Origin of the sequence: Xenorhabdus sp. SGI240, from assembly GCF_040081915.1 — a bacterium.
GTDB classification, from domain to species: domain Bacteria; phylum Pseudomonadota; class Gammaproteobacteria; order Enterobacterales; family Enterobacteriaceae; genus Xenorhabdus; species Xenorhabdus bakwenae.
In genome coordinates this window covers 1-57,671 of the sequence record NZ_JBEBMB010000047.1, presented here as the reverse complement: position 1 = coordinate 57,671, position 57,671 = coordinate 1, and the positions used below count along the sequence as shown (strand labels likewise).

Genomic DNA, 57,671 nt, shown 5'->3' with positions numbered 1-57,671 from the left:
TGGATTGTATCGCCCATTTGGGGAAACAGTTTCACAAAGTGGCTTCTGTCGGGCAATTACACCTTATTCTGGGGGTAGACTCGCTAGCACTGATCGATCCGCAGCTACGTGAAGCAGCGGATGCCATTGGGCTACGCAGCAAGTTTGAACGCCTGACACCGGATACTGCCGCCACATTACCTTTACCTGCATTAGTTGAATTGGAGCAGCGCTGGTGGGTATTGTCAGAAATTCATCCTGACACATTTACGCTGTTCGATCCTGTCACCGAAAAATATGAAGTGCGTGCATTATTGCACGATGAACAAACGAGTGGCAGCCAATCTAACGAATACAAGGTGCTACTGGTGGCGGATAAATCCCTGACCAGGCAACAGGTTAAATTTGGCTTAAGCTGGTTTTATCCCTCTATTTTCAGGCAGAAAAACCAGTTACGGGATATTTTCCTGTATGCCATTGTATTGCAACTTTTTGCCCTGGCAGCCCCCTTGTTATTTGAAAATGTCATTGACAAGGTGTTGGTTGGGCGGAGTATTTCCAGCCTGCATGTGCTGGGTATGGCGATGCTGGCACTGGCATTGGCAGAACCCCTGTATGGGTTCCTGCGCAATACCGTGTTTGGGCATACGGCCAGCCAAATCAATGCTGAACTCTCCGGCAAGCTATATCGTCATCTTGTAGGATTACCCCTGCCCTATTTCAAACAACGGCAAACAGGGCAAATTATCGCCAGAGTTCGGGAAATGGCGCAGATCCGTCAATTTTTGACCGGTTCTACCCTTATGCTGTTGCTTGACCTGATTTTCATCATTCTGTTTCTGGGCGTGATGTTTCATTACTCTTCCCAGCTGACATGCCTTGTCATCAGTTCGCTGGTGCTCTATTTCTTGCTCTGGATCGTCGTCGGTCCCATTATTCGGCGCAAGGTAGAAAAAGAGTATGAAGCCGATGCCAATGCCACCAGCTTCCTGACAGAAGCGGTCACGGGGATTGAAACCATCAAAACGACTGCCACTGAAAAGCGCTTTTTGCACCAATGGCAAAAGGTACTGAGCCAGCAGTTAATCCAGCGCTTTACCGCCCAAAAAAGTGGGCTGGCAGCGGGACAAGGGATTGAGCTGATCCAAAAAGTGATTGCTGCTTTGCTGTTGTGGTGGGGAGTCCGGGGCGTACTTGATGGAGATTTGTCCCCGGGTGAATTAATTGCTTTTAATATGCTGGCGGGGCACGTTACCCAACCCATCCTGAGACTGGCGCAAGTCTGGCAAGACTTCCAGCATACCCTGATCGCTCTGCGGCGGGTGGGTGATATTCTTGATGAGCCAATGGAAAGCAGTAGACAAGGGCTGGCATCAGCACCCGAACTGGCAGGCCAGATTGAATTTCGCAATATCCGCTTCCGTTACCATGCAGATACGCCGGAAGTGCTGGCAAATTTGTCACTGGAAATTAAAGCCGGAGAATTTATTGGTATTACAGGGCCATCAGGTTCCGGCAAAAGTACATTAACCCGCTTGTTGCAGCGCTTATATGTGCCACAACACGGTCAGGTTTTGGTGGATGGCATGGATTTAGCCATTGCCGACCCAGTATCATTGCGCCGTAATATGAGTGTGGTCTTGCAGGAGAGTATTCTGTTTTCCGGCAGCATTGCGGATAATATCCGCCTGTGCAAGCCCAATGCCAGTGATGAAGAAGTTTATCGGGCAGCAGCCTTAGCGGGCGCGGTTGATTTCATTAATGCGTTTCCCCATAAATTTGCGCATCCGGTTGGTGAAAAAGGGGGGAATCTTTCTGGCGGACAACGGCAGCGTATCGCCTTAGCAAGGGCATTACTGAGTGATCCCAAGATCTTAATCCTCGATGAAGCCACTTCCGCACTGGATTATGAATCCGAAGCGGCCATCATGAGCAATATGGCTGAGATATGCCGAAACCGAACGGTGATCAGCATTGCTCACCGACTAAATACTCTCCGCCATGCCGATAAGATTTTCGTTTTAGATTTGGGAAAAATCGCTGAATCAGGTTCACATGATGCTCTGGTGCAGCAAAATGGCTTATATGCACAACTTTGGTATCAACAAACGAAGTGATGACTGAAAAAGAAATGTATTGAAAATAGGAGACTTGTTTCGCTTGAGAATGCCTTTCATCATGAAGCAAGTCTCTCTCACCACTCGACTAAGAACAGTCACCCGATATCATTCGGGTCAGGGATATCATCGATCCTAAATGTAAATGTCGTTTGAGCCATTCCAACAATCTCTCTCATCAACTAGTAGCGACACGCGTCCAGCTAAGGTATTATTGCCCGCTATATTATTGGTACACGCCCATTATCAATTGAATTTATGGCAAAAGAACAAACTGATCGCACCACACTGGATTTGTTCGCAGATGAACGCAGGCCCGGGCGACCTAAAACAAATCCGCTGTCCAGGGATGAACAACTTAGGATCAATAAACGCAACCAGTTGCGACGAGATAAAGTCAGAGGATTGCGTCGAGTGGAACTCAAACTTAATGAAGATGCCGTTGATGCACTAAACCATCTGGCAAAACAGCGCAACATTAGCCGCAGTGAATTGATTGAACAAATGTTATTAGCCCAACTGACAGAAAAAAATCACCTTGCCGATTAACGGCTTTTATTAAACACAATGAAGCGGTGTCACCACACAAATCTGACAGATTTGTCATGGATGTTTGGTCAGAATAACGCTTTTCATGTTACTGAAACTGACATTTTTCCAGCTGATTTCAGCGTGATGTGTATAGACTTAATACACAAATAAAACAAGAGGTTAACCCATTTTATGGCAATAATAGGTATATTCTTCGGCAGCGATACAGGCAACACAGAGAACATCGCCAAAATGATCCAAGAAAAATTGGGCGGTGCTGATGTTGCTGAAGTCCACGATATTGCCAAAAGCAGCAAAGAAGACATTGAAGCCCTCGATATCTTGCTGCTTGGCATCCCAACCTGGTATTACGGCGAAGCTCAGTGTGACTGGGATGATTTCTTCCCAACACTGGAAGAGATCAATTTCGAAGGAAAACTGGTTGCCTTGTTCGGCTGTGGTGATCAGGAAGATTATGCAGAATACTTCTGTGATGCTATGGGCACCATTCGTGATATTATTGAACCTCGTGGTGCCATTATTGTAGGCCACTGGTCAACCGAAGGATATCACTTTGAAGCCTCTAAGGGCATGGCCGACGATAACCACTTTATTGGCCTGGCCATTGATGAAGATCGTCAACCAGAATTGACGGATGAGCGCGTTGAAGCCTGGGTACAACAGATCAAGACTGAAATGAGCCTGTCAGAGATCCTCGGCGTTTAATAAGAAGAGAAAAGCCCTTTCAGGCAGGATTATTCTTGCATAATGTGTCATGATATATGAATAGGCATGGTTTTCATTTTTAATATCCATGCCTATAATCAGCAACGTGAAACAGAATCATGATTCCCTCACGATACCCCCAAGTATCATAAGTTCACTTAACTCAAGTTACAGGATTGAATCCGCATGACCGACAACAATAAAGCATTGAAAAATGCTGGACTTAAAGTAACGCTTCCACGACTGAAAATTCTGGAAGTGTTACAGGACCCAGAATGCCATCATGTCAGTGCGGAAGATCTCTACAAAAAGCTGATTGATATCGGTGAAGAGATTGGCCTCGCCACTGTCTATCGCGTGTTGAACCAGTTTGATGACGCCGGCATTGTGACACGTCACAATTTTGAAGGCGGCAAATCGGTTTTTGAACTCACCCAGCAACATCATCATGACCATCTGATTTGTCTCGACTGCGGCAAGGTCATTGAATTTAGTGATGAATTCATTGAAGAGCGTCAGAAAAACATCGCTGAACGCTATGGAATTAAGCTCTCAAACCACAGTCTTTATTTATATGGTCACTGTGCTGATGGTGATTGCCGCAAAGATAACTCGCTTCATGATGCAAAAGCATGATAAACAAGCGCTGACAATAAAGTCATTCGCTTCCGCTATTTATTCATCTGAATAAGTTGTTTGTCTGAATAAGCAACCTGCCGATTAATTATCACGCTAATCGGCAGGTTGCTTTATCAATTTATTGCCCTCATACCTCAAAAAATCGTTAGAATTTAACTTCATCTATGCGGCTAAAACGGTTTCCATCAGTACTGACAGAACGAATTTTCACATTGCCGCTGACATGAGGCCGCTGTCTGTCATGATAAGCCTGCCATGTTTTTCCATTATCCAATGAGTATTGAATAACCACCCCCGGTAATGCGATATTCGCTTCCAGTGTTCCAGAAACAATTCGGCCGCCAGGTACAGGCAAACGATAGAAGATTTTCGCGCTATCCAGTTTAGCCAGTTCACGCTGCCCTATCAGATTGGCAAAGCGTTCCCAGTCTTGTTGCAGGAGAGCCGTATCAACATAATGCGTTATTCCGCCTTTATATTCCCTGCCCTGCTGATAATTCTGCTCCCACTCCGCCTGATGCCATGCCCGTTCCGCCAGCGACAGTAAGCGTGGATAGATCATATATTCCATTTGTTCATCGGTACGCACGGTTTCACTCCACGATTGCCCCGACATACCATAAGCCCCGGGCCAGCGTTTATTGCTATGGGTATTAAAGTCATTGCCATCACGATCCATCGATGTTTCAGCATTTTGTGGCAGATTGTTCGGGGCAAAGCTGAAAATTTTCGCCTCATCATTAAAGCGGGTCGCCCAATAATAGCCTCGCTCTTTCGGATGGATTTCATATGGCATATCCAGATAGAGATAATCGGGGCTGGAAACCACAACTTGATAGCCCTTATTCGCCCAGTCACTGGCAGAATCATAACCTCCCCAATACAGGGTATCCCAGAAGTTCACCGCAACCTGTTTAGTGGCGAAATCTTTTGCCGATTTGGCATGTTTCAGGCCATCCTGCCATGCCTGCATGGTGTTGATACCACGGTTATTGACGATTTTGCTGACTTCAATGGCAAAATAGCTGGCAAGTTCATCAACCTCTTTAATGACACCTTGCGCTATCATTTTCTGACAAGCCTGAGATTTTGCCCACGGCTTGTTTTCAATTTTCCGGTTGATAATCCCCTTATCTGGCACAATCAGTCCATCTTTATCCTGATATCCAGCGCCCAAACGAATATTTTTCGCCTCATCCCCACCAAAATGCCATGTATTCAACGGCAGACCGACCTCGTTATGCATGGCAACAATTTCGCTAATCACTTTATCGACAAACCGCGTTGAAGAGTCCATGCACGGGTTAAGATAACTGTGGCGATCATAGAATTGCACGGAGGTTGTCTTCGAGGTATCTGTCGGATCAAGCAGACGATATTCATTGGCTTCCCGCTCTTTGCCCTGTGCCATAAGCTGCTTATAACGTGCTTCCATTGACATCACCGCGGCACGAGCATGGGCGGGCATATCAATTTCTGGGATAACTTCTATCTGGCGCGCTTTGGCATAGTTCAGAATATCAAGGTAATCCTGACGGCTAAAATAACCACTTCCCATATTGTTGCTGTCTGGCCCTGATCCTAATTGTGGTAATAAGCACCGGGTCTCACTCAAATCATGGCAACGTTGACTGCCGATTTCTGTCAATTCCGGTAAGTCCGGGATTTCCAAACGCCAGCCTTCATCATCACTCAAATGAAAATGGAACTTGTTCAGCTTATAGTGGGACATTTGATCAAGCAGACGCAGAACGGCTTCTTTACTATGAAAATTTCGTCCAACATCAAGGAACACGCCACGATATTCAAACCGTGGGGCATCCTTTGCCGTCAGTGTCGCAATCTTTGGCGTTCCATTGGCGGGAAGCAAGGAAAACAGTGATTGCAGGCCATAAAATACGCCAGACTGGTCAAATGCGACAATTTGTGTCCCTTTGGTGGTAATTTCCAGTGAATATGCGCCTTTTGCTCGCCAAGGTTTAGTCAATTGATTTGCGTTGATTTGGGTCGCTATTTGATAACCGTTATCGGTTAAATGAATATCATGAGCGTTGAAATGTTCCCTGATCACGTCAACCGATTCGCCGCTCAATCCACCCAACTCTAATTTCACGCCACGGGATAAATCCACATCCTGGGAATAAATGGAAAGTTCTTTCGGTGTCGGAATAATCTGCCCCCGCAGCTTATCTTCATTGATTGTTGCCACCGGCTGGTTGTTGGCAAAGCGGTTTTCTGGCGTCATCAGGATATTGTTATCCGTTGTGGTCCGTTTCCACTGTTCATCTTCCAGATCAGATAAAAATTGGCTGATGTTTTCAGTATCGGTATTAGCCAATACTTTGGGCGCAGCATCACCGGAAGTCGCATACCAACGCGGCATAAAATCTGTACTGTAAATCTGCCAATATTCACCAATAATCGGTAGCACAACCTTTTCATTGGCTTTGATGCCCGTAAATTTTTTCGTCGGTTCCAGTTTATGTAAATCACCCGTAATAGGAGTGATTTTGTATTTATCATGGTCCAGTTTCAGTATTTGGCGAATACTGTGAAAATAGAGCGCCCAATCAGAAGCGTTGATTGCCTGATCACCATTGCTCAAGATGATGTTGACGCGATTACAGGCCGCCGAATCAGCGCCAAGAATGGCACAATCTGTACCATGTGAACCCGCCTGATTATCAATGACGTTGAAATTGACTTTTAACTGGCTCAGTAAATCCACGATCTGTTGTGATGACATTGAGTCCTGCGGCGACATTGCCGATGTCATTTCTGTATGGGCGCTGCCGATAAATCCAACTGCCGTGATGAAGGCTGCCAAGGTACGTAATTTAATGGGTTTCATAAATTACCTCGTCCGAACTTATTATTTTTTCGATGGGTAAATTCTGGGATAAATAATGTACAAGTTTGACCAGGCAATAACCCTATATAATATGTGACTATAAGGCAATTTTTAATCTTAGCGGAAGGAGTTAATTTTCATTACGCGGCTATTAAGTAAAAAAAGCGTGAAAATAATCACGCTTTTTTGTGTACGGAGTGAGGTTATTACTCTTGTGAGATTTTTGCCCAAGTATCACGCAGGCCAACTGTGCGGTTAAAAACCAGATGTTCAGCACTTGAGAGGCAGCTATCCGCACAGAAATAACCTTCACGCTCAAACTGATAGGTTATTTCCGGCAATGCATTTACCAACCCTGGTTCTACAAATCCCTTACGGATCACCAGAGATCCTGAATTGATCGTAGACAAGAAATCATCTTCTGCCCCTGGGTTCGCCACGCTGAACAGACGGTCATACAGATAGAATTCCGCTGGTACGCCGTGTGCAGCGCTTACCCAGTGAATGACGCCCTTAACTTTGCGTCCATCGGCGGGATCTTTATTCAGGGTTTGCTCGTCATACTGGCAATAAATCGTGGTGATATTGCCTTCTGCATCTTTCTCAACACGTTCTGCTTTAATCACATACGCATTGCGCAGACGAACTTCTTTGCCCAGAACCAGACGCTTATATTGGCGGTTTGCTTCTTCGCGGAAATCTGCACGGTCAATGTACAGTTCACGGCTGAACGGCACTTCACGGCTGCCCATTTCTGGTTTATTCGGATGGTTAGGCATTGTCAGAATAACTTCACCTTCCGGCATGTTCTCAATCACCAGTTTCACCGGATCAAGCACCGCCATCGCACGTGGTGCATGTTCGTTCAGGTCGTCACGGATACAGGATTCTAAAGCTGCCATTTCAACGTTGTTATCCTGCTTAGTCACACCAATACGGCAGCAGAACTCACGGATAGAAGCCGCAGTATAACCACGACGACGTAATCCAGAGATAGTTGGCATACGTGGGTCATCCCAACCATCAACGATTTTTTCCGTCACCAACTGGTTAAGCTTACGCTTGGACATCACCGTATATTCCAGATTCAGGCGAGAAAACTCGTACTGGCGTGGATGGCAATCAATCGTAATGTTATCCAATACCCAATCGTACAAACGGCGGTTATCCTGGAATTCCAGTGTACAGATGGAATGGGTGATCCCTTCCAGCGCATCGGAAATACAGTGCGTGAAATCATACATCGGGTAGATGCACCATTTATTGCCTGACTGGTGATGCTCTGCGAATTTAATACGGTAGATGACCGGATCACGCATGACCATGAACGGGGATGCCATATCAATTTTAGCACGCAGACACGCTTTGCCTTCAGCAAATTCACCGACACGCATTTTTTCAAACAGGGCCAGGTTTTCTTCTACGCTGCGATCACGATGCGGACTGTTTTTACCCGGCTCTTTTAAAGTACCGCGATATTCGCGGATCTCTTCAGGACTCAGTTCATCGACATACGCCAGACCTTTATTGATTAATTCAACGGCGTATTGATACAGGATATCGAAATAGTCAGACGAGTAACAAATATCCCCACTCCACTGGAATCCCAGCCACTGAACGTCAGCTTTAATCGATTCAACGTACTCAATATCTTCCTTGACGGGATTTGTATCGTCAAAACGTAGGTTGCATTGTCCCTGATAGTCTTGAGCGATGCCGAAGTTCAGGCAGATCGATTTGGCATGGCCAATATGCAGATAACCATTAGGTTCAGGTGGGAAACGGGTATGTACGGATGTATGTTTACCTGTTGCCAGATCTTCGTCAATAATCTGACGAATAAAGTTTGTCGGGCGGGCATCTGCCTCACTCATCGTTTTTTCCTCAATGCAAAAAGCGCTTTAACATAACCTTCTATAATCTAATAAGCTGAACCGAGAAACAATACTTTGTTCGTGGGAAATGGCGGAATGGGTGAAGTTAGAGTGTAAAAGCGGGAAGCAACTGCGTCTTCCCGCTACAAAATCAACCAATTCGATGATTATTCAATACCGCAATTAATTGATCTGCACAATAAACAATATGTTTTTCATCCCAGCTAGGATGCAAATACAGGCTGATCGTTCTGGGTAATAAAGAACGTGCGGTTTCACACACCACATCGAGATAATTGACCGATTCCGGTGAGGTGTATTCTGTCGAATGGAAAGGGAAATTCACTGAGCCAAAGCCACGCAATTCTTTGAATACTTTTTCCCCATAAGCCTCTGGCCATTGGATCTTAAATGCAGGAACACCTATCTTTTTCAAGTCACTTAAAATGACCTCAGCCGTACAATCCAATTTGTGCAAATCAAACACTATCGGATATAACCAGTAAGCATTGCATCTATCTTCGGAATTCAACGGCAAACTACCGATCAAATCGATATTGGCAAATTTTTCATCGTAAATCTTGGCATATTGCTGACGATTTTTCATATTCCAATTATCGAATCGCTCCAATTCATTAATTCCAATGATCGATTGGATTTCAGTCATCCGATAGTTGTAACCAATGCGATTATGTACATGCCATGAAACTTCTTCCAAGGCGAGAAGATCAAATTTTCTTCTCACATCAAAGCCATGATCGCGATAGGCTCGGCATTCCCAACCAATTTCGGTATTATTGGTGACGACCATGCCTCCTTCTCCACCCGTCGTAAAATGTTTTGACTGGCAGAAGCTAAAGGTTCCAAGATCACCCATTGTGCCAACCGATTTTCCTTTATATTTTCCACCTAAGCATTGAGCGCTATCCTCTATCACCTTAAGATTATGCTTACGGGCAATAGCCATAATCGGGTCCATATCGCATACCACCCCATAAAGGTGAACAACGATAATCGCTTTGGTGCGGGACGTAATCAGTGCCTCAATTTTGGCAGGATCAATAGTGTGTTCTTCTGTCGTATCACAGAAAATAGGAATAGCCCCACATTGTAAAACCGCAAAAGAGGTGGCAATAAAGGTGTAAGAAGGAACAATCACTTCATCGCCTGGGCCAATATTTAATGCACCAACTGCAATATTAACGGCGGAAGTACCTGAATTACAGGAAATCGCCATTTCTGCGCCAATCCAATCAGCAAATTTATTTTCAAACTCCATACCTTTCTTTCCGGTCCAATAATTAACCTGACCAGATAAAAGTGGCATTTGAATATCGTTAAGTGTTTTTTCTGCAAAGCAAGGCCATTGAGGGAAATTCATAATAATACTCCTTAATTTTTATAGTAAATAAATTTTCATTAAATCAATGTGTTCTTATTAAACTGGCATTTAACAGCATAATTAATGCACCAACAGATAACATATAAAACGCTACTTCCAAATCAAAATTATGCGCAATAAATCCGATTAAAGCAGGTCAAATCATAATTCCGAAATATCCACATGTTACAATAGAAGCAACTGCATGGCTGGGAAGCATTATTTTTGTGTGCCTGATAATGTTTAAATCAGAAAATACTGACTAAATACCCATCATAGTATTTTAGGATCATTGATAACCCAATAAATTTTAATAGAAAAAACACTTAAAATCATAACACTATAATTAGCCAGTGTTTTCACTAAACTCCAATTTTCCCTTGTATCCTCCCAGGAAACAGGAATTTGATATAGTTTCTTAGAAAGCCTGTTTGCCAGGTAAATAATTTCAGCGTCGAATGCATATCCTTTGATTTTTTGCTTAGAAAATAATTCTTTTGCCAGATCTGACCTTATCATTTTGAATGGACATTGTGAATCAGAAACCTCACATTTTAATAAGGAATTAACCAGTTTCAAAAATAATTTACTTGTTATTTTACGATACAAATTAGCCCTTGATTTATTTTTTGAGAATCTCTCTCCAATAACCAAATCAATATTAGATGTTTCAATGTTTTGGTATGCATTGAAGAAGTCATTCTCTTTTATTGGAAAATCAATGTCAGTGTAAAAGATATATTTCCCAATGGCCAGATCAACCCCCCGCCTAATGCTATACCCTTTACCATAATTACCACAATTGGAGATAACTATAACGTCAGAATATTTCTTCTTTATTTTAACAATATCGGGATCATGGAAGTTATTTTTATTTGAATCGTTGACAATGATAACTTGCACATTCAATATCTCTTGGAGCTTCCTGATACGCTGTATCGTTTTTTCAATAATGAAAAAATTTTCATTATATCTAGGAAGAACAATTGAAACATCAATATTATTCTCTACATGATGCATTTTATTCTCCATTATAACATCTTAGAGTTAATATGATTAAAGCCCCAGCAATAATTTACCTAATGTTGTTAAGTTAATATCAGATGTACTTTGCTGTTCTACTTTCTTAGTGGGGAAAGGCTTACCTGTTATAGATGTAGTCGGTAATCCTTTCTGATAGGCTGAAATTCTCTCTGAAATTTGTTGTTCAGTAAGTTCAGTGCGTGGAAAACAACAAAAGTATTGAGCCAACCGAGGTTTATTAGAAAGGTTGGGTTTATTTCCATGAGGTAATGCACCATGAAAAATAACATAATCACCCGCCTTTAATGGAATCGACTCAATTTTCATTCCCGTCGTATCTGGAAACCTGCTATTATATCCTTCAGGTTGTTTGGATAACCATTCATATATCACTTTATGAAACCCAGGGACACATTGGAACCCACCCGCGTTTCCATCATCATCTGTCAAACTTAATAAACCTTGTATTTTCCTTTCCAATGGCCGCGTTGAAACATCAATATCCCAATGAATAAATCCTTCATATTTCCAATCCTCATTAACGGGAGGATTCATGTTGACTCTATCAATGCTTACCAATAGATCTTTTGTCCCGAATATTTTTTCATAAACCGAATAAATTATTTGATTTTGCCGATTATCCCATAACGTTTGATGATGGTAAAAAGGAATTCGTCCCATTTCATCAATTCCTGAGCGAGAACGAATATTTTTATCATAAAAATCAATATGCTTATTTTCATCCATTTCAAGAAAATCAAATATAGCATCGACTGTTTTCTGTACCTGTTCTCTATCTATAGCTGACTCTATAACTATATACCCATTATTATTCCAACTTTTTAAGTACTCGTTCATTTTTTCTTCAGAAAGGATTTTAGACATTTTATTTACCTTACTTAGTTTTTATATACGATATGTTACTATTTCATAAAATAATTTTATTTTTAGTTTATGTTTTATTAAACTCACTTTCGTATTTCAACTAAATATTATTTAGGCTTGCTACCCGTTATGCTCTAACTGTAATTATTACCATCAGACATAATTGGATAAGTTTAAAAACAAAAAACCAACAATAAACATACATGAATTTATCAAAAAAAATCGACTTAAACAAAGTAAAATTTCAATAAAAATAAAATTTAACCTAATTTAGATTAAGAACACCTTTTTAGCCTTGCTATAATAACTATTTTTATTACATATAAAACACATAATAATCCACATTAAAAAGCAACTTACATTTTCATTTGGTGATCGCCTAAACGATCACCTATATAAACCAGGAAGTTAACTTTCATTACCTAATATTTATTATATTACTTGAAATAAAATCTCTTTTTTAGCTGTTACATTATTCTTAGAAATAATTTTAATCCCTTTATAGTCATCAATATTACTAATAACAACCGGGCTTATTAAAGAGCCAGCATTAGCGTTCAGGTAATCAAGATCCAACCTCAATATTGCATCTCCTGCTTTTACTTTTACGCCTTCTTCAATTAAACGTTCAAATCCCTTTCCATTTAATGCGACAGTATCAATACCTATATGGACAATGACTTCAACACCATTATCTGCGGCAATACAAAACGCATGATTAGTATCAAAAATTTTCACAACCATACCATCAATAGGAGCAAAAACGGTATCCGACGTGGGTTTAATGGCAATACCTTCCCCCACTATCTTGCGAGAAAATGCTTCATCTGGTACATCCTCTAAATCAACTAATTCACCACTCATCGGGGCCATTAACGTCAAAATAGGCCTACCTGCCTGCGGGTTACTCTTTTTTCCTAAAGTTTGAGACTCAGATGGCAACATTCCTGTTGATGCAGCAATGAAACCTTTCGCTAACAAGTTACGCATAGCATCAGCTATCAATTCTGCACGGGGTCCAACAATGACTTGGGCACTCTGTTTATTCAGGCGAATAACCCCTGACGCGCCAAGGTGTTTCACCAATTGATTATTGACTAAACCTGAATCTTTAACTGACAAACGCAATCGGCTGATACACGCATCAATACTTGTCAAATTATCTGTCCCTCCCACAGCCGCAATATATTGACGTGCTTCCTCCTCAATATTGGATACAGTACTGCCTTTCTTCACCATAGCAACTTCATCGCCACTCGTTGACAACTCACGTCCGGGGGTCATTAAATTGAATTTTCTGATGGTGAATCGGAAAACAACATAATAAAGGCAGAAAAATACCAAACCCTGTGGGATCAACATGTACCAATGAACCGCCAGCGGATTACGTGAGGAAAGTAACATATCAACAAACCCGGCACTAAAGCCAAAACCGGCAATCCAATGCATGGCAGCCGCAATGTAAACCGAAATCCCAGTCAAGATGGCATGCAACACATAAAGTACGGGTGCAACAAACATGAAAGAGAATTCAAGTGGCTCAGTTACGCCTGTAAAGAAGGCCGCAAATGCACCTGCCATCATAATACCGGCAACTTTGGCTCTATTTTCCGGACGAGCACAGTGGTAAATCGCCAATGCCGCCCCTGGCAAGCCAAACATCATAATCGGGAAAAAACCAGCCTGATAGCGGCCAGTGATACCCATAACCGCAGTGCCTGCTTCAATGGATTTTTGTCCACCGAGGAAGTTAGGAATATCATTGATACCCGCGACATCAAACCAAAATACTGAGTTCAGTGCATGATGCAAACCAATTGGTATCAATAAACGATTGAAGAAGGCATACAAACCCGCCCCAACGGAGCCAAGATTGGTAATACTCTCACCGAATGCTACCAGCCAGTCATAAACGATTGGCCAAACAAACATTAAGATAAACGACACAATAATCATCAGGAAAGAGTTCAAGATGGGGACTAAACGACGACCACTAAAGAAAGACAGTGCTTGTGGTAGCTCTACATTACTGTAGCGGTTATACAGTTCAGCAGAAAAGGTTCCCACCAAAATCCCGACAAATTGGTTATTAATCTTGCCAAATGCTTTTGGGACTTCCTCAAGCGGAATTCCCTTAATCATTGCCACCGCTGCCGGAGAACATAGTTTCATGACGACAATAAATCCGATAAGTCCTGCCAGTGCAGCAGCCCCATCTTTATCTTTCGACATTCCATAGGCAATCCCTATCGCAAACAACATCCCCATGTTGTCGAGAATGGCATTGCCTGACGTAATAAGCAGTGCCGCCAACGCATTATCGGTCCCCCATCCCGTTGGATCAATCCAATAACCTATACCCACTAATATTGCCGCTGCAGGCAATGTTGCCACAGGCACCATTAATGCCCGTCCAATCCGTTGTAAGTAGCTCAGAATATTCACTTATGCCCCCTTGAAGCTCCGTTAATAGCATCTTTTCGTTAATCAATGACGTTATGCCATCACTTATGTATTTATTGTTAAAACACTTTTAGTCTAAAAAAATTATTTTGCATCGCAAATTAAATCCATCTGATATGTGATTAAAGTCACCTGATTTGATAAATTTTTAATCAAAAACCTAGCTAGCACGCAAAGCTTATTTTATTATTGAAAATATCTATATTGCATTGGATACGACAAAACCCCATTTAGAACCAGTATGATGTATGGTTTTGTCACCCAGCTATCACGCACCACATTGATATCCCAAAATCATGTGTATCGTGCATAGCTCTTGTCATTAACTATTGAATGCTTTTTTAAGAGGTCATCATGAGGCTTATCCCTCTAACTACGGCAAGTGATGTTGGTCGATGGTCTGCTCACTACATTGCCAGTAAAATCAATGAATTCAATCCAACTTCTGAGCGTCCTTTTGTTCTTGGGCTTCCCACTGGCAGCACGCCATTGACAACTTACAAGGCACTGATTTCCCTGTATCAAGTGGGAAAAGTGAGCTTCAAGCATGTTGTGACATTTAATATGGATGAATACGTGGGTCTGCCGGAAGATCATCCTCAAAGCTACCATTCATTCATGTACCAAAATTTCTTTAATCACATTGATATTCCAAAAGAGAACATCAATTTGTTAAACGGAAATACAGAAGATATTGAGATTGAGTGCCAACGTTACGAAAATAAAATTCAGGCTTATGGCAAGATACATTTATTTATGGGCGGTGTGGGTAATGATGGGCATATTGCCTTTAATGAACCGGCATCTTCTCTTTCTTCACGCACACGCATTAAGACACTGACTATTGAGACGCGGACTGCCAATTCCCGTTTTTTCAATAATGAAATAGCGCAAGTTCCCAAATATGCATTAACCGTTGGTGTGGGTACTTTAATGGATGCTGAAGAAATTATGATTCTGGCAACCGGAATGAATAAAGCGCAAGCCTTGCAAGCCGCTGTAGAAGGGAATATTAACCATATGTGGACAATCAGTTGCCTCCAGATGCATCCAAAATCACTGATTGTCTGTGATGAACCCGCCACTATGGAACTGAAAGTAAAGACAGTGAAGTATTTTCACCAGTTAGAGGCCGATATCGTTAATGAATTCGCCAGCTAAACTGATCCAGGAGTTAAGATATCAATGTATGCATTAACCAATGGCATTATTTATACCGGATATGACAGGCTCGATAACCATGCAGTCATTATTGCAGATGGTTTGATTAAACAAGTCTGTCCGCTAAACGCGCTGCCAGAAGAGATTGAAAAACACGATTTACATGGCGCAAATCTCGCACCAGGATTTATTGACCTACAAGTGAACGGTTGTGGTGGAGTCCAGTTTAATGAACGGTTGGAAGATATTTCAGAAGAAACTCTGCATACTATGCAGAAAACCAATCAGCGCTACGGTTGTACCAGTTTCTTACCTACCCTCATCACCAGCCCCGATGAATTAATGATAAAAGCCATTGAAGTGATGCGCCGCTATCTGCAAAAAAATCCTAATCAGGCATTAGGGTTGCATCTGGAAGGGCCTTATATCAATCCAATAAAAAAAGGAACGCACAATACCGCCTATATCCGCAAGCCCACCGCTGAAATGGTTAATTACCTGTGCCGGAATGCTGATGTTATTACCAAGATCACGCTCGCGCCTGAAAGGGTAGAAAGCCAATATATTCAGCAATTGGCCGATGCGGGTATTACGGTTTCTGCGGGTCATTCTAATGCGACTTATGAAGAAGCTCGTTATGGCTTCCAACATGGCATGACTTTCTCTACCCATTTATATAATGCCATGCCTGCGATTTCTGGCCGCCTGCCTGGGCTGGTGAGTGCCATTTATGATTCCCCAGAAGTCTATGCCGGCATAATCTGTGATGGAATGCATGTATCATGGCCAAATATCCGCAATTCCAAGAGATTAAAAAATGAAAAGCTTATCCTGGTAACAGATGCCATTCTTCCTGCCGGGCTTGCTCCCGATGCCATAGAACAATTTACCTTTGCCAATAAAACAATATATTATCGAAATGGCTTATGCGTTGATGAAAATGGAACACTGAGCGGCTCATCAATCACAATGATTGATTGTGTCAAAAATAGTGTGGAGCATGTTGGTATTGCTTTGGATGAAACGTTGCGAATGGTGACGCTTTACCCTGCCCGCGCAATCGGTATCGATAAACACCTCGGTACGATTGAATCCGGCAAGGTAGCGAACCTGACCGCATTTACTCACGATTTCAAAATCTGCAAAACCATTGTTAACGGAAACGAAATCAAACTACCGTGAGTATAAAGACTGATGAGTAATGAAAATGCACAGAAGCAAATTGGTAATATCGATCTCGTCAAACAGCTAAATAGTGCGGTGGTCTATCGCCTGATTGATCAGCATGGGCCAATATCACGCATCCAAATTGCAGAAGAGAGCCAACTTGCACCTGCCAGCGTAACTAAAATTACTCGTCAGTTGTTAGAGCGCGGCCTGATAAAAGAAGTCGAACATCAGGCTTCCACCGGCGGAAGACGCGCAATCTCCATTATCAGCGAAACACGCCATTTCCATACGATCGGAGTCCGGCTTGGGCGCCATGATGCAACGGTGGCACTGTTCGATATGAGTGGCAAAACATTAGCGGAAGCACACTACCCTGTGCGGGAAAAGAGTCAGCAAGAAGTCGAGAGACGAATTATTTACGCCATTGAAAGTTTCATCGACAAAAACCAGCGCCGGATCCGTGAATTGATCGCCATTTCGATTATTCTTCCCGGCCTGGTTGATCCTGAACAAGGTATCATCCGCTATATGCCACACATTACGGTAGATAACTGGCCTCTGGTTAAGAATCTCAAAGAACATTTCAATACCCCCTGCTTTATTGGTCATGATATTCGCAGCCTTGCATTGGCAGAAAATTATTTCGGGGCAACACGCGATTGTGAAGATTCCATTCTGGTACGCATCCATCGCGGTACAGGGGCTGGTGTCATTGTTAACAACAATATTTTGCTCAACAAACGCGGCAATCTGGGTGAAATAGGCCATATCCAAATCGATCCTCTTGGTGAACGCTGCCATTGCGGTAATTTTGGTTGTCTGGAGACTATCGCTTCCAATTCAGCAATCGAGGCTAAAGTACAACAACAATTACACCAAGGGTTCCCAAGCCAGCTTGCCTTGAATAATTGCAATATCCATGCAATTTGTCTTGCAGCCAATGCGGGTGATCCTCTGGCAACCGAAGTCATCAAGCAAGTAGGGCTTTATCTTGGCAAGGCTATCTCAATCGCAATTAACCTCTTTAACCCTCAGAAGGTGGTAATTGCCGGAGAAATCACACAAGCAAAACAGGTATTGCTGCCGACTATCAAAAGCAGTATCAATACCCAGGTACTAAAAGCATTCCGCGAAGACCTCCCTGTGGTGATTTCTGAACTAAATCACTGTTCAGCAATTGGTGCATTCGCACTAACAAAACGGGCAATGCTTAATGGTGTACTGTTGCAACAGCTTCTTGGCGGATAATTTCAACCGTTTTAGCCGGCTTTGTCGGCAAAACGCTTATAAGACAAACAAACAAACGATTTTGCGCATATTTCTTAAAAAAAGCAGTTGACGCATCTGTCTGATATACGCATAATGCGCCCCGCACCGCCGGTGAAGGCAAAGCAAAAAAAAGATGGCTACGTAGCTCAGCTGGTTAGAGCACAGCACTCATAATGCTGGGGTCACAGGTTCGATTCCCGTCGTAGCCACCATCTTTGCGGGAGTGGCGAAATTGGTAGACGCACCAGATTTAGGTTCTGGCGCCGCAAGGTGTGCGAGTTCAAGTCTCGCCTCCCGCACCATTTTCTTTATCGGGTTGTACTTAGCATGTGTTTTGATAACGGTTTTAAGTTTTAGCGTGTTATTTCAGGTGGGGTATCGCCAAGCGGTAAGGCACCAGGTTTTGATCCTGGCATGCCCTGGTTCGAATCCAGGTACCCCAGCCATTTAACTGGAACAATAAGTTAAAACGATATAAGGTTAACTGCACATTCTGGGGATAACAGAGGCTGCATTGATAACACTCAGTTGGGGTATCGCCAAGCGGTAAGGCACCAGGTTTTGATCCTGGCATGCCCTGGTTCGAATCCAGGTACCCCAGCCATCTTACTGAGATTTATCAAAAATATTACGTTTATCGTAAATGGCTACGTAGCTCAGCTGGTTAGAGCACAGCACTCATAATGCTGGGGTCACAGGTTCGATTCCCGTCGTAGCCACCATTTTAAAATTCAGTTGGGGTATCGCCAAGCGGTAAGGCACCGGATTCTGATTCCGGCATTCCCAGGTTCGAATCCTGGTACCCCAGCCAGATTTATCAATATGTCAGCTAAAATGACATATTAAAAAAGAATATACAGGTAGAATATTCTTTGATGTACCCGCCACCATTAAGGGTGGTTTTTTTGTTTTACAGCCGTCAAAATCCTCCATGCAAGCCTCTTCAATCATCGCAAATAAATCATTCTCTAATTCAATAGCATTGGCTGGGTGAAAATAATACGCTTACTGGCGACTGGCATAAGTCCCAAAGCGGGACTGGTATGCGTTTATGAAAATAATACCCGTTGCATCATTAAACCCGTTTTGGGAAAAATACCCCGATGCAGAACCTGGCATTACCTGTGATCCGTGACCTGCACTGATTAGCCCCATAAGGGGCTAATAGGAAGTAATATCCATCACAACCCCAATGCATATTTCAGAGCAAGATTTTTCATGACTCCTGAACGCTGTGCTGCCATCAATGCCAGATTTCGTACCGTTTTCAATCCCGGCAAATCATGACTGAATGTGGTATGGAAAAAATCCATTCCCGCTTGCATTATCAAATTATCCGGCATTCTGCGATGCTGATAACGCATCAAAACGCTCAAAGAATCCCATTCTTCCAACAATTCTTTAGCATTAGTCAGCACCTTGAGTAAAACATCAACATCCCGATAGCCTAAATTCACGCCCTGCCCTGCCAACGGGTTGATGGTATGAGCCGCATCTCCCAGCAAAACCAACCCTTCTTGTACGTAATGGCTGGCATGATGACGGGTCAGTGGAAATGAACCCGCAGCAATCGGGATAACTTTACCTAAGCGGGCAGGAAATGCCTGAAAAATTTCTCGTTCAAGTTGTATCATCGTCATCGACTGCAATTGACGAATACGTGCGGGTGAATCGTACCAAACTAACGAAGCCCATGATTCAAACAACGGCAGAAAGGCCCTGGGACCAGAAGGAAAAAATTGTTGCCAGGTTATATCTTGTTGGGGCAGGTCAGTCTTGACCGTTATCAGCATACATGACTGGCGATATTGCCACCCGTTACTGCCAATACCCGCCAATTGACGGACTTGAGAACGGGCACCATCGGCACCAATAATCAGCCGCGTATCAATTTCCGTGCCATCTTCCAACGTTACCAGCCACGTTTTATTCTCATGCTGACGCTGCATAGATTGCAAAACAGCGGGACAAAACAATGTCAGGTTCGGATAACGCTCAAATTCCTGCCACAATGCCAGTTGTAAGACACGATTTTCAACCATGTGCCCTAGCTCTGGCAGCCCCAAACTTTCAGCATCGAAAATGACGTTCGAGTCACTTTGCTCCCACGTTTCCAGCTTTCGATAAGGAGCGCTGCGCATTCTCAGTACGTTTTCCCATGCTCCCAGTTGTTTCAATAAATCCACCGAAGCACAGCTAATCGCAGATATACGAACATCAGGTTCACTCTCTGCATCATAAGGCGCAGGGGGCTGATGCTCCAACAATGCAACACGCCAACCTGCCTGCACCAATCCCAATGCTGTCGCCGCACCAATCATACCGGCACCAACGACAACGATATCGCATTTTTGTTGTGGATTATTCATATTCATCACGTCATTAACTTATTGATTAAAATAGTCTACCGGAATTTTCCCTTTTCGACTGTGAATATCCGCTGTTACAGTCTGGTCACTGGTGCCTCAAATGACTACAATAGCCAACAATATTATGCTAAATACACTACGTGCAATATATTGCGCTTTTCAGTGTTGAAGCATCATTCCACTGGAAACACCGGATACACAAAATGTCGACAATAAAAAAACTGTATATCAAAACCTGGGGCTGTCAGATGAACGAATACGATTCATCCAAGATGGCCGACTTACTGGAAACCACTCACGGTTATCAGTTAACCGATGTCGCCGAAGACGCAGATATCTTACTCCTGAATACTTGTTCAATCCGTGAAAAGGCTCAGGAAAAAGTCTTTCACCAGCTTGGCCGCTGGAAGGGCCTGAAAGATAAAAACCCTGAAATCATTATCGGTGTGGGGGGCTGTGTTGCTTCCCAGGAAGGGGATTACATTCGCCAGCGTTCACCTAGCGTCGATATTATTTTCGGACCACAAACCCTGCATCGCCTGCCCGAGATGATTAACCATGTCAAAGGCACCCGCAGCCCGGTCATTGACATCAGTTTCCCTGAAATTGAAAAATTTGACCGGATGCCAGAGCCTAAAGCAGAAGGCCCAACCGCATTCGTTTCCATCATGGAAGGCTGTAATAAATACTGCACATTCTGCGTTGTACCTTACACCCGTGGGGAAGAAGTCAGTCGTCCTTGTGATGATATTTTATTCGAAATTGCCCAGCTTGCTGCGCAAGGTGTACGTGAAGTTAATCTGCTTGGTCAAAACGTTAATGCCTATCGTGGTGCAACGTTTGATAACGGTATCTGCACATTTGCAGAACTGTTGCGTCTGGTTGCGGCTATTGATGGTATCGACCGCATTCGCTTTACCACCAGCCATCCCATTGAATTTACTGATGACATTATTGCAGTCTACGAAGATACCCCTGAGTTAGTGAGCTTCCTGCATTTGCCAGTCCAGAGTGGTTCTGATCGCATTCTTACCCTGATGAAACGCGCCCATACTGCGCTAGAATACAAAGGCATTATTCGCCGTTTGCGTAAAGCACGCCCTGACATACAGATAAGCTCTGACTTCATCATCGGTTTCCCTGGTGAAACACAGGATGATTTTGAAAAAACCATGAAACTGATTGCTGATGTTAACTTCGACATGAGTTTTAGCTTCATCTATTCAGCGCGCCCGGGAACACCCGCAGCTGATTTGCCAGATGACGTCAGTGAAGAAGAGAAAAAGCAGCGCTTATACCTGCTCCAGCAGCGCATTAACCAACAAGCCATGAGCTACAGCCGCGCAATGATTGGCAGCACGCAGCGCATTCTGGTTGAAGGCCCATCCCGCAAAAATATCATGGAACTCGCTGGCCGTACCGAAAATAACCGCGTGGTTAATTTTGAGGGAGCACCTGACATGATTGGCAAATTTGTTGATGTCGAAATTGTTGACGTATACGCCAACTCCCTGCGTGGTAAAGTCATCCGTACTGAAGATGAGATGGATCTGCGCATCCATGAGTCACCTGAATCAGTCATTGCCCGTACTCGCAAGGAAGATGAACTCGGCGTTGGCTTTTATCAGCCTTAACAGGCTCTAACATAGAGATAATCAGTGACACAAATAAATCCACAAGTAGCAACCCAAGAAATCTTTCTGGAACCCGCTGACAATCAACGTCTGATGAGTCTGTGTGGACCACTTGATGATAATCTGAAACAACTTGAGCGTCGTTTGGGTATTGAAATTAATCGTCGTGATAACCGTTTCAAACTGGCAGGTAAACCATTATCTGTCAGTGCGGCCGCAGGGATCCTGCGCCACCTTTATGTCGAAACCGCGCCGGTACGCGGCGTAATACCTGATCTTGAGCCTGAACAGGTGCATCTCGCTATTACTGAAAGCCGGGTGCTGGAACAAGCAGCGGAAAGCGTCCCTGAATATGGTAAAGCTGTCAATATCAAAACTAAACGGGGTGTTGTAAAACCCCGTACTCCCAATCAGGCGCAGTATATTGCTAACATCCTTGATCACGATATCACGTTCGGGGTTGGGCCTGCGGGTACAGGGAAAACGTATTTGGCTGTCGCGGCGGCGGTTGATGCTCTGGAGCGTCAGGAAATCCGCCGTATCCTGCTGACTCGCCCTGCGGTTGAAGCCGGGGAAAAACTGGGCTTTCTGCCCGGTGATCTCAGCCAGAAAGTCGACCCTTATCTGCGCCCGCTTTATGATGCCCTGTTTGAGATGATGGGATTTGAAAAAGTTGAGAAGCTGATCGAAAGAAACGTAATTGAAGTGGCGCCACTGGCTTATATGCGTGGACGTACCCTCAATGATGCCTTTATTATTCTCGACGAAAGCCAGAATACGACCATTGAACAGATGAAAATGTTCCTGACCCGCATTGGTTTTAATTCCAAAGCAGTCATTACCGGTGACGTAACCCAGATTGACCTGCCAAGAGGCCAAAAATCAGGCCTGAGTCATGCAATAGAAGTTTTATCTGATGTTGATGACCTGAGTTTTAACTTCTTACATAGTGAAGACGTTGTTCGCCATCCGGTGGTGGCAAAAGTGGTTATCGCCTATGAAGCATGGGAAGCGGCGGAACAGGAACGCAAAAAAGCGTTCAATGAGAAACGCAAACAGGAAGCACAATGAGTTCAGTCATATTAGATTTGCAAATTGCATGTGAAAACCCCGGAGGGCTTCCTGAGGAAGCCCTTTTCCAACGCTGGCTGGAAAGTGTTTTGCCACAATTTCAGGCCGAAAGTGAAGTGACTATTCGCCTGGTCGATGAGGCAGAAAGCCACGATTTAAACCTCACTTATCGTGGGAAAGATAAACCAACTAATGTGTTATCTTTCCCATTTGAAGCTCCACCTGAAGTTGAATTACCCTTACTCGGTGATTTAATTATCTGTCGTCAAGTTGTTGAAAAAGAGGCAGAGGAGCAACAAAAAACTGTCGAAGAACACTGGGCACATATGGTGGTTCACGGCAGCCTTCATCTTCTGGGATATGATCATATAGAAGACGAAGAAGCGGAAGAAATGGAAGCTCTGGAAACAGAGATCCTAAAAAAAATGGGTTATACTGATCCCTATCTCTCGGAAAAAGAATAACCACTGTCAACATTTTTATGTTAAACATAATAATCTACGATTTTATATGGGGAATTTTCATTAAAACGCCATGAGCGACGACCATCCTTCAAGTAACGATAACCCTGGCCCTAAGAAAGGCTTTTTTGCACTTCTGAATCAGCTTTTTCACGGTGAACCGAAAAACCGTGATGATTTGGTTGAACTGATCCGTGATTCTGAACAGAACGACCTAATCGATCCCGATACCCGCGAAATGCTCGAAGGTGTCATAGATATTGCTGATCAACGCGTGCGTGACATTATGATCCCACGCTCACAGATCGTTACCTTAAAACGCAACCAAACTCTGGACGAATGTCTGGATGTTATTATTGACTCAGCTCACTCACGCTTTCCAGTGATCAGCGAAGACAAAGATCACATCGAAGGAATATTAATGGCGAAAGATCTGCTACCCTTCATGCGTACAAATGCAGAACCTTTCAGTATTGGTAAAGTACTTCGTCAGGCTGTTGTCGTGCCGGAAAGTAAACGTGTTGACCGCCTGCTGAAAGAATTCCGTTCCCAGCGCTACCATATGGCGATTGTGATCGATGAATTTGGCGGCGTTTCGGGGCTGGCCACCATTGAGGATATTCTTGAACTGATCGTGGGTGAAATAGAAGACGAATACGATGATGATGATGATAACGATATTCGTGCCTTAAGTCGCCATTCCTATTCAGTGCGAGCATTGACTCAAATTGAGGATTTTAATGACGTTTTCGGCACCAATTTCAGCGATGAAGAGGTTGATACTATTGGTGGACTAGTCATGCAGGCATTTGGGCATCTGCCTTCACGTGGGGAATCCATCATCATTGACGGCTACCTTTTCAAAGTGGCAATGTCTGATAGCCGTAAAATCATTCAGGTTCATGTAAAAATACCGGATGATGCTGATGTTCCTGGCCTTGATAAACAATAAATAGGATCTGGATGAACAAAGCCTCATTAATCAGTTGCCAGCGGTTACGTGCCGTGCTGGCGCTTTTCTTCGGAGCCAGCGGAACGCTGGCTTTTTCACCTTTTGATTTCTGGCCTGCTGCACTTGTTTCCCTTTTTGGCCTGCAAATCCTTTCCTTGCACAGAACAACCCGCCAGGCTTGCTTTATTGGTTTATGCTGGGGCCTTGGCTTGTTTGGTAGTGGCGCAAACTGGGTTTATGTCAGTATCGCCGACTTTGGTGGCATGCCAACCGCGATCAATCTATTTTTGGTGATCCTGTTATCTGCCTATCTTGCCCTTTATCCTGCCTTATTTACCGGTTTGTTGAACCGCTTTTTTCCGGCCTCCAATAGCCTCAGGCTGGTTATAGCCAGCCCAGCGCTGTGGCAGTTGACCGAATTTTTGCGCGGCTGGGTGTTATCTGGGTTTCCGTGGTTACAATTTGGTTACAGCCAGATTGATGGCCCGATGAAAGCTATTGCACCTATTCTGGGTGTAGAAGGTATTACCTTCTTGCTTATGATGATCAGTGGATTGCTGGTTTTTGCTGTCACCCAGAAAAAAATTTCGGCGGCTATCTTCGCCATTATCCTGCTGCTGTTACCGTGGCCAATAAGGCACTCTGCGTGGTATACCCTACAGCCAGAAAAAGCCACCGAGATTGCTTTGGTTCAAGGTAATATTCCTCAAGCCATGAAATGGGACCCCGCCGTTCTTGGGAAAACATTGGATATCTATTTGGATAACAGCCGCCCTTTCATAGGTAAAGCGCCAATTATTATCTGGCCGGAATCTGCCATCCCCGATTACGAATACAACCAGAGTGATTTCCTGACCAAATTGGATACCGTATTAAGGAAACACGACACTAGTTTGATCACAGGTATCGTAGATGCCCGACCGACGTTGGAAGGTTATAAATTCTACAACAGCATTATCGTATTAGGGGATAAGATACCTTACCAGTACCCAGCGCCAACCCGTTACGACAAACATCACCTTGTACCGTTTGGTGAGTTTGTGCCATTGGCATCAATACTGCGGCCGTTAGCACCTTTATTCAATTTGCCGATGTCTTCTTTTAGTCAAGGTAATTACATCCAGCCTCAACTTTCTGTTGCCGGACACAATATTACTGCCGCTATCTGCTATGAAATTATTTTGGGTGAACAGGTACGTGATAATTTCAAACCTGACACAGAGTTCCTCCTGACCATTTCTAATGATGCCTGGTTTGGACGTTCCATTGGCCCGTGGCAGCATTTCCAAATGGCACGGATGCGTGCTCTTGAATTGGGGCGTCCTCTGCTAAGAGGAACGAATAATGGCGTTACAGCGGTAATTAACCCGGATGGCTCCATTCAGGCTGAACTTCCACAATTTACCCGACAGGTATTAGCAGCCAAAGTCACCCCAGCCACAGGAGTAACACCTTATTTTCGCTTCGGCAATTGGCCAATATGGGGAGCAAGCATTCTGTTTTTCATCTTTGCTTTGATAAAAAAACGCCGCAAAACTTAATTTTCTATTTTCCTGTCATTACGTTAATAGAGGTCAGGGCATATTACTTATGCCCTGATTTTATTTAATTATCGATTTCATCACCGAAATAGCCAAAATTCATCACATATTTCACCATAAAATGCCAGCTAAAACAGAATATTATTTCAAATGGCGCAAAGTGTGAACACCATTCAATATTATTCACTTTTTAACCACACATAAATGAAGTTGTTTATTTATAGTGCGATATGGGTCGCAAACAGAAACATTATGTTTTCAAAAAAGTAACATTATGAATTATTTTTTTACAGTGCATAAACAAAGAAACCAGAAAAATCGTTTCGGCAGTCTTAGTTATGTAGAAACATGCAGAAACACAATTATCTGTAAGAAAATTCAATTTCACGAAAAAATGACCAGATAAAGGAGCTGTATATGCGTAAGTTGATGTTAACCATGATGTTGTTTAGCGCCGTCGGGGCTGCCCATGCTGAGGAATTGACAGGAACACTGAAAAAAATCAAAGATAATGGCATTATCGTTGTTGGACACCGAGAATCTTCTGTTCCATTCTCTTACTACGATAATCAACAAAACGTCGTTGGTTATTCCCAGGATTATTCCAACCTAATCGTTGATGCCGTTAAGAAAAAGCTGGATATGCCTAATTTGCAAATTAAGCTGATCCCGATTACCTCCCAGAACCGCATTCCCCTGCTACAAAACGGGACTTTCGATTTTGAATGTGGTTCTACCACCAATAATTTTGAACGACAGAAACAAGCGGCATTCTCCAATACCATCTTTTCCGTTGGCACTCGCCTGTTGACCAAAAAAGAGTCAGGCATCAAAGGATTTGATGATCTGGCAGGAAAAAATGTCGTTGTGACTTCCGGCACCACTTCTGAAATCTTGTTGAATAAGCTCAATGATGAGAAGCAAATGAAAATGCGTATCATCAGTGCCAAAGACCACGGTGATTCATTCCGTACCCTGGAATCAGGCCGTGCTGTTGCCTTTATGATGGACGATGCCTTACTCGCCGGTGAACGCGCGAAAGCGAAAAAACCCGATCAGTGGATCATTGTTGGCAAACCACAATCGGAAGAAGCATACGGTTGTATGCTGCGCAAAGATGATCCTCAATTCAAGAAATTAATTGATGACGTGATTGTCAAAACACAAACCTCCGGTGAAGCAGAAAAAATGTTTAATCGCTGGTTTAAAGAACCCATTCCACCTAAGAACCTGAATTTAAACTTCTCGATGTCAGATGAAATGAGAGCTTTGTTTAAATCACCAAACGATAAGGCATTAAATTAATCAACCAAAATCCCGTATTTGATTGGCAAAACGGGTATGAGGTAGTCGTTCCCTACCTCATTTTTTTCCCGAGTTAAATTCGATGCATGACAGCTAACCCCATATCAGGGAGTTCGATTATGTCCGCTAATTGGGATTGGAGCATCTTTTTACAAGCTGCCCCTTTTGGTAATACCACCTATTTGGGGTGGCTTATTTCTGGTTTTCAGGTAACGGTGGCACTGTCCGCTTGTGCCTGGATCATTGCATTCCTTGTCGGCTCATTGTTCGGTATTCTCCGTACAGTTCCGAATAAATTCCTTTCCGGGCTAGGGACCTGTTATGTGGAGTTATTTCGCAACGTTCCTCTTATTGTCCAATTTTTTACCTGGTATCTGGTGGTTCCTGAATTCCTGCCCAAAAACCTGAGCGATTGGTTCAAAATGGAGCTGGACCCCAATATCCAGTTTTTTATCTCCTCAGCCATCTGCTTAGGGTTATTCACCGCTGCCCGTGTATGCGAACAAGTGCGCGCGGCAATTCAGTCACTCCCACGAGGGCAAAAAGCCGCAGGGCTGGCAATGGGCTTAACCTTGCCACAAACCTACCGTTACGTTCTGCTGCCAAACGCCTACCGGGTGATCATCCCCCCAATGACCTCGGAAATGCTCAATTTGGTGAAGAATTCTGCCATTGCTTCCACAATCGGGTTGGTTGATATGGCTGCTCAGGCCAATAAATTGCTGGATTATTCCGCGCACGCCTATGAATCATTCACAGCGATCACATTGGCATATGTCGGTATCAACCTCGTGATTATGCTTGCCATGAGCATACTGGAGAAAAAAGTACGTTTACCCGGCACGATGGGAGGGAAATAAATGTATCAGTTTGACTGGAGTTCAATTGTACCAAGTTTGCCTTTCCTTCTGGATGGATTGTTGATAACGGCCAAAATTACCGTGACAGCCATTATCATAGGCATTGTCTGGGGAACCATCCTGGCGATGATGCGCCTCTCATCCATCAAGGTTTTGAGCTGGTTTGCTGCTCTGTACGTGAACCTGTTCCGCTCAGTTCCGCTGGTGATGGTATTACTGTGGTTTTATCTGATTGTGCCTAACTTATTACAAAATATTCTAGGCATATCACCAAAAACCGATATCCGTTTAATTTCTGCAATGGTAGCTTTTTCGCTCTTTGAAGCGGCTTACTATTCAGAAATCATTCGGGCAGGTATTCAGAGCATTTCCCGGGGGCAATCTTCTGCTGCGCTGGCACTGGGTATGACTCAATTGCAAAGCATGCGGCTGGTCATACTGCCACAAGCATTTCGGGCAATGATCCCATTACTGCTAACGCAAGGCATTGTATTATTTCAGGATACGTCTCTGGTTTATGTATTGAGTCTGGCGGATTTTTTCCGGACAGCAACGAATATTGGTGAGCGCGATGGAACCCAGATTGAAATGGTTCTGTTTGCCGGCTTTGTTTATTTTGTGATTAGTTTTTCCGCTTCCATGCTGGTTAACTATTTGAAAAAAAGGACTGTTTGATGATTTCCCTGAAAAATGTATCCAAGTGGTATGGCCAATTTCAGGTTCTTACTGACTGCTCAACTGAGGTCAAAAAAGGTGAAGTAGTCGTGGTCTGCGGGCCTTCTGGTTCTGGTAAATCCACACTGATAAAAACGGTCAATGGCCTTGAACCTGTCCAGCAAGGTGAAATTCGAGTAAACGACACAAAAGTCAATGACAAGAACACCAATCTGGCACAATTGCGCGCCAGGGTGGGAATGGTGTTTCAGCACTTTGAACTTTTTCCTCACCTATCGATTATTGAAAACCTGACACTGGCTCAGGTTAAAGTGTTAAAGCGCGGCAAGAAAGAAGCGACTGAAAAAGGCTTAAAACTGCTGGAGCGAGTTGGATTAACCAGCCATGCGGATAAATTACCTGCACAACTCTCCGGAGGTCAGCAACAACGGGTTGCCATTGCCCGGGCGCTCTGCATGGACCCGATTGCCATGCTGTTTGATGAGCCTACTTCGGCCCTTGATCCTGAAATGATTAATGAAGTCCTGGATGTCATGGTGGAATTGGCGAACGAAGGCATGACCATGATGGTGGTCACCCATGAGATGGGATTTGCCAAGAAAGTGGCACATCGCGTTATTTTCATGGATGAAGGTAAAATTGTCGAAGACAGTAAGAAAGAGGATTTCTTTGCCAACCCGAAATCAGAGCGCGCCCGCGATTTTCTGGCGAAAATTCTGCATTGATTTTTCCTCGTCGGCGGAGGGCTGAACGGCCGCCGACCTTAAATTCCCCCTAAAGATAAGTAATTTTCCGCATTCCGCCTTTAACAAGAGTTGTTGCCCCTATCCCTTATCAGCTATGCTATGGGATCTTAGATTTCCCATAAACAAACCAAACGCGCTAAAGGCGCAGCTTTATTACTCACCATAGGATTATCGGTGCCATGCAAGAACAATATCGTCCAGAAGACATAGAACAACAAGTCCAGCTTCATTGGCAAGAGAAGCAAACGTTCAAAGTGACAGAAGACAACAACAAAGAAAAATATTATTGCCTGTCTATGCTACCTTATCCTTCTGGCCGACTACATATGGGCCATGTCCGTAACTACACCATCGGTGATGTGATTTCCCGTTATCAGCGCATGCTGGGCAAAAACGTACTGCAACCTATTGGTTGGGATGCGTTTGGTTTGCCAGCAGAAGGTGCCGCAGTCAAGAATAATACCGCCCCCGCTCCGTGGACGTATTCCAACATTGATTATATGAAAAACCAGATAAAACAACTGGGTTTCGGCTATGATTGGGATCGTGAAATCGCAACGTGTACGCCAGAGTACTATCGCTGGGAACAGTGGTTCTTCACTAAATTGTACGAAAAGGGTCTGGTATACAAAAAAACTTCCGCCGTTAACTGGTGTCCGCATGACCTGACCGTTCTCGCTAATGAGCAGGTGATTGATGGCTGTTGCTGGCGTTGTGATACCCAGGTTGAGCGTAAAGAGATCCCACAATGGTTCATCAAGATCACCGCTTACGCAGAAGAGCTGCTAAACGATCTGGATAAACTGGAAGATTGGCCGGAACAGGTCAAAACCATGCAGCGCAACTGGATTGGCCGTTCTGAAGGCGTTGAAATCACGTTCAATGTTGCTGACAGCCAGGAAAAACTCACGGTTTATACCACTCGCCCAGATACCTTCATGGGCGCAACCTACGTCGCGGTAGCGGCCGGTCATCCTCTGGCAAAACAGGCGACGGAAAATAATCCTGAACTGATGAAGTTTATCGACGAATGCCGTAATACCAAAGTTGCTGAAGCTGATATGGCAACGATGGAGAAAAAAGGCATGCCAACAGGCCTGTTTGTCATTCATCCATTGACCAACGAAAAACTCGCTATCTGGGTTGCCAACTTTGTCCTGATGGAATATGGCACCGGTGCGGTAATGGCTGTTCCAGGACACGATCAACGCGATTGGGAATTTGCTACTAAGTACAAGCTGCCAATAAAAGCCGTTATTCTTGACAACGATGGCAATGTACCAAACGTTCAGGAAGCAGCTGTTACTGATAAAAATGCCCTAGTCAATTCCGGTGAATTCAGCGGCCTGACTCATGAAGAAGGCTTCAATGCTATCGCTGACAAGCTGGTTGCAATGGGCGTCGGACAGCGTAAAGTCAATTACCGCTTGCGCGATTGGGGCGTTTCTCGTCAACGTTATTGGGGTGCTCCGATTCCAATGGCAACACTGGAAGATGGTACTGTTGTCTCTGTTCCAGAAGATCAGTTGCCGGTAATTTTGCCAGAAGATGTCGTGATGGATGGGATCACCAGCCCAATTAAAGCGGATCCTGAATGGGCAAAAACCACCATTAACGGCCAGCCTGCACTGTTTGAAACCGATACCTTTGATACCTTTATGGAGTCCTCATGGTATTACGCGCGCTATACCTGCCCAGATTATGATAAAGGGATGTTGGATCCGGCGGCAGCTAATTATTGGTTGCCAGTGGATCAATACATTGGTGGTATTGAACACGCTATCATGCACCTGATGTACTTCCGCTTCTTCCACAAATTGATGCGTGATGCTGGCATGGTCAACTCTGATGAACCTGCCAAACGCCTGCTGTGCCAGGGCATGGTTCTGGCCGAAGCCTTCTATTACACAGGCAACAGCGGCGAGAAAGTCTGGGTATCTCCAGCTGATGCCATTGTTGAGCGCGATGAGAAAGCCCGTATTGTCAAAGCAACGGATAAAGACGGTCATGAGCTGGTTTATACCGGTATGAGCAAAATGTCGAAATCCAAGAACAACGGTATCGATCCACAAGAAATGGTCGATAAATACGGTGCTGATACCGTTCGTCTGTTCATGATGTTCGCCGCGCCACCAGAACTGACTCTGGAATGGCAAGAATCTGGCGTGGAAGGTGCTAACCGCTTCCTGAAACGTGTTTGGCGTCTGGTTTACGAGCACAGCAACAAAGGGCCAACTCAGCCACTGGATATCAGTAACCTGACAACAGAACAGCAAGATCTGCGCCGTGATTTGCACAAAACCATCTCGAAAGTCACCGATGATGTTGGTCGCCGTCAAGCGTTCAATACCGCCATTGCGGCCATCATGGAGCTGATGAATAAACTGACTCGCGCACCACAGGAAACAGAACAAGATCGTGCTCTGATGCAAGAAGCAATCATTGCGATTGTACGAATGCTTTCACCTATTACCCCACACGCTTGCTTCGTCATGTGGAAAGCACTTGGCAATGAGGATGATATTGATTCTGCTGCATGGCCACAAGCTGATGAGCAGGCAATGGTAGACGATACTAAACTGGTCATTATTCAAATTAACGGTAAAGTTCGTGGTCGCATTACTGTACCGGCAGATGCAACAAAAGAGTATGTTCAGGAGATGGCGACACAAGAATACAGTGTGAAAAAGTATCTTGAAGGCGTCAGTATCCGCAAAGTCATCTATGTTCCGGGTAAATTACTGAATCTGGTTGTAGGCTGATAACAGGAGACCTTATTTGTGGTAGCAAATAATCTACGACATCATATTTGTACGTTTTTGCTCGGGTTAGCGGTGTTAATCACCGCTGGCTGCGGTTTTCATCTTCGCGGCACAACACAAGTACCAAAGGAGCTGCAAACATTGCAATTAAGTTCTGGTGACCCTTATGGTCCTCTGGCACGGGCAGTACGTCAGCAACTTCGGCTGAACGATGTCAAAATTGTGGAAAATGGTGATGCTTCATTACCTATTCTGAAACTGGTTGGCTCTAATGAAAACAAAGAGACAGTTTCTATCTTTCAGGATGGTAAAGCGGCTGAACGTCTGTTGGTACTGAATGTTGATGCACAAGTTCTGATGCCAAACGGTAGCATCTATCCATTACAGGCAAAGGTTGATCGTTCGTTTTTCGATAACCCTTTGGAAGCACTGGCAAAAGATGCAGAAGATGAACTGGTTAAACAGGAAATGCGCGAACAGGCTGCCCGTCAGCTTATGCGTCAATTGCTGACCGTTCATAGCGCAGAACTCCTGAAAGCCGAGGCAAAACAAAAAGCGGCGGCTACACAGAAGCAATGATCCGACTGTATCCTGAACAACTGTTCTCGCAGCTCAATGAAGCGCTGCGAGGCAGCTATCTGTTGTGGGGCAATGAGCCATTACTATTGCAGGAAAGCCAAGACAGCATCCGCAAAGTCGCTGAACAACATGGCTTTATGGAGCATTTCACCTTTACATTGGATAACCATACCGATTGGGATGAAATCTTTAGCCTGTGTCAGTCACTTAGCCTGTTTGCCAGCCGTCAGTCTCTTACCCTGCTGCTTCCAGAAAACGGTCCTAATACTACAATGGTAGAGCGGCTGACCACGCTATCAGGGTTGCTGCATTCAGATATCTTACTGATATTGCGTGGGCACAAACTGACTAAAGCACAGGAAAATAGCTCGTGGTTCAAAGCGATTGGACAAAATGGGGTATATGTCAGTTGTTTGACACCTGAGCAAAATCGCTTGCCACAATGGGTGGCACAACGTGCCAAAAACATGGGGCTATTACTGGAAAATGAAGCCAATCAATTACTGTGCTATTGCTATGAAGGAAACCTATTGGCAATGGCCCAGGCTCTGGAACGTCTTTCCCTGATCTATCCCGATAATCGACTGACATTTCCTCGTGTAGAAGAAGCCGTCAACGATGCGGCCCATTTTTCTCCCTATCATTGGGTTGATGCTTTGCTGGCAGGAAAAATAAAGCGGGCATGGCATATACTGAAACAACTTCGGCAGGAAGATACCGAAACGATTATTTTACTCCGTACCATACAGAGGGAGCTAATGCTGCTGCTGGTACTTAAGCGTCAATGTACGACCGTCCCTTTGAAGACGTTGTTTGATCAACACAAGATTTGGCAAAACCGCAGAGCATTGCTGTCAACGGCACTACAGCGCCTGTCACAGCGAGAGCTGCGATCTGCCATACATTTGTTGACCCAGATGGAACTGCGCGTCAAACAGGATTATAGCCAATCCATTTGGGCTGACCTGGAAACGCTTTCCATGTTGTTATGCGGAAAACCATTACCAGAGAGCTTTCTGAATGCTTGAATCTATTGATCCAATCAATATCGATCAAGATATTGACTTAACGAATACTGACTCAACGAATATTGCCCCAATCAATAACATTGATTCTGTAACCAATAGAAATTCTCCGGTTATTCAGGCGTTATTCGGTGGCACATTCGATCCCATCCATTATGGTCATTTGCGTCCTGTGGAAGCCTTGGCCCAATTAGTGGGACTCAGGCAGGTTATCTTATTACCGAATCACGTTCCCCCGCACCGCCCTCAACCGGAGGCAACCGCCCGACAACGACTGGAAATGGTTCGTCTGGCTGTGCGGGATAACCCTCTGTTTACTGTGGATACCCGTGAGCTAGAGCGACAAGCCCCCTCTTACACAATAGAAACACTGAAAGCCTTTCGTCAGGAAATCGGGGAGCAACATCCATTGGCATTCATTATTGGTCAGGATTCCTTACAAGCTATTCATACCTGGTATAAATGGGAAGAATTACTCGACATTTGTCATCTGTTGGTCTGCTCCCGTCCGGGGTATCAAAGCCAGCTCACGGCTCCAGGAATGCAATCGTGGCTTGAAAAGCACCAAATTGGTTCTCCCCCCCCTCTGAGCCAAAAACCTCACGGATACATTTATCTGGCAGCCACTCCGTTGTTGAACATTTCAGCTACGGATATTCGCCAACGTCACCAGCAAGGAATAAGTTGTGATGATTTGCTTCCCCCATCGATACAAAATTATATCGATTCACAGGGGTTATATAAGAAATAACGAAACCATACGGTGATTTGCAGCTAACTCGCTTACTTTTATAGAGATTGGCATGCTATTATTCTGCGTTACTTAACCAATTTGATAAAATAAAGGTGATCCTTTTGCAAGGCACAGAACTACAACAATTTGTTATTGACAGACTTGAAGATTCCAAAGCACAAGATATTGTTTCTATAGACGTTCGTGGAAAATCCAGCATTACTGACTGCATGGTTATCTGCACCGGAACATCAAACCGCCACCTGATGTCTGTGGCCGAACATCTGGTGGATGACTGCCGCCAAGTCGGTATTATGCCTTTAGGTGTTGAAGGGCAAGGCATTTCAGACTGGATAGTCGTCGATCTCGGCGAGATCATGGTCCACGTGATGCAAGAAGACAGCCGCCGTATGTACGAACTGGAAAAACTCTGGAGCTGAGTTTGAAGTTACAACTGGTCGCTGTAGGAACAAAAATGCCGGACTGGGTACAGACCGGCTTTATGGATTATCTGAATCGTTTTCCCAAGGATATGCCTTTTGAGCTTATTGAAATTCCAGCGGGAAAACGGGGCAAAAATGCTGACATCAAACGCATTCTGGAAAAAGAAGGTGAGCAGATGCTGGCTGCCGTTGGTAAAGGTAATCGGATTGTGACTCTGGATATTCCCGGCTCTCGTTGGGATACCCCGCAATTGGCACAACAACTTGAACGCTGGAAGCTGGATGGCAGAAACGTCAGCCTGTTAATTGGTGGCCCTGAAGGTTTGGCCCCTGCCTGCAAAGCAGCTGCGGAACAAAGCTGGTCACTTTCTCCTTTAACCATGCCACATCCTCTTGTACGCGTTTTGGTTGCGGAGAGCCTTTATCGGGCGTGGAGCATCACTACTAACCACCCTTATCATCGGGAATAAATTGGGTAATCTGACACCGTGAATTCTGGCAATGGGATGAAGAATCAACGAACCTCTTTTCGCGATCATTCTGCTGAATCGGCCTTATTCATACGCCGCGCACTCGTGGCGTTTATCGGCATTATTATTTTAACCGGTATCCTGTTTGCCAATCTCTATCATCTCCAGATTACCCGCCACGAAGATTACCAAACCCGATCGAATGGAAATCGTATTAAGCTCGTTCCCATAGCCCCAAGCAGGGGCATCATTTATGACCGTAATGGCACACCACTGGCAGCTAACCGGACTATTTATCAGTTAGAAATCGTGCTACAAAAAGTCGTTGACCTTGATAAGACATTAAATGATCTGCGCTCCGTCGTTGGACTGACTGATGAAGATATTGAAACCTTCAAAAAAGAGCGCCAACGCGCACGCCGTTTTACCTCTATCCCGCTAAAAACATCGCTGACTCCCGTTCAGGTTGCTCGGTTCTCCGTCAATCAATACCGCTTTACGGGATTGGAAATCAAGGGCTACCAACGTCGCTATTACCCTTATGGCTCCGCTCTCACCCATGTGATCGGCTATGTTGCCAAAATCAACGATAAGGATGTAGAACGACTAGAAAAAGAAGACATTCTGGCAGACTACGCCGCCACCCATGATATCGGAAAACTGGGTATTGAACGTTATTATGAATCCGTTCTGCATGGCAAACCGGGTTATGAAGAAGTCGAAGTCAACAACCGCGGTAAAGTGATCCGCCAGCTACATGAACAACCGCCACAGGCTGGCAAAGATATTTACCTGTCAATCGACTTAGAGCTACAGACCTATATTGAAGAGATACTGACAACCAGCCGGGCAGGTGTTGTTGTTACCGATCCCCGTACAGGGGAGGTTTTGGCTATGGTGTCCAATCCAAGCTACGATCCGAATCTGTTTGTCGATGGTATTTCGAGCCAGGACTATAAATCTCTGCTCAATGACCCCAATCGCCCCTTAATTAACCGTGCCACCCAAGGTGCTTATCCACCCGCATCAACAGTGAAGCCTTTTATTGCCGTTGCCGCCCTGAGTAGTGATGTCATTACCAAGAACACCACCATCAATGATCCGGGATGGTGGCAACTGCCAGGCTCAGAGAAGCGTTACCGTGACTGGAAGCGTTGGGGACATGGTAAGCTGAATGTACATAAATCGATTGTCGAGTCGGCGGATACTTTTTTCTATCAACTCGCCTATGATATGGGTATCGATAAGATGTCCGAATGGATGACGAAATTCGGTTATGGTCAATTTACGGGTATTGATTTGAAAGAAGAAAATCCGGGTAATATGCCTACCCGTGAATGGAAACTCAAACGCTATAAAAAACCGTGGTATCAAGGCGATACAATTTCCGTTGGTATCGGCCAAGGATACTGGACTGCAACGCCTATGCAGATGGCAAAAGCCTTAATGACTTTAATTAACGATGGCGTAGTGAAAACACCCCATTTCTTGCTGAATACTCGCGTAAATGGCGAAATGCAACCTTACCAATCTCCAGTCAACGAACCGATTGGGGATATTCATTCCGGATATTGGGAAATTGCTAAAGATGGCATGTATGGCAGTGCCAATGCCCCAAATGGCATAGCTCGCAGAGCTTTTGCCGGTACGCCATATAAGGCCGCCGTTAAATCAGGTACAGCCCAGGTTTTCAGTTACGAAACCTACAATGCAAGTAAGCTTGCTGAACATCTGCGTGATCATAAGCTGATGATTGCCTTTGCGCCCTACGACAACCCGACGGTTGCCATTTCCATCATTCTTGAAAATGGGGGCGCTGGACCACCTGTTGGTTCTATTGTTCGTCAAATTCTGGATCATATTTTACTCAGGGATAGTAAAAACACCGCTCCTGCCAGCGCCTCTGCTGAGACAGGAGTCAATACGACCACAACACAAGCTACCCAGAATAGAAACTAATTGAGTAACATCATGACAGATTCACCAAACAAGGTTCCTTTCTGGACCCGATTACATATCGATATTCCATTACTGCTATGCGTTCTGGCATTACTGGTCTACAGCCTTTTCATTATGTGGAGTGCCAGTGGGCAAGACATAGATATGATGGAGCGAAAAATAGGGCAGGTCATCATGGGTCTCATCGTGATGATCGCTTTAGCTCAGGTTCCTCCACGCATGTACGAAAACTGGGCACCTTATCTCTATATTGTCTGTGTCATTCTGCTCATCTTCGTTGATGTTTTTGGGCAGATTAGTAAGGGGGCGCAACGTTGGCTGGATCTAGGTATTGTACGTTTCCAACCGTCAGAAATTGCCAAAATCGCCGTACCTTTGATGGTAGCTCGCTTTATGAATCGAGATCTCTGTCCACCTTCACTGAAAAATACGGGCATTGCACTGGTTTTGACCTTTGTCCCGACTCTACTGGTAGCAGCACAACCCGATTTAGGCACCTCTATTTTGATTGCTGCCTCTGGGATATTCATCCTATTTCTGGCAGGAATGAATTGGAAACTCATTGGCATTGCTGTTTTGCTGCTTGCCTGTTTCATCCCAATATTGTGGTTCTTCCTGATGCATGATTACCAACGCGCCCGCGTTATGATGCTATTGGATCCAGAAAGTGATCCATTGGGCAAAGGTTACCATATCATTCAGTCCAAAATTGCTATTGGCTCAGGGGGAATATTTGGAAAAGGCTGGTTACAAGGCACTCAATCGCAGTTGGAATTCCTGCCAGAGCGACATACCGATTTTATTTTCGCCGTTCTGTCTGAAGAGTTGGGGTTGATTGGCGTTCTGGTTTTGCTGGTGCTTTACTTACTGGTCATTATACGTGGTTTGTTTATTGCAACCAAAGCGCAGAATACTTTCGGCCGGGTCATGGTCGGAGGATTAATACTGATTTTCTTTGTCTATGTTTTTGTCAATATCGGTATGGTAAGCGGTATCCTGCCGGTAGTCGGTGTTCCCCTGCCGTTGATCAGTTATGGGGGATCAGCATTAATTGTCCTAATGGCGGGGTTCGGCATTATCATGTCGATACATACGCATCGTAAATTATTGTCCAAAAGCTTATGAGGAAGAAGTTTCATGCGTCAACAGTGGCTTATACTTAGCATCGTAGCTGTACTGATATCAGGCTGTAACATGACCGGTCACGATCGGACATCTTCCCTTCCGCCGATTCCAACGCGTGATGTTTTGGGGGCGGAGCCTCAATATGAGCCTTACCATCCAAGTGCCAACCAGGATTATCAGCGGGATGGGCAAACCTATCACATAGTGCAAGACCCGGCTCACTTTACCCAGACAGGCTATGCCAGTTGGTTCGGTGAAGGATCCAATGGAAAACTGACCGCAATTGGTGAACGAGCGAGTCCCTATGCTTTAGCGGCAGCGCACCCGACACTGCCTATTCCAGGTTATGTTCGTGTCACCAACTTAAGCAATGGACGCATGATGATTGTTAGGGTCAATGATCGAGGCCCTTACAATAAGCCGGGGAAAATAATCGAATTATCTCATGCAGTAGCGGAGCGACTCAATTTGATGCCACAAAGCAAAGTGAAATTGGATGGTATTCTCGTTTCACCTGATGGCTCACTTTCCGGTTTGGGAACAAAAGGATCGACGATTGTTAAACAGAGCTTTGCGTTACCTGAAAGACCTAATCTGAGTTCCCAATCATCAACGCCTCCTGCTATAGCAGCTCATTCGGCTGACGAAAATACCGTAACACAACCACCGGCTGAGCAAAGTTTGACTGAAAATACAACTAGCCAACCTGCGACTACATCCCCTGCACCTGAATCAACAAGCGGTTACATGGTGCAAGTGGGCGCAATCAGCGCTGAACAAAAAGCCAAAGAATGGCAACAGTTATTGAGCCAGCGCTTTAACGTTCAAGGGCGTATTTTCCAATTTGGTAACGTCTATCGCGTCCAGCTGGGACCATTCAATAACCGCCAGCAAGCTATGGAATTACAAAAGAAACTGACAGATCAGATGCAGCAATCCTCGTTTATTGTTGCTCCCTGATTCAGGCAACACCATCACGATAACGCGATAAATAGCATCACCGCCTGCTGATATTTTCCTGTCAGCAGGCAGATAAAATCGGCTGCAACCAGTTTTGTTTAATGTCAGCTTTTTTTCCATTTGTTATTATGTCACTTATTATCAATCCTTCTCTCACGGATGTTATCTAATCAATCATGAAATACATCGTTACTTCCCGTTTTATTAAAAGAGCCGCGTTAGGCATTGCTCTGGCTGCCAGCGTTTCCGCATCTGCCTACGCGGATGATAATTTCAAAACCATGATCCCGGGTGTACCAGAACTGGATTCAGAAGCCTATATTCTGATTGATTACAATTCAGGAAAGGTATTAGCCGAAAAGCATGCAGATATCCGCCGCGACCCCGCCAGTCTGACCAAAATGATGACCAGCTACGTCATTGGCCAGGCCATTAAATCAGGAAAAATCAAACCGGAAGATATCGTTACTGTCGGTAAAGATGCCTGGGCAACGGGTAATCCGGTATTTAAAGGCTCATCCCTGATGTTTTTAAAGCCCGGTGATCAGGTTTCTGTCGCTATGCTTTCGCGCGGTATCAACTTGCAATCTGGCAACGATGCCTGCGTTGCGATGGCGGATTATGTGGCAGGCAGCCAGGATGCATTCGTCAGTTTGATGAATCAATATGTGCAAAATTTGGGGCTGGAAAATACCCATTTTCAAACCGTTCATGGCCTGGATGCTCCCGGTCAATATAGCTCTGCTCATGACATGGCATTGATTGGTCAGGCCCTAATCCGTGATGTACCGGATGAATACGCTATCTACAAAGAAAAAGATTTTACTTACAACAACATTCGCCAGCCTAATCGTAATGGCCTGTTATGGGATAAGAGCTTGAATGTTGACGGTATTAAAACGGGCCATACCAACGGTGCGGGATATAATCTTGTTGCTTCTGCTACCGAAGGCAATATGCGCTTGATTTCTGCGGTGATGGGCAGCCCAACCTTCAAGGGACGTGAAACCGACAGCAAAAAATTATTGACGTGGGGTTTTCGTTTCTTCGAGACGGTTTCACCATTACAAGTCGGTAAAGAATTTGCGTCAGAGCCTATTTGGTTTGGTGATACTGACAAAGTCCAGCTGGGCGTTGACAAAAATGTTTACCTGACTATCCCCCGTGGCCGTTTGAAAGACCTGAAAGCCAGCTATGTACTGAACGATACCGAACTGCACGCGCCGCTCGCTAAAAATCAGATTGTTGGAACTATCAACTTCCAGCTTGACGGAAAAACCATTGAACAACGTCCATTAGTCGTAATGCAGGAAGTCAAAGAAGGGGGCTTTTTCAGCCGCATGATCGACTATATCCGACTGATGTTCCACCACTGGTTCGGTTGATCTCTTGAAAGCCAGATATTGAGCCTATATTAATGACATACCGTTAGAAAATTATCACGCCACGGCAAATCAACCACGATGCCGTGGCAAATATATTTTAGGAGTGCCCATGAAAACGAAATTAAATGAACTGCTTGAGTTCCCTTGTTCATTCACCTACAAAGTGATGGGTTTGGCTCAACCTGAGCTGGTGGATCAAGTTATTGAAGTCGTTCAACGCCATGCACCGGGCGATTATTCTCCGGTCGTGAAACCCAGCAGCAAAGGCAATTATCATTCCGTATCCATTACCATCAATGCGACACATATTGAGCAAGTTGAAACGCTGTATGAAGAGTTGGGTCAGTTGGAGTTGGTTCGCGTTGTGCTCTAATGGTACAACCACAATTCACTGAAATACGATCTATTAAAATACGATCCATTAAAATACGATCCATTAAAACACAATGCGCTGATTTACACGTCAGCGCATTGTCAGTAAAAACATTGAGTCAGACTCAGGAATGATTATCTCGTAGAGATTTAGCCCAATACGCCATAAAATTAATTGATGTTCTATCTGGCATTATGTTCAAAAACGCCAAAACGTTTTTGAACATAAAATCAATATTGGGTAAATTTCCAATCTTCCCAACAACATTGCTGCACACATCATCCATTTCGCTGTAGGATCAAGATCACCGAAGCCTTGCACTGTCGCGCCATATCCTATCCCCATGTTATTAATACAAGCAGCAACGGTGGCAAATGATGTCACTAAATCATAACCGAGCAAGTTCAACGCCCAGATAAAAAAACAGCTAAAAAAGATATAAAGAAAAAAGAATCCCCAGACAGAACGCAGCACCCTTTCCTGAACCACAGATTTGCCAATTTTGATCGTAGAGATGGCATTGGGATGAATGAGCTGGTTAACCTCACTAACACTCTGTTTTGCCAGGATCATAAAACGGAGGGCTTTAATACCGCCGCATGTTGAACCCACGCAGCCACCAAAAAAACTCACTGCCAGCAATAGCAATATCGTATGGGGAGGCCATTGAGCATAATCTGCGGTCGCCAAACCATTATCCGTCATCATGGAGCTGGTCATGAAAAAGCCGTGAACAAAGGCTTCTGTCACGCCATACATGCCTGAGCGGTATAATTCTAACCAGATAATGCCAACGATCATTGCCAATACCAGTAAGAAAAATTGCAATTCAGCATTTTTTAGCAGCGGTTTTAAGCTCCTGCGCGTCAGAGCAACAAAATAGAGCGTAAAGTTGACGGCTGACAGAACCGAAAAAATGCCGCCCACCATTTCAATGGCTGCACTGTCGTAATAACCAAGACTCTCATTGCGGGTGGAAAATCCGCCCAAAGAAACCGTTGAGATCCCATGACAGACAGCATCAAACCACGACATTCCTGCGGCCCAAAAACTGACTGAACAGAGACCGCCCAACAACAGATACACTACCCACAAACTCTTGGCACCATCCGCAAGCCGTGGCGTCAACCGTTCTTCTTTGAAAGGGCCGGGCATTTCTGATTGATAGAGTTTGGCACCACCAATCCCCAGTAAAGGCAAGATAGCAACGGCAAGGACGATGACGCCCAAACCACCAATAAAATTGAGTTGAGCGCGATAATAGAGCACGGACTTGGGCAGGGCTGAGACATCATTTAATACCGTGGCTCCGGTAGTCGTAATGCCAGATATCCCTTCAAACATTGCATCCACCAGATTAATGTTTAAACTTTTATCAAGCACAAAAGGCAAGGCACTGAGCAATGAGAACAACAACCAGAAAAGTACAATGATAAGAAATCCATCTTGCGTACTGGGCTGTGCTTTGATTTTACGGGTAAAGTACCAGCCTATTCCACCTGTAACCAAGCCAATGACAAATGTCTCAAAAAAAGCAAAAACACTTTTTTCTTTATAAAACAGAGCCACAAAAGTAGGCAGCAACATTGAGAGGCTGTAAAGGAGCACCAGAAAACTACAAAGATGCCCAACAATCAGGAATTGGTTTTTTTTGACCATCTGCTAGCCCAAACAGGAGATTAAAGGGGAAATCATCAAAATATATAACCATGATAATATAAAATAAAAATATATTCGTCTAATGAACAATATTATTGCATTAAGGCACTCTCAAACTGGTGGGAATCAACTTACAGCGTTATACTGGCGGGCACTTTTTGTTAATGAATGATGAAATCTCCATTGCAACATAACACCGTTATTTTACGTCAGTTAGGTATTCAGCCCTACGAACCGGTTTCTGATGCTATGCACCAGTTCACCGAGCAACGTACAGCGGAAACAGCTGATGAAATTTGGCTTGTCCAGCACGAAAAAGTATTTACGCAAGGTCAGGCCGGTAAAGCTGAACATATACTCGCACCGGGTGATATCCCTGTCGTCCAGTCAGACAGGGGGGGGCAGATTACTTATCATGGTCCCGGACAGCAGGTCATGTATGTTTTGATTGACTTGAAACGGTCAAAAATTGGGGTGCGTCAATTGGTCACCTCAATCGAAAATACCGTAATCGAAACGCTGGCGCATTTTGGCGTGGGATCTTATGCACGCCCAGATGCCCCCGGCGTTTATGTCGCAGGTAACAAAATATGTTCCCTTGGGTTGCGTATCCGAAAAGGATGCTCTTTCCACGGTCTGGCACTGAATATTGCAATGGACTTACAACCATTTTTACGCATAAATCCCTGTGGTTATACAGGCATGCAAATGATCCAACTCAGTGACTTCGTCACCGGCGTGACCATTGAAGATGTACAACCCATTCTGGTGGAAAAATTCTGTCAGATCTTGGGATTCCAACTTATCAACGAAAGATGATATAATTTTTTAACATTTTTCAAAAAAATTTGAATGGATTTATTTGCCTCGATATTTTTTCATCACCATCAGGCAGGTAAGTCAAAATCTGAAGAATATAACTGGAAGCAGCACGATTATGAGTAAACCAATTCAGATGGAACGTGGTGTCAAATACCGCGACGCAGACAAGATGGCTTTGATCCCTGTGAAAACAATTGCCACAGAACGTGAAGCACTCTTGCGTAAACCTGAGTGGATGAAAATCAAACTTCCTGCGGATTCCAGCCGCATTCAGGGTATCAAAGCGGCAATGCGCAAAAATGGGTTGCATTCTGTCTGTGAAGAAGCCTCCTGCCCTAACCTTGCTGAGTGTTTTAACCACGGAACCGCCACTTTTATGATCCTTGGCGCCATCTGTACTCGTCGCTGTCCATTCTGTGACGTCGCTCATGGCCGCCCAAATGCACCTGATGCCAATGAACCTCTCAAGCTTGCGCAGACTATCCAGGATATGGGGCTGCGTTATGTCGTTATTACATCGGTTGACCGTGACGATCTGCGTGACGGTGGTGCACAACATTTTGCTGACTGTATCACGGCTATTCGTGAAAAAAACCCATCAATTAAGATTGAAACGTTAGTGCCAGATTTCCGCGGTCGTATGGATCGAGCGCTGGAAATTCTGACCGCAACTCCCCCTGATGTGTTTAACCATAATTTGGAAAATGTGCCACGGGTTTATCGTCAGGTTCGTCCCGGTGCTAACTATGCCTGGTCGTTGAAACTACTGGAGAAATTCAAAGAAGCACATCCAGATATTCCGACCAAATCAGGCTTAATGGTGGGATTAGGCGAAACCAACGAAGAAATTTTGGAGGTCATGCGCGATTTACGTAGCCACGGTGTCACCATGTTGACTTTGGGGCAATATTTACAACCAAGCCGCCATCACCTGCCAGTGCAGCGTTATGTCAGCCCCGCCGAATTCGATGAAATGAAAGAAGCTGCGTTAGAAATGGGCTTTACCCATGCTGCCTGTGGTCCTTTTGTTCGTTCTTCATACCATGCTGACTTGCAGGCCAAGGGCGTAGAAATCAAATAATCTGTTGCCACCATCATGATGAATATTTTATTTGCTGTATTTATTGGTGGTGGCCTGGGTAGTGTCCTACGCTGGCTCATCAGCCTCCGCCTGAACAGTCCTGCTTCCCCAATTGCCGTTGGTACACTGACGGCTAATTGTGTTGGTGCCTTTATCATTGGATTGGGTTTGGCCTATTTTAACAAAGCCACACATCTCGATTCGGTTTGGAAGTTCATGCTAACGACAGGGTTTTGCGGTGGGCTAACGACCTTTTCCACCTTTTCTGCTGAAGTGGTTTATCTATTGCAAGCAGGAAGAATAGGTTGGGCACTGTTTAGCATTTTGGTGAACGTGATAGGTTCATTGTTGATGACAGTATTAGCTTTTGCAGTGATGAACAAACTGTAAGGGTCTTATAACTGTCTAAAAAACAATAAGGCAAAAAAAACCCGTTATCAAAACGGGTTTTCAGAATACGGGATCCGAAGTTAGATTGCGACAACGTTTGCAGCAGATGGACCTTTCGCACCCTCAGTAATTTCAAACTCTACTTTTTGGCCTTCAGCCAGAGTTTTGAATCCGCTAGACTGAATGGCGGAAAAGTGTACAAAAACATCTTTACTACCATCTTCTGGAGTGATAAAACCAAACCCTTTGGATTCGTTAAACCACTTAACGTTACCTTTAATTTTTGACATTAAAACTTACCTTTAATAAAAAAGACACGAACTCTGTGTCACGTACAGTACAGCAAATAATATAGTCCACTGTCTGCAACATAGATCACGAAACCTATAACCGAATGTAAAAAAACACACTTTTTGTTTAATTACATTGATTGATTTTATACGCCAATGGTGATTTCACAAATAAATTAGCGTTTTATTTTAATTCTGTTTACTTTTCACCTTTCTATTCTTTTCATGATCAAGTAGCCACCTTTTGATATCCAACCCACCGGTATAGCCAACCAATTTACCATCATGTCCAATCACCCGATGACAAGGCACAATTAATGAAATAGGGTTGCGTGAATTCGCCATACCGACCGCACGACAATAATTTACCGATCCCAATGTGAGTGCCAATTGTTTATAACTCCACATTTCGCCACAAGGAATTTTACAAAGTTGCTGCCAAACACGCTGTTGGAATTCCGTTCCCTGCATACTTAAAGGAACGGTAAACGTTAGTCGTTTCCCTTTAAAATATTCTTGCAACTCTTTCGCGCACTGCTTGGTTATCACACTCTTCGATTCTAATTCTTTCTTTTCGTTGACGAAATAAATACTGGTTACTCCTTCATCGTCCGCAGTGATATGTACATAAGGCTTGGGAAATCCTTCTGGAGTATTCAGGTAATGATGATACATAAACTACCTCCATTTAATTTATTATTGAAAATTTCTGTACTAGCCTAAATCTCTCATTCATCAATTTGCAATGATGAATTCGGTTACACATCTGACAATTTGATAAAGAAACCATCGCGCCCTCTGACAATTAAAATTATGGCTCTGCCAATAAGTTATAATATTTTATTTTTAATGTTACCTCTTTGAAAAAGATTAAAACACCATATATAGATAAAAAAATTAAGTTAGCAACCATATATAGTATAAATTTCACAATTAAATTATCTCAACATAATACACATATGTTAGTTTTTATTATTATTAAATAATATAGCACCCAGAAATTTTACTAGAGGTGTTATCATTTGTGGCAAACACAGTGGCATATCATCGGTCGATTCCAGGTTAGAAAACGACAATCGGGGCTAATTGCCCTAAAAGAGATACAACACTACACTGCTGCCAATCAACTCAATGGGGCGAACAAGCCAGTTATACCCAAGCATTAACAGCGTTTACTCACAAACTGAGTGAAGATCATCTCCCAGGCACTCAAGCTTCTGACTCTTTTTTCAACAATGACCATTTTCTATTCTTAGAATGGTGAAATGATGAATCAGGCACAATGGATTTCAATTCGTTATTTCACCCATTATTAGATATTAAATTTCAGATCTATTCACACACTGTTTATGCTCGATAAATTCCAAGTTGCAATCCGTCAGACAACACGAGGCCTTATATTCCCCCCGCTGCGCGGGGAAATATAATACGCATCCTGAAGTTGGATTGGTATAATATAAAAACCCATTGGAAATTTGTCTGTAAAATTTCAAAACATAGAAAATACATAAAATAAATATCGAACACTGAATTTCAATTCCATACCATGTGATTAATTAATTATAAAAAAACAATAATTACAAATAACATATGCTATTGTTATACCGTTATTTATTTCCAAAAAAATCCATTTATACTCGATAAACTTCAAGTTGCAACCCGCCAGATGACGTGAGGCCTTATATTTCCCCGCTGCACGGGAAAATATAACACGCATCCTGAAGTTGGATTGGTATAAATCCTGCAAAATTGAATCATATTCACTAATTCCACAAATATATTTATGATAAAAATTTAAACCCATCACTTTTTCATAAGCTTTTCTATGGTTAGCACATGTGTCACTATACAACTCAAAAGTAAGCATAAAAAACCAAAAAATCATAAAAACCAATGCAATACAATACAAAAAAATTAAATTCATTTATGACAATGACCTTTTTTGTTATCTGAAAAAAATCATTTACCCAGTTGAATTTCATTAAATTAATACCAAAAAATTCACTTTACTCTTTCAATATTATGTTATGAGAAAACATAACTTTTTATTAACGATATTAAATAAGGGGTTGTCTGTGCATTTTAATATGTTAGGGTATAGATTGGTAAAATAGCACCGGAGTAATTGAACACAATATATCATTCACAACAGGAAATATTATTCCATGACTGTCAAACTTGAAGTTAAGCATCTCTATAAAATATTTGGCAATAATCCGGGACCAGCATTTAAGTTATTAGCGGCTGGTCTCAGTAAAGAACAAATACTTGAAAAAACAGGTCTCACCGTCGGTGTTCAGGATGTCAATCTGGCCATTGAAGAAGGCGAAATATTTGTGATCATGGGATTATCGGGTTCCGGTAAATCCACACTAGTACGTCTTCTCAATCGTCTGATAGAGCCTACCAAAGGCCATGTACTTATCGACGGCGAAGATATTTCTACCATCACAGAAACTCAGCTACGAGACGTTCGTCGCAGCAAGATCAGCATGGTCTTCCAATCATTTGCTCTTATGCCACATTTGAATATTCTGGAGAATACGGCGTTTGGTATGGAGCTTGCAGGAGTCCCCAAAGAAGAGCGTCATCAAAAAGCACTTGAAACGCTGCAACAAGTCAATCTCGAAAACTACGCGCTATCATATCCCGATGAACTTTCCGGTGGGATGCAACAACGTATTGGGTTAGCCAGAGCTTTGGCTAACAATCCCGATATTCTGTTAATGGATGAAGCCTTCTCAGCCCTCGATCCTCTCATCCGTGCTGAAATGCAAGATGAGTTACTGCGCCTGCAAGGGGAACATCAACGTACCGTGGTTTTTATTTCCCATGACTTGGATGAAGCAATGCGTATCGGTGATCGCATTGCCATCATGCAAGACGGTATTGTCGTTCAGGTCGGCACACCTGATGAGATTATGAATAGCCCCGCGAATGATTATGTCAAAACATTCTTCCGTGGTGTGGATATTGGACATGTCTTCTCAGCCAAAGACATTGCCCGCCGCCGGCCAGAAACGTTGCTTCATGCCGCAACAGGTTTTGGTCCCCGTTCTGCATTGCAAGTGCTGGATAATGAAGACAGAAACTATGGCTATTTAATCGAAAAAAACCAGAAGTTTATTGGTGTGGTATCTGCCCATTCCCTGCAACAGGCAGTGGCAGAAAAAAAATCCATTGAGCATGCCATATTGGAAAAACCAACCGCCGTTTCGGCAGAGATTCCGCTGAATGAATTGATATCCACTGTTGCGCAATCTCCCTGCGCCGTTCCTGTCATAGATGGCAATAGCCGTTATTTAGGTGTCATTTCCAAAGGAATACTGCTACAGGCCTTAGATAAGGAGGCACCCAATGGACAATAAATCTCCACAGACAGTCACTGATCCCATTAATAACAGTGACCCCTGGATGGACAGTAGCACCGCTGCTCCTGCATCAAACCACGATTGGTTGAATACGTCTGCAACCCATATTCCGCCAGAACACTTTCATTTCATGTCACCTTTTCAGCATAAGCTAATTCCGTTTGACTCATGGGTGACCAGTATCATCGATTGGGTGGTCGTACATTTCCGGCCTGTTTTTCAAGTCATCCGTGTTCCGGTAGATTTTGTCCTCACGGGTTTTGAGCAGTTCCTGACGACATTGCCCCCTCCCATCACCATTTTGTTTTTTGCGTTACTGGCCTGGCAAATTGCAGGGGCAGGAATAGGCGTGATCGCTTTAATTTCACTGATTATGATCGGTGCCATTGGAGCATGGTCAGAAGCGATGATAACCATGGCTCTGGTGCTAACCGCCCTACTGTTCTGCCTTATCATCGGGCTTCCTCTTGGGATCGGGTTGGCCCGCAATGAACGACTCGCCAAAATTGTTCGCCCCTTGCTGGATGCCATGCAAACCACGCCTGCTTTCGTTTATCTCGTTCCCATCGTCATGCTGTTTGGCATAGGTAATGTACCCGGCGTCATCGTCACCATCATTTTTGCGTTACCGCCTATTATTCGCCTGACAATTTTGGGAATAAAACAAGTTCCATCAGATTTAATTGAAGCCGCCAGATCATTTGGGGCAAGCCCGAGGCAGATGTTGTTCAAAGTTCAACTGCCACTGGCAATGCCGACAATTATGGCGGGTGTGAATCAAACGTTGATGTTAGCGCTTTCCATGGTCGTCATTGCTTCCATGATTGCGGTTGGCGGCTTGGGGCTGATGGTATTGCGCGGTATTGGCCGCCTTGATATAGGATTGGCCGCCGTTGGCGGTACAGGCATTGTCATTCTTGCCATTATCCTTGATAGACTGACGCAATCCTTGGGTAAAAGTCAGCGAACCAGAGGGAAATACTGGTATCACTCTGGGCCAATAGGATTACTTCACCTGCTTTTTATCTCAATTCGCTCAAAGAAAAAAACCGTCCATAAAAATCATGCCAGTCAAAATAATACGTCCAAAACGCGACCCACTCTGACAACAAAAGGAGGAAACAATCATGCGCATAATCACCTTATGCAACGAGATCATGAATAAGAGGATCATTTTGGGAACCTTCCTGATAGCATTCATGAGTATTTCCTTATCGTCAGTCGCATCTGCAACTGAGCTTCCCGGTAAAGGTATCAGTGTGCAACCGCTACAAAGTACAATCAGCGAAGAAACATTTCAGACTTTGATTGTCTGCAACGCATTAGAAAAACTCGGCTATGATGTCAAACCGATCAAGGAAGTTGATTATAACGTCGCTTACACTTCCATTGCTGCTGGTGATGCCACCTTTATGGCTGTCAGTTGGGTACCGCTCCATGACGTCCCATATAAAGCGGCCGGAGGAGATAATATCTTCTATCGCAAGGGAAATTACGTCGTCAATGCGGCTCAAGGGTATCTGATTGATAAAAAAACCGCAGAGAAATATCACATCACCAATATCGCTCAATTAAAAGATCCTAAACTTGCCAAACTATTTGATACGAATGGAGATGGAAAAGCAGATTTGACAGGTTGTAAGCCAGGATGGGGATGTGAAAGCGCAATCAACCATCACTTAACAGCTTATGGATTAGAAAATACCGTGAAACAAAACCAAGGCAATTATGCGGTCATGATGGCTGACACTATCGCCCGCTATCGGGCAGGTAAACCCATCCTTTATTATACCTGGACACCTTACTGGGTGAGTGATGTACTGAAACCCGGAAAAGATGTCATTTGGCTGCAAGTTCCCTTCTCTGCTACCGGCGAGGGAGAACCCCTCAATACCCAGTTGCCTAACGGCCGTAACTATGGTTTTCCCCCCAGTTCCATGCGCATCGTGGCAAATAAAGCGTGGGCAGAAAAGAACCCTGCTGCGGCAAAACTTTTTGCTGTTATGACCTTGCCTATTACTGATATTAGTGCTCAAAATCGTCTTATGCATAGCGCTAAAATTTCAGAAGCTGATATTAAGCGCCAAGCTGAAGACTGGATCAAATCACACCAGAAAACGGTAGACAATTGGCTAAAAACAGCCAGAAAAGCCGCTAATAAAGCATAAATTAACTTTACCTTCACTACCTTCACTCTGCTCTGCATATGATAGCCGTAAAAATGTTAACGAAAATTCACGGCTACCTAGTGCACACTCTTCCATCACCATCAATCCTTTTGTTCTTAATGACATTATTTAAATAATTTATCTATTTCATATTTTCACTTTCGTCATATTTTGTTAAAGTTATTTCATCTGTTAACAAAAAAACAAAATTCTCTATGCCAATACCTGATAAATCTGTACCTGATATACCAATATCGGTTACATCAGAATCTGAGAAACCGCTACCCAGCAAGGCTTCTTCATTTAGAGAAGGTATTTTTGATAGTCTCCCAATCGCCATTGGTTATATTCCCGTCTCTTTTGCATTTGGCTTAAGCGCGACTAAACTGGGGTTTACCCCCATAGAAGCCATCTTTTTTTCATGTGTCATTTATGCTGGTGCCAGCCAGTTTGTCATCACCGCTTTACTAAGCGCAGGAATGTCATTGTGGTTTTCTGCGCTAACCGTAATGGCAATGGATATCCGCCACATTTTGTATGGCCCGGCCTTACGTTATCGCATCAAACAAAAATTATCGGAAAAGAAAACCGTAATTTGGGCTTTTGGCCTGACTGACGAAGTTTTTGCCGCAGCAACAGCTAAATTAATTAAAGACCAACGAAGCTGGAGCGAAAACTGGATGGTTGCCATTGCAATATGTTCCTGGCTCTCTTGGGTGCTGGGTACAGTAGCTGGGGCCATACTGGGTAATGGCTATTTGAACTCTTATCCCGCCATTGAAGCTGCCATGATATTTATGCTTCCGGCCCTATTTTTAAGTTTTTTGTTAGCCTCTTTCAAAAAACAAAACACCTACTGTGTTACCGCTGCTTTATTAGGCGCATTAATAGGGATCACATTCTTTTCAATCCCCATTGCCATTTTTGCAGGGATTACGAGTGGATGTTTAGCTGCACTTTTGCAAACTAAAAATGCATGGTGAATACCTTACCTAATTAATATATTACATACTTAGCTCATTATATGATTGATAATAAAATACTTCTTATCGGACTTATTGTAGGTGTGGCCAATTTTTTATTCCGCTATCTTCCTCTGCGTTTGGGTGTTAACCACTTACCGACAGAAAAAAAGGGGAAAATGAGCATCATACTCGACAGCATTGGTATTGCATCAATTTGTTCACTCCTTATCGTCTCAAGCATTCCTGACGTCATGAAGGAGCACAGCAAACTTTTTCCGACCCTCATTGGCGGCCTAACCATCTGCCTATTTTTCTACAAAACTCGAAGCATCATTATTTCAACACTGTCTGGTGCCGTAGCCTTTGGAATAGCATTCAAGCTATTTATGAATTAGGTATCAATATCAAAAGAAATGTGATGATAATAAATAACTATAATTGCTAAATTTAACTTTTAATATAGTATTTGTATGGTTTTTAACAAAAGTTACTTTACCGGTTGAAACTAATAAGGTATCTAAACAATGGAAAGTTCATTCACTCCCACAGAAGAGTTACTTAATTGCCGTGTAGCGCAGCAAAAAAGTTTACCCTACCAAGAGATATTACTCACCCGCTTATCCATGCATGTCCAAAGCAGGCTTCTGGAAAATCGCAACAACATGCTGAAAGCACAAGGAATCAATGAAACCTTGTTTATGGCTCTGATGATTCTGGATACCAAAGAAAGCCGTAGCATTCAGCCATCAGAACTCAGTGCTGCATTAGGCTCTTCCCGTACAAATGCAACCCGAATTGCAGATGAATTAGAAAAGCAGGGCTGGATAGAGAGAAAGGAGAGCCATAATGATCGTCGTTGTCTCCATCTCCATCTCACAGAAAAAGGTTCAAATTTCTTGAATGGTTTACTTCCACCACAGCATGAATGCCTGGTTAAGCTTTGGTCTATCCTGGATTCAGAGGAGAAAAAACAGTTAGAAAAATTGATGAGAAAGGTTTTGGGGCAATTAGATAATATTGGGGATTGTTTAAGTAAGTAATTGCCTTTCTTCTGGACGGTTTTGAACTAAGAAAACATGTTATAGCAACATTTTCTAAAAAAACTTTTCTACCAGCCTGTATCATCAGATACTTCGTATGGCTGATTATTATCTTCAGATAATACTTAAATCCATATCGTTCGTCTCTTCCAGTAGTGTAAGCGCACACTACTGGAAACGTGTTTTGTCCTGTCGGGCCACACAATTAATCATAAGTTAAAAACAAATATGGGGACTCTCCATGAGTATTAGTGAGAAAGCATCACTTCCGTCTAGCGAAAAAACGCTATCCTCAAGCGAAAAACACTCTTCTGCAAAGGTGAAAACAAAAAATAGAACTAAAAAACAGAAACGCCGCCATATCATTACGTTATTGACGTTATTTTTCCTTCTGCTTGGGGCTGGCTATAGCGTTTACTGGTTTCTCACTTTACGTTACTACCAAGAAACCGAGAATGCCTATGTTACAGGTAATCAAATACAAGTCATGTCGCAAATTGCAGGCAGTGTCGTGACTGTTAATTTTGACAATACTGATTTTGTGAAAAGTGGTCAGCCCCTTGTCCAACTCGATCCCCGTGACGCTGAATTGGCTCTGGAAAGAGCCAAAAATGAATTAGCCAATACTGTCCGAATCACTCATCAACACATTATCGACAGTAAAAGATATCAGGCCATCATTGAGCTGAAAAAAATTGCTCTCAGAAAAGCCCAAAGTGATCTCAATCGAAGGGAAATATTGGGAACTCAGAATCTGATTGGTAAAGAAGAGTTGCAACATATGCGCGAAACGGTCTCTGCTGCCCAAGCTGATTTGGATGTCGCAATAGCTCAATATAAAAGCAATCAAGCCATTATTCTGGATACTCCGCTGGAAAAACAGCCAGCTATCGAAAAAGCGGCCTCCGGTGTTCGTGATGCCTGGCTCGCCTTGCAGAGAACCAATATTGTCAGCCCTGTTGATGGTTATGTCGCCCGCCGTAGCGTTCAGGTAGGTTCCCGTATCAATACAGGGACACCATTGATGGCGATTGTACCTGTCAACAATATGTGGATTGAGGCCAATTTCAAAGAAACCCAACTGGCAAACATGCGAATTGGACAGCCCGCTACAATCGTCAGCGATTTCTATGGTGACGATGTTGTCTATACCGGCAAGGTTGCAGGCATTGATATGGGAACCGGGAGCGCCTTTTCTCTATTGCCCGCACAAAATGCCAGCGGAAATTGGATTAAAGTTGTACAGCGCTTACCTGTCCGTATTGCGCTGGCTCCTGAACAGTTAAAACAGCATCCTTTGCGCATTGGGTTATCAACAAAAGTCACCGTGGGCACAGCGAACACTGATGGAACTGTACTGGCAACCACCGGCCGTACCCTTCCGGCCTATCAAACCAATGCGTTGACGATAGATATGGCTTCTGCAAACAAAATAGTTACTGACATTATTAATAGTAATTCAGGAAACCAAATTTAAGGGGGCGTCATGGTAACAAGAGAACCGTTTACAGGTGCGAAACTCGCCCTTTTGACTATTATTCTTTCAATGGCGACTTTCATGCTTGTTCTCGACTCTACCATTGCTAACGTCGCCATACCGACGATTGCGGGTAATCTAGGGGCATCAAGCTCGCAGGGAACATGGGTGATTACCTCCTTCGGTGTCGCAAACGCAATATCCATACCTATTACCGGCTGGTTAGCGAAGCGTTTCGGTGAGGTGAAATTGTTCCTCTGGTCTACCGCAATTTTTACTCTTTCATCCTGGCTATGTGGCCTTTCCAACAGCCTCGGTATGTTAATTTTCTTCCGCGTTATGCAAGGGTTGGCCGCAGGCCCTGTACTCCCCCTTTGCCAAAGTTTGTTGTTAAATAACTATCCCCCCGCGAAACGTAACATGGCATTAGCGCTATGGTCGATAATGATCGTTGTTGCCCCTATTTGCGGACCTATCCTTGGCGGTTATATCAGTGATAACTACCACTGGGGATGGATCTTTTACATCAATATCCCTCTTGGTATCGCAATTATTTTTATCATCATGCAGCTATTGCGTGGCCGGGAAACGAAAACAGAAATCCGCCCCATTGACGCTACTGGACTGTTCTTGCTAGTGATTGGTATTGGCAGCCTGCAAATTATGCTTGACCAAGGCAAGGAACTTGATTGGTTTAATTCCACCGGGATTATTATCCTTACTATTACTGCTGTTATCGCACTTATTTTGCTGATCATATGGGAACTGACGGATGATCATCCGATAATCGATCTATCCCTGTTTAAGCTACGCAATTTTTCCATTGGTACACTGAGTATTAGTCTCGGCTTTATGATGTACTTCGGTTCGATTGTTTTACTGCCACAGCTATTACAAGAAGTTTACGGCTATACCGCAACCTGGGCTGGCTTTGCGGCCGCACCGATAGGATTGCTGCCACTGTTATTATCACCTGTCATTGGCAAATTTGGCCATAAGATAGACATGCGCTATATCGTGACATTTAGTTTCATTACTTATGCTATTTGCTTCTATTGGCGGGCATATACCTTTGAACCTGGCATGGGTTTCGCCGCTACTGCATGGCCTCAGTTTGTTCAAGGGCTTGCCATGGCCTGTTTCTTTATGCCGTTGACAACCATTACATTATCAGGACTGGCTCCAGAACAAATGGCCTCAGCTTCCAGCCTGTCAAATTTTACCCGTATATTATCGGGTTCAATTGGGACATCCCTCACCACCACAATGTGGACACAACGTGAATCTATGCACCACTCGAACCTTACGGAGTACATCAACCCATATAACCCGAATTATCAGCAAATGCATCAGCAATTAGCTCAATTGGGCATGAATGATGAACAAATATCAGCTTATCTGGCAAAACAGATCACTCATCAAGGGTTAATTATCTCTGCCAATGAGATCTTTTGGCTTTCTGCAGGGATATTCCTCGCCTTGACGTTATTGATCTGGCTGGCAAAACCGCCTTTTTCTGCCGGAGGTAAAGACCACAGCGGAGCACATTAAGCTTATGACATTGAATAGGCAGGTTTTAACGGGAGTATTTGCTCCCGTTACCTGAACTTCGTTTAAGAAAGGAAGGAAAAAATGAACGAAGCGCCTGAGACACGATCAAAGTTTTTGTTTAGAAAACAAAATGGTGGAGATCCTCAGGCTATGGTTACTTTAGAAGAACTTTTCTGCGGCGTCGATGATTTTTGCCAAAAATTTATTCCTCTTTGGGAACAACAGCTCATCGAGAATAACTTGCTTAAACGTCATCGTGCTACTTCCTTGTCTCTGAGCGAGGTCATGACCCTCCTCATTTTATTTCACATGAGCCATTATCGTCATTTTAAAGCGTTTTATACTGAGCATGTGCAGCCATACATCCGGACTTTAGTTGAGGCCGTCGCCCCTGTCCCTGATGGAATTCGCTGACCAGGCTCTTATCATTTCGACGCGCTATAAGCGCTTGCATGACACCAGAGTTTCCTGATCACGGTCCGACCTGTCTTGCCATCACTTCTCGATTGTCGGAGAACCAGACCCAGCCATGCCGCCAACTGGCGACCATTGGCGAAGTGTCCAGCATCCCCTATCGATGCGACCAGCGCGCTGGCCGTTATCGGGCCGATACCCGGTATTGCCGATAATCTCCGGCTGTCTGCATTGCCACGATGCCAGCGTTGAATTTCCTGTTCCAGTTCCGCAACCTGACGATCAAGCTCTTTCAGGTGTTCACCCAGCCGCTGGAGCAGTTGCCTGAAGGTCTCTGGCAGGCAATGACTGGCGTCCTCCAGAATCTCGGGCAGTCGTACTGCAATCTGCTTTATTCCCTGAGCGATAACGATCCCAAACTCGCCCAGGAAACCACGAATGGCATTGGCCTGCGCTGTACGGGCTTTGACAAATCCCTCTCGTGCGCGATGTACCGACAGGATGCTTTGCTGTTCTTCTGTTTTTATTGGGACAAAGCGCATATTCGGTCGTGTCACCGCTTCACATATCGCTTCCGCATCGGTGGCATCGTTTTTATTGGTTTTGACATAGGGTTTAACAAACTGTGGCGCGATTAATTTTACTTCGTGACCAAAACCTTGCAGCTTACGTGCCCAATAATGTGCCCCACCACAGGCATCCAGACCAATCAGGCAAGGTGACAGGTTGACGAAAAACGTCAGCATTTTCGCGCGCGGTAGCGGTTTTTTGAGTACCGTTTTACCCTGTGCATCGACGCCGTGGACCTGAAAAACATTTTTTGCCAGATCGATACCCACTGTTGTAATCTTCATGGTGGTCATGTACTAAATAGTTAGATACACATCTCAAATGTAGTTTTCACGCTCAATGAAAGTTCCTATGACTTTATCGTGCATTGCTTCCG

51 protein-coding genes and 6 tRNA genes (1 of these 57 running past the window's edge) are annotated in these 57,671 nt (G+C 43.9%); 45 read left to right on the top strand and 12 right to left on the bottom strand.

Annotated features, from left to right (window positions below):
• From ABLA76_RS11735 to fur, 4 genes are all read left to right on the top strand, one after another.
• Positions 1-2,096 carry the 3' portion of a type I secretion system permease/ATPase gene (locus ABLA76_RS11735; protein WP_348988049.1) on the top strand. It extends 100 nt beyond the left edge of the window, so the window shows 2,096 of its 2,196 coding nt (coding positions 101-2,196); its start codon lies beyond the left edge, outside the window; it ends in the stop codon at positions 2,094-2,096.
• A 258-nt stretch (positions 2,097-2,354) separates the two neighbouring features.
• Positions 2,355-2,645 (top strand): LexA regulated protein, encoded by a 291-nt coding sequence (gene ybfE, locus ABLA76_RS11730; RefSeq protein WP_047770781.1) that lies wholly within the window; start codon positions 2,355-2,357, stop codon positions 2,643-2,645.
• Between the two features lie 174 nt (positions 2,646-2,819).
• Positions 2,820-3,353, top strand: a complete 534-nt coding sequence (gene fldA / locus ABLA76_RS11725) for a flavodoxin FldA (protein ID WP_047770782.1) — start codon at positions 2,820-2,822, stop codon at positions 3,351-3,353.
• A gap of 186 nt (positions 3,354-3,539) precedes the next feature.
• The gene (fur, locus tag ABLA76_RS11720) at positions 3,540-3,989 is read left to right on the top strand and encodes a ferric iron uptake transcriptional regulator (RefSeq protein WP_285811383.1); all 450 of its coding nucleotides are present in this window, start codon (positions 3,540-3,542) and stop codon (positions 3,987-3,989) included.
• Positions 3,990-4,137: 148 nt separating this feature from the next.
• Here the strand turns inward: fur and ABLA76_RS11715 are convergent, their stop codons facing one another.
• From ABLA76_RS11715 to nagE, 6 genes are all read right to left on the bottom strand, one after another.
• Entirely contained in the window at positions 4,138-6,843 is a 2,706-nt protein-coding gene (locus ABLA76_RS11715) for a beta-N-acetylhexosaminidase (protein WP_348988048.1), read from the bottom strand.
• 206 nt (positions 6,844-7,049) lie between these two features.
• A complete protein-coding gene (gene glnS, locus ABLA76_RS11710; RefSeq protein ID WP_348988047.1) occupies positions 7,050-8,717 on the bottom strand; it encodes a glutamine--tRNA ligase in 1,668 nt (555 codons plus the stop codon).
• A gap of 151 nt (positions 8,718-8,868) precedes the next feature.
• Positions 8,869-10,098 (bottom strand): DegT/DnrJ/EryC1/StrS family aminotransferase, encoded by a 1,230-nt coding sequence (locus ABLA76_RS11705; protein WP_348988046.1) that lies wholly within the window; start codon positions 10,096-10,098, stop codon positions 8,869-8,871.
• A 273-nt stretch (positions 10,099-10,371) separates the two neighbouring features.
• On the bottom strand, positions 10,372-11,118 hold the full coding sequence (locus ABLA76_RS11700) for a glycosyltransferase (RefSeq protein WP_348988045.1): 747 nt from the start codon (positions 11,116-11,118) through the stop codon (positions 10,372-10,374).
• Positions 11,119-11,154: 36 nt separating this feature from the next.
• The gene (locus ABLA76_RS11695; protein WP_348988044.1) at positions 11,155-12,006 is read right to left on the bottom strand and encodes a phytanoyl-CoA dioxygenase family protein; all 852 of its coding nucleotides are present in this window, start codon (positions 12,004-12,006) and stop codon (positions 11,155-11,157) included.
• Positions 12,007-12,438: 432 nt separating this feature from the next.
• Complete coding sequence (gene nagE, locus ABLA76_RS11690; RefSeq protein WP_348988043.1) at positions 12,439-14,451, bottom strand: N-acetylglucosamine-specific PTS transporter subunit IIBC; 2,013 nt, start codon at positions 14,449-14,451, stop codon at positions 12,439-12,441.
• 372 nt (positions 14,452-14,823) lie between these two features.
• On the opposite strand from nagE, the gene nagB reads away from it, so the two are divergent.
• The 9 genes from nagB to ABLA76_RS11645 all read left to right on the top strand — a co-directional run bounded on the left by nagB (position 14,824) and on the right by ABLA76_RS11645 (position 18,880).
• Entirely contained in the window at positions 14,824-15,630 is an 807-nt protein-coding gene (gene nagB, locus ABLA76_RS11685) for a glucosamine-6-phosphate deaminase (RefSeq protein WP_348988042.1), read from the top strand.
• 24 nt (positions 15,631-15,654) lie between these two features.
• Positions 15,655-16,812 (top strand): N-acetylglucosamine-6-phosphate deacetylase, encoded by a 1,158-nt coding sequence (nagA, locus tag ABLA76_RS11680; protein WP_348988041.1) that lies wholly within the window; start codon positions 15,655-15,657, stop codon positions 16,810-16,812.
• Between the two features lie 12 nt (positions 16,813-16,824).
• Entirely contained in the window at positions 16,825-18,048 is a 1,224-nt protein-coding gene (locus tag ABLA76_RS11675) for an N-acetylglucosamine repressor (RefSeq protein WP_348988040.1), read from the top strand.
• A 156-nt stretch (positions 18,049-18,204) separates the two neighbouring features.
• Positions 18,205-18,281, top strand: a tRNA-Met gene (locus tag ABLA76_RS11670).
• A gap of 5 nt (positions 18,282-18,286) precedes the next feature.
• Positions 18,287-18,371 (top strand) — tRNA-Leu (locus ABLA76_RS11665).
• 69 nt (positions 18,372-18,440) lie between these two features.
• A tRNA-Gln gene (locus ABLA76_RS11660) sits at positions 18,441-18,515 on the top strand.
• An 83-nt stretch (positions 18,516-18,598) separates the two neighbouring features.
• A tRNA-Gln gene (locus ABLA76_RS11655) sits at positions 18,599-18,673 on the top strand.
• A 41-nt stretch (positions 18,674-18,714) separates the two neighbouring features.
• Positions 18,715-18,791 (top strand) — tRNA-Met (locus ABLA76_RS11650).
• Positions 18,792-18,805: 14 nt separating this feature from the next.
• Positions 18,806-18,880 (top strand) — tRNA-Gln (locus ABLA76_RS11645).
• A gap of 370 nt (positions 18,881-19,250) precedes the next feature.
• Here ABLA76_RS11645 and ubiF read toward each other — a convergent pair.
• Entirely contained in the window at positions 19,251-20,438 is a 1,188-nt protein-coding gene (gene ubiF, locus ABLA76_RS11640) for a 3-demethoxyubiquinol 3-hydroxylase (protein WP_348988039.1), read from the bottom strand.
• A gap of 203 nt (positions 20,439-20,641) precedes the next feature.
• On the opposite strand from ubiF, the gene miaB reads away from it, so the two are divergent.
• The 20 genes from miaB (at position 20,642) to ybeD (ending at position 41,497) form a co-directional block, all read left to right on the top strand.
• Positions 20,642-22,072 carry a tRNA (N6-isopentenyl adenosine(37)-C2)-methylthiotransferase MiaB gene (miaB, locus tag ABLA76_RS11635; RefSeq protein ID WP_348988038.1) on the top strand — a complete coding sequence of 477 codons (1,431 nt, stop codon included), beginning with the start codon at positions 20,642-20,644 and terminating at the stop codon, positions 22,070-22,072.
• A 24-nt stretch (positions 22,073-22,096) separates the two neighbouring features.
• On the top strand, positions 22,097-23,143 hold the full coding sequence (locus ABLA76_RS11630; protein ID WP_348988037.1) for a PhoH family protein: 1,047 nt from the start codon (positions 22,097-22,099) through the stop codon (positions 23,141-23,143).
• Positions 23,140-23,607, top strand: a complete 468-nt coding sequence (gene ybeY / locus ABLA76_RS11625; RefSeq protein WP_348988036.1) for an rRNA maturation RNase YbeY — start codon at positions 23,140-23,142, stop codon at positions 23,605-23,607. The genes ABLA76_RS11630 and ybeY overlap by 4 nt, the downstream gene beginning before the upstream one ends.
• A gap of 70 nt (positions 23,608-23,677) precedes the next feature.
• A complete protein-coding gene (gene corC, locus ABLA76_RS11620; protein ID WP_348988035.1) occupies positions 23,678-24,556 on the top strand; it encodes a CNNM family magnesium/cobalt transport protein CorC in 879 nt (292 codons plus the stop codon).
• A gap of 11 nt (positions 24,557-24,567) precedes the next feature.
• Entirely contained in the window at positions 24,568-26,097 is a 1,530-nt protein-coding gene (lnt, locus tag ABLA76_RS11615) for an apolipoprotein N-acyltransferase (RefSeq protein WP_348988034.1), read from the top strand.
• Between the two features lie 411 nt (positions 26,098-26,508).
• Positions 26,509-27,402, top strand: coding sequence for an amino acid ABC transporter substrate-binding protein (locus tag ABLA76_RS11610; RefSeq protein ID WP_348988108.1), 894 nt, complete (start codon positions 26,509-26,511; stop codon positions 27,400-27,402).
• A gap of 119 nt (positions 27,403-27,521) precedes the next feature.
• On the top strand, positions 27,522-28,262 hold the full coding sequence (locus ABLA76_RS11605) for an amino acid ABC transporter permease (protein ID WP_348988033.1): 741 nt from the start codon (positions 27,522-27,524) through the stop codon (positions 28,260-28,262).
• Positions 28,263-28,937: a glutamate/aspartate ABC transporter permease GltK gene (gene gltK, locus ABLA76_RS11600; protein ID WP_047769178.1), complete on the top strand. Its 675-nt coding sequence runs from the start codon at positions 28,263-28,265 to the stop codon at positions 28,935-28,937.
• On the top strand, positions 28,937-29,662 hold the full coding sequence (locus ABLA76_RS11595; protein WP_047769175.1) for an amino acid ABC transporter ATP-binding protein: 726 nt from the start codon (positions 28,937-28,939) through the stop codon (positions 29,660-29,662). The genes gltK and ABLA76_RS11595 overlap by 1 nt, the downstream gene beginning before the upstream one ends.
• Positions 29,663-29,862: 200 nt before the next feature.
• Complete coding sequence (gene leuS, locus ABLA76_RS11590; protein WP_348988032.1) at positions 29,863-32,445, top strand: leucine--tRNA ligase; 2,583 nt, start codon at positions 29,863-29,865, stop codon at positions 32,443-32,445.
• Positions 32,446-32,463: 18 nt separating this feature from the next.
• Entirely contained in the window at positions 32,464-33,024 is a 561-nt protein-coding gene (lptE, locus tag ABLA76_RS11585) for an LPS assembly lipoprotein LptE (RefSeq protein ID WP_348988031.1), read from the top strand.
• Positions 33,021-34,052 (top strand): DNA polymerase III subunit delta, encoded by a 1,032-nt coding sequence (gene holA, locus ABLA76_RS11580; RefSeq protein ID WP_047769163.1) that lies wholly within the window; start codon positions 33,021-33,023, stop codon positions 34,050-34,052. The genes lptE and holA overlap by 4 nt, the downstream gene beginning before the upstream one ends.
• Complete coding sequence (gene nadD, locus ABLA76_RS11575; RefSeq protein ID WP_348988030.1) at positions 34,045-34,800, top strand: nicotinate-nucleotide adenylyltransferase; 756 nt, start codon at positions 34,045-34,047, stop codon at positions 34,798-34,800. Before holA ends, nadD begins: the two co-directional genes overlap by 8 nt.
• A gap of 95 nt (positions 34,801-34,895) precedes the next feature.
• Positions 34,896-35,222, top strand: a complete 327-nt coding sequence (gene rsfS / locus ABLA76_RS11570; protein ID WP_072161183.1) for a ribosome silencing factor — start codon at positions 34,896-34,898, stop codon at positions 35,220-35,222.
• A 2-nt stretch (positions 35,223-35,224) separates the two neighbouring features.
• Positions 35,225-35,695, top strand: a complete 471-nt coding sequence (gene rlmH, locus ABLA76_RS11565) for a 23S rRNA (pseudouridine(1915)-N(3))-methyltransferase RlmH (protein ID WP_047769160.1) — start codon at positions 35,225-35,227, stop codon at positions 35,693-35,695.
• Positions 35,696-35,731: 36 nt separating this feature from the next.
• Entirely contained in the window at positions 35,732-37,654 is a 1,923-nt protein-coding gene (mrdA, locus tag ABLA76_RS11560) for a peptidoglycan DD-transpeptidase MrdA (RefSeq protein WP_348988029.1), read from the top strand.
• 12 nt (positions 37,655-37,666) lie between these two features.
• Complete coding sequence (gene mrdB, locus ABLA76_RS11555) at positions 37,667-38,779, top strand: peptidoglycan glycosyltransferase MrdB (protein ID WP_285811405.1); 1,113 nt, start codon at positions 37,667-37,669, stop codon at positions 38,777-38,779.
• 12 nt (positions 38,780-38,791) lie between these two features.
• Complete coding sequence (gene rlpA / locus ABLA76_RS11550; protein WP_348988028.1) at positions 38,792-39,739, top strand: endolytic peptidoglycan transglycosylase RlpA; 948 nt, start codon at positions 38,792-38,794, stop codon at positions 39,737-39,739.
• Between the two features lie 176 nt (positions 39,740-39,915).
• Positions 39,916-41,124, top strand: a complete 1,209-nt coding sequence (gene dacA, locus ABLA76_RS11545; protein ID WP_047769150.1) for a D-alanyl-D-alanine carboxypeptidase DacA — start codon at positions 39,916-39,918, stop codon at positions 41,122-41,124.
• A 109-nt stretch (positions 41,125-41,233) separates the two neighbouring features.
• Entirely contained in the window at positions 41,234-41,497 is a 264-nt protein-coding gene (gene ybeD, locus ABLA76_RS11540; protein WP_047769148.1) for a DUF493 family protein YbeD, read from the top strand.
• Between the two features lie 198 nt (positions 41,498-41,695).
• Here the strand turns inward: ybeD and ABLA76_RS11535 are convergent, their stop codons facing one another.
• Positions 41,696-43,156 carry a TrkH family potassium uptake protein gene (locus ABLA76_RS11535; RefSeq protein WP_348988027.1) on the bottom strand — a complete coding sequence of 487 codons (1,461 nt, stop codon included), beginning with the start codon at positions 43,154-43,156 and terminating at the stop codon, positions 41,696-41,698.
• A 183-nt stretch (positions 43,157-43,339) separates the two neighbouring features.
• On the opposite strand from ABLA76_RS11535, the gene lipB reads away from it, so the two are divergent.
• From lipB to crcB, 3 genes are all read left to right on the top strand, one after another.
• Entirely contained in the window at positions 43,340-43,975 is a 636-nt protein-coding gene (gene lipB, locus ABLA76_RS11530; protein ID WP_348988107.1) for a lipoyl(octanoyl) transferase LipB, read from the top strand.
• A gap of 118 nt (positions 43,976-44,093) precedes the next feature.
• On the top strand, positions 44,094-45,059 hold the full coding sequence (gene lipA, locus ABLA76_RS11525; protein WP_047769191.1) for a lipoyl synthase: 966 nt from the start codon (positions 44,094-44,096) through the stop codon (positions 45,057-45,059).
• 15 nt (positions 45,060-45,074) lie between these two features.
• The gene (gene crcB, locus ABLA76_RS11520; RefSeq protein WP_348988026.1) at positions 45,075-45,449 is read left to right on the top strand and encodes a fluoride efflux transporter CrcB; all 375 of its coding nucleotides are present in this window, start codon (positions 45,075-45,077) and stop codon (positions 45,447-45,449) included.
• A gap of 80 nt (positions 45,450-45,529) precedes the next feature.
• On the opposite strand, the gene cspE is transcribed toward crcB, so the two are convergent.
• Both cspE and ABLA76_RS11510 read right to left on the bottom strand, forming a co-directional pair.
• Entirely contained in the window at positions 45,530-45,739 is a 210-nt protein-coding gene (gene cspE / locus ABLA76_RS11515; protein ID WP_047769142.1) for a transcription antiterminator/RNA stability regulator CspE, read from the bottom strand.
• Positions 45,740-45,928: 189 nt separating this feature from the next.
• Positions 45,929-46,414 carry a methylated-DNA--[protein]-cysteine S-methyltransferase gene (locus ABLA76_RS11510; protein WP_285811412.1) on the bottom strand — a complete coding sequence of 162 codons (486 nt, stop codon included), beginning with the start codon at positions 46,412-46,414 and terminating at the stop codon, positions 45,929-45,931.
• A 1,490-nt stretch (positions 46,415-47,904) separates the two neighbouring features.
• On the opposite strand from ABLA76_RS11510, the gene proV reads away from it, so the two are divergent.
• From proV to proX, 3 genes are read left to right on the top strand one after another with little or no spacing between them, the layout of a single operon-like run.
• The gene (gene proV, locus ABLA76_RS11505; protein WP_348988025.1) at positions 47,905-49,107 is read left to right on the top strand and encodes a glycine betaine/L-proline ABC transporter ATP-binding protein ProV; all 1,203 of its coding nucleotides are present in this window, start codon (positions 47,905-47,907) and stop codon (positions 49,105-49,107) included.
• Positions 49,097-50,275: a glycine betaine/L-proline ABC transporter permease ProW gene (gene proW / locus ABLA76_RS11500; RefSeq protein WP_348988024.1), complete on the top strand. Its 1,179-nt coding sequence runs from the start codon at positions 49,097-49,099 to the stop codon at positions 50,273-50,275. Before proV ends, proW begins: the two co-directional genes overlap by 11 nt.
• A complete protein-coding gene (gene proX, locus ABLA76_RS11495) occupies positions 50,268-51,278 on the top strand; it encodes a glycine betaine/L-proline ABC transporter substrate-binding protein ProX (RefSeq protein WP_348988106.1) in 1,011 nt (336 codons plus the stop codon). The genes proW and proX overlap by 8 nt, the downstream gene beginning before the upstream one ends.
• Positions 51,279-51,420: 142 nt before the next feature.
• Here the strand turns inward: proX and ABLA76_RS11490 are convergent, their stop codons facing one another.
• Positions 51,421-51,618: a hypothetical protein gene (locus ABLA76_RS11490; RefSeq protein ID WP_235428329.1), complete on the bottom strand. Its 198-nt coding sequence runs from the start codon at positions 51,616-51,618 to the stop codon at positions 51,421-51,423.
• Between ABLA76_RS11490 and ABLA76_RS11485 the strand changes: the two genes are divergently transcribed.
• The 6 genes from ABLA76_RS11485 to ABLA76_RS11460 all read left to right on the top strand — a co-directional run bounded on the left by ABLA76_RS11485 (position 51,524) and on the right by ABLA76_RS11460 (position 56,725).
• Entirely contained in the window at positions 51,524-52,261 is a 738-nt protein-coding gene (locus ABLA76_RS11485) for an AzlC family ABC transporter permease (RefSeq protein ID WP_348988105.1), read from the top strand. The two genes, ABLA76_RS11490 and ABLA76_RS11485, sit on opposite strands and share 95 nt — an antisense overlap.
• A gap of 41 nt (positions 52,262-52,302) precedes the next feature.
• Positions 52,303-52,638, top strand: coding sequence for an L-valine transporter subunit YgaH (gene ygaH / locus ABLA76_RS11480; protein WP_047769133.1), 336 nt, complete (start codon positions 52,303-52,305; stop codon positions 52,636-52,638).
• A gap of 129 nt (positions 52,639-52,767) precedes the next feature.
• A complete protein-coding gene (gene mprA / locus ABLA76_RS11475; protein WP_047769131.1) occupies positions 52,768-53,283 on the top strand; it encodes a transcriptional repressor MprA in 516 nt (171 codons plus the stop codon).
• A gap of 241 nt (positions 53,284-53,524) precedes the next feature.
• Positions 53,525-54,760 (top strand): multidrug efflux MFS transporter periplasmic adaptor subunit EmrA, encoded by a 1,236-nt coding sequence (gene emrA / locus ABLA76_RS11470; RefSeq protein WP_348988023.1) that lies wholly within the window; start codon positions 53,525-53,527, stop codon positions 54,758-54,760.
• 9 nt (positions 54,761-54,769) lie between these two features.
• Positions 54,770-56,311: a multidrug efflux MFS transporter permease subunit EmrB gene (emrB, locus tag ABLA76_RS11465; RefSeq protein ID WP_348988022.1), complete on the top strand. Its 1,542-nt coding sequence runs from the start codon at positions 54,770-54,772 to the stop codon at positions 56,309-56,311.
• A gap of 81 nt (positions 56,312-56,392) precedes the next feature.
• Complete coding sequence (locus ABLA76_RS11460; RefSeq protein ID WP_348988021.1) at positions 56,393-56,725, top strand: hypothetical protein; 333 nt, start codon at positions 56,393-56,395, stop codon at positions 56,723-56,725.
• A gap of 11 nt (positions 56,726-56,736) precedes the next feature.
• On the opposite strand, the gene ABLA76_RS11455 is transcribed toward ABLA76_RS11460, so the two are convergent.
• On the bottom strand, positions 56,737-57,579 hold the full coding sequence (locus tag ABLA76_RS11455; protein ID WP_348988020.1) for an IS110 family transposase: 843 nt from the start codon (positions 57,577-57,579) through the stop codon (positions 56,737-56,739).
• Between the last annotated feature and the right edge of the window lie 92 nt (positions 57,580-57,671).

Coding starts and splice junctions, on each gene's coding strand:
- ABLA76_RS11705 (WP_348988046.1), bottom strand. CDS start 10,098: ATGAATTTCCCTCAATGGCCTTGCTTTGCAGAAAAAACACTTAACGAT.
- leuS (WP_348988032.1), top strand. CDS start 29,863: ATGCAAGAACAATATCGTCCAGAAGACATAGAACAACAAGTCCAGCTT.
- cspE (WP_047769142.1), bottom strand. CDS start 45,739: ATGTCAAAAATTAAAGGTAACGTTAAGTGGTTTAACGAATCCAAAGGG.
- dacA (WP_047769150.1), top strand. CDS start 39,916: ATGAAATACATCGTTACTTCCCGTTTTATTAAAAGAGCCGCGTTAGGC.
- proV (WP_348988025.1), top strand. CDS start 47,905: ATGACTGTCAAACTTGAAGTTAAGCATCTCTATAAAATATTTGGCAAT.
- ABLA76_RS11675 (WP_348988040.1), top strand. CDS start 16,825: ATGAGTAATGAAAATGCACAGAAGCAAATTGGTAATATCGATCTCGTC.
- ABLA76_RS11490 (WP_235428329.1), bottom strand. CDS start 51,618: ATGGCGATTGGGAGACTATCAAAAATACCTTCTCTAAATGAAGAAGCC.
- ABLA76_RS11700 (WP_348988045.1), bottom strand. CDS start 11,118: ATGCATCATGTAGAGAATAATATTGATGTTTCAATTGTTCTTCCTAGA.
- lnt (WP_348988034.1), top strand. CDS start 24,568: ATGAACAAAGCCTCATTAATCAGTTGCCAGCGGTTACGTGCCGTGCTG.
- ABLA76_RS11595 (WP_047769175.1), top strand. CDS start 28,937: ATGATTTCCCTGAAAAATGTATCCAAGTGGTATGGCCAATTTCAGGTT.
- mrdA (WP_348988029.1), top strand. CDS start 35,732: ATGAAGAATCAACGAACCTCTTTTCGCGATCATTCTGCTGAATCGGCC.
- ubiF (WP_348988039.1), bottom strand. CDS start 20,438: ATGAATAATCCACAACAAAAATGCGATATCGTTGTCGTTGGTGCCGGT.
- nagA (WP_348988041.1), top strand. CDS start 15,655: ATGTATGCATTAACCAATGGCATTATTTATACCGGATATGACAGGCTC.
- gltK (WP_047769178.1), top strand. CDS start 28,263: ATGTATCAGTTTGACTGGAGTTCAATTGTACCAAGTTTGCCTTTCCTT.
- emrA (WP_348988023.1), top strand. CDS start 53,525: ATGAGTATTAGTGAGAAAGCATCACTTCCGTCTAGCGAAAAAACGCTA.
- rlpA (WP_348988028.1), top strand. CDS start 38,792: ATGCGTCAACAGTGGCTTATACTTAGCATCGTAGCTGTACTGATATCA.
- ABLA76_RS11715 (WP_348988048.1), bottom strand. CDS start 6,843: ATGAAACCCATTAAATTACGTACCTTGGCAGCCTTCATCACGGCAGTT.
- corC (WP_348988035.1), top strand. CDS start 23,678: ATGAGCGACGACCATCCTTCAAGTAACGATAACCCTGGCCCTAAGAAA.
- ABLA76_RS11455 (WP_348988020.1), bottom strand. CDS start 57,579: ATGAAGATTACAACAGTGGGTATCGATCTGGCAAAAAATGTTTTTCAG.
- proX (WP_348988106.1), top strand. CDS start 50,268: ATGAATAAGAGGATCATTTTGGGAACCTTCCTGATAGCATTCATGAGT.
- nagB (WP_348988042.1), top strand. CDS start 14,824: ATGAGGCTTATCCCTCTAACTACGGCAAGTGATGTTGGTCGATGGTCT.
- ybeY (WP_348988036.1), top strand. CDS start 23,140: ATGAGTTCAGTCATATTAGATTTGCAAATTGCATGTGAAAACCCCGGA.
- ybfE (WP_047770781.1), top strand. CDS start 2,355: ATGGCAAAAGAACAAACTGATCGCACCACACTGGATTTGTTCGCAGAT.
- miaB (WP_348988038.1), top strand. CDS start 20,642: ATGTCGACAATAAAAAAACTGTATATCAAAACCTGGGGCTGTCAGATG.
- ABLA76_RS11695 (WP_348988044.1), bottom strand. CDS start 12,006: ATGTCTAAAATCCTTTCTGAAGAAAAAATGAACGAGTACTTAAAAAGT.
- glnS (WP_348988047.1), bottom strand. CDS start 8,717: ATGAGTGAGGCAGATGCCCGCCCGACAAACTTTATTCGTCAGATTATT.
- ABLA76_RS11510 (WP_285811412.1), bottom strand. CDS start 46,414: ATGTATCATCATTACCTGAATACTCCAGAAGGATTTCCCAAGCCTTAT.
- crcB (WP_348988026.1), top strand. CDS start 45,075: ATGATGAATATTTTATTTGCTGTATTTATTGGTGGTGGCCTGGGTAGT.
- fur (WP_285811383.1), top strand. CDS start 3,540: ATGACCGACAACAATAAAGCATTGAAAAATGCTGGACTTAAAGTAACG.
- mrdB (WP_285811405.1), top strand. CDS start 37,667: ATGACAGATTCACCAAACAAGGTTCCTTTCTGGACCCGATTACATATC.
- emrB (WP_348988022.1), top strand. CDS start 54,770: ATGGTAACAAGAGAACCGTTTACAGGTGCGAAACTCGCCCTTTTGACT.
- nadD (WP_348988030.1), top strand. CDS start 34,045: ATGCTTGAATCTATTGATCCAATCAATATCGATCAAGATATTGACTTA.
- ygaH (WP_047769133.1), top strand. CDS start 52,303: ATGATTGATAATAAAATACTTCTTATCGGACTTATTGTAGGTGTGGCC.
- ABLA76_RS11535 (WP_348988027.1), bottom strand. CDS start 43,156: ATGGTCAAAAAAAACCAATTCCTGATTGTTGGGCATCTTTGTAGTTTT.
- fldA (WP_047770782.1), top strand. CDS start 2,820: ATGGCAATAATAGGTATATTCTTCGGCAGCGATACAGGCAACACAGAG.
- ybeD (WP_047769148.1), top strand. CDS start 41,234: ATGAAAACGAAATTAAATGAACTGCTTGAGTTCCCTTGTTCATTCACC.
- mprA (WP_047769131.1), top strand. CDS start 52,768: ATGGAAAGTTCATTCACTCCCACAGAAGAGTTACTTAATTGCCGTGTA.
- ABLA76_RS11460 (WP_348988021.1), top strand. CDS start 56,393: ATGAACGAAGCGCCTGAGACACGATCAAAGTTTTTGTTTAGAAAACAA.
- proW (WP_348988024.1), top strand. CDS start 49,097: ATGGACAATAAATCTCCACAGACAGTCACTGATCCCATTAATAACAGT.
- ABLA76_RS11605 (WP_348988033.1), top strand. CDS start 27,522: ATGTCCGCTAATTGGGATTGGAGCATCTTTTTACAAGCTGCCCCTTTT.
- lipA (WP_047769191.1), top strand. CDS start 44,094: ATGAGTAAACCAATTCAGATGGAACGTGGTGTCAAATACCGCGACGCA.
- holA (WP_047769163.1), top strand. CDS start 33,021: ATGATCCGACTGTATCCTGAACAACTGTTCTCGCAGCTCAATGAAGCG.